The organism is Micromonospora sp. WMMD714 (genome assembly GCF_029581315.1).
Classification (GTDB): domain Bacteria; phylum Actinomycetota; class Actinomycetes; order Mycobacteriales; family Micromonosporaceae; genus Micromonospora; species Micromonospora rifamycinica.
This window is the reverse complement of sequence record NZ_CP120744.1, coordinates 3,216,504-3,273,165: the sequence shown is the minus strand read 5'-3', so window position 1 is coordinate 3,273,165 and position 56,662 is coordinate 3,216,504. Positions and strand designations below refer to the sequence as shown.

Below are 56,662 nucleotides of genomic sequence, written 5' to 3'. Positions count from 1 at the left end.
GCCGGCGAGGACGCCGCCCGCAGCTTGCGTCGCACCAGGGTCAGCTGCACGGCGAACGCCTCGTCCCACTTGAGCCGGCGGCGTGCCCGGTACAGCTCCTCCTTGCTGGACGGCCGGTGGATCTCGCGCAGGGCGGTGCCGATGCCGACCAGCTTCCGGCCGGCCCGCATCGACGCCGGCAGCGGGTCGTCCGGCGGGGTGACGGTGTCCAGCACCACCCGGACGCAGCGGGCGATCACCCAGGTCGGCACGGCAGCGGCGGCCGGGTAGACCGGGATCAGCGCCCCGGCGAACTCCTCGACCTCCTCGGAGGCCGCCACCTCACCCTCGCCCCCCTCGCCGAGCAGGACGTACTCGGGGCCGTTGAGCTGCCGCTTGCCCCGGAACTCGGTGACCTTGCCGGCGAACAGCCCCCACCGGCCGGGGCGCAGCTCCCGCTCCCGCCAGGCCTGGTTGCCGAAGAAGGTGAGGGTCAGCGTCCCGCCGGAGTTGTCGCCGACGGTCACCTCCAGCAGGTTGCCCCGGCGCTGCCGCATCGGTCGGACCGCCGTGCGCTGCACCTGGGCCAGCACGGTGACCTGCTCGCCGACGTCCAGCGAACGGATGTCGGTGTGCTCGCCGCGCTCGTCGTAGCGGCGCGGGAAGTGGTACATCAGGTCACCGGCGGTGTGCAGGTCGAGGTGACCGGCGAGCGCCTTGGCGGTCTTCTCCCCCACCAGCTTCGACAGCGCGGTGTCCACCGTCGCCGGCTCCGTCGTCGTCATTCGACCCCCACCAGGAGCGGATAGTGCGGTTGCCCGCCCGGGTACGCCTGGACCTCGACGAACGGCCAGCGTTGGCTGATGTGCGCCCGGACCGCCTCGGCGAGACCGGTCGGGGCGTCCGCGCCGGTGAGCAGGGTGACCAGTTCCCCGCCGCCGCCGAGCATCCGGTCGACCACGGCGGCGCAGGTGTCGACCAGGTCGCTGCCGATCAGGTGCACCTCCCCCTCGACCAGGGCCAGCACGTCACCGGGGCGGCACGGGCCGGCGACGGTCAGCGCCTCCCGGCTGGCGTGGCACACCTCGGCGTACCGGCAGGCGCCGGCGGCCTCGGCCATCGCGATGACGTCGTCGGAGAACCGGCGCTGCGGATCCCGGACGGCGAGCGCGGCGAGCGCCTGCACCGGTGACCGGGTCGGCACCACGCTCACCCGCACCCCGAGCCGGTGCGCCTCCCTGGCGGCGACGCTCGCCACGGCCTGGGTGTCCGGGTCGTTGGGGAGCACCACCACCCGGGCGGCGGCGGTGGCCCGGATCGCGTCCAGCAGCTCGCCGGCGGACGGGTTGCCCGACACCACCGTCGCCCCCTCCGCGCCGAACAGCTCGGCGATGCCGGCCCCGGCCGCGACGACCACGGCGGCCCGGCTCCCGGCGGCGGGCACGGACCGGAGGTCGGCGGCGGGCACGACCCCGGGGGCGGCGGTCCGCTCGGCATCGGGGGCGGGGGCGGGCTCGGCATCGGGGGCGGGCACGGCATCGGGGGCGGCGGTCTGGTCGGCGAACCGGGTCACCGAGATGCGGTACGGCCGGCCGGCGGCCACCCCGGCCTCGACGGCCGCTCCGACGTCGTTGACGTGGACGTGGACGTTCCAGGTGGTGGACTCCGCGGGTGAGCCCCCGTCGCCGACCACCACCAGCGAGTCACCCAGCGTGGCCAGGGTGGCGCGGAGCCGGGTCACCGCCTCGTGCGGGGCGTCGAGCAGGAACTGCACCTCGTAGGCGTACTCGGTGGAGCCGGTCTCCCGGACGGCGGTCAGGGGCGGGCGGGCCGGGCGGGCCACCGGCGTCGGCCCGGGTGGGGACTCCCCCGTGACCACCTCGACCAGCGCGTCGAGCAGCAGGCAGAGCCCCCGGCCCCCGGCGTCGACCACGCCGGCGTGGGCCAGCGCGGGGAGCTGCTCCGGGGTGCGGGCCAGCGCGCGGGTGGCCGCCCCGGCGGCGGCCCGGGTCACCGCGCGCAGGTCGTCGCTGTCGGCCTGCTCGGCGGCGGTCGCGGCGGCGGCGACCACGCTGAGCACGGTGCCCTCGACCGGCCGGGCCACCGCGGCGTAGGCGGCGGTGGTGGCGGCGCGCAGCGCGGCGGCGAGCGCCCGGCCGGCGACGGTGGGCACGCCGCCGAGCGTGTCGGCGAGGCCGCGCAGGATCTGCGAGAGGATCACCCCGGAGTTGCCCCGGGCACCGAGCAGCGCGCCCCGGGCCAGCAGCCGTAGCGCGTGCCCGTGCGCGGTCGTGCCGTCCTCGGGCAGGGTGCCGAGATCCATCGCCAGCGCCTGCTGGGCCGAGGTGAGGGTGAGCACGAGATTGGTGCCGGTGTCCCCGTCGGGGACCGGGTAGACGTTGAGTTCGTCGATCTCACCCTGGTGCCGGCGCAGCGCGGTGAGGCCGCTCGCGCACCAGCGGCCCACCGCGGCGGCGTCGAGGGTGTCCAGCACGGCCAGAAGCCTACTGGCGGTGACCGACACCCGCCGGGGTCGGCCGGCGTGTCCCCCCGCTCCGGGCCGGTTGGTCCGGCCCGGGGTCCATCGGGTAACCTGACCAGGTTGTCCGGGCAGCGCCTGCCGGCGACCTCATGAACGTATCAATCTCAGGAGTATCCCGTGGCTAGCGTGTGCGACGTCTGTGGCAAGGGGCCTGGCTTCGGCCACAACGTGTCCCACTCGCACCGGCGGACCAACCGCCGCTGGAACCCGAACATCCAGTCGGTGCGTACCCCGGCCGGTGGCGGCAACACCAAGAAGCTCAAGGTCTGCACCTCGTGCATCAAGGCCGGCAAGGTCACCCGCGCCTGACCCGGTAGCACCTCCGCCGCTCCAGCTCCGACCGGTACCGGCGGGCCACCACGGCCCGCCGGTATTGTGGTGTGCCCGTTCCGGCGGCGGTCAGAGCACCCGGCCGAACGACAGGCAGCCGGGCGCGTCGGCGTAGTAGCCGAAGTTGGGAATCCGCTCGTACCCCGCCGCGGTGTAGAGGGCGATCGCCTCGGGCTGCCGGTCACCGCACTCCAGGATGATCCGCTTGCGTCCGTGCCGGCGGGCCGACTCCTCGACGGCGGCCAGCACCGCACGGGCCACCCCGCGCCCCCGGACGGTCGGCGCGGTGTACATCCGCTTCAGCTCGGCGCTGTCCTCGCCGTGGCTGCGCCATCCCGCACAGCCGACCGGCTCGCCGTCGAGGCGGGCGACGAGGAAGTCGCCGTCCGGCGGCGCGAACTCGGCCGCGTCGACGGGGGTCTCGTCGCCGGTGCCGCCGTACCGGGCGCTCAGGTCGGCCATGGTCGCCCGGATCAGCGTCTGCGCCTCCGGCGAGGCGAAGCCGGACGGGCGGATCTCGATCTCACTCACGGGGTGAAGGGTACGACCGCCCCTTACCGGAAGTGGTCCCAGCCGGCCGGTCCGTCGTGCGCGTCACCGTCGACGGTCACCCCCACGCCCTCGGCCACCCGGCCCACCGCCCGCCACGACGGGGGCAGGGCCACCGCCGGGGGGAAGGTGGCGACCAGGGCGTGGTCGTCGCCCCCGGTCAGGATCCAGGTGTACGGGTCGACACCGAGCGCCCGCGCGGCGTCGGCGAGCTGCCGGGGCACCTCGAAGGCGTCCCGGCGCAGGTCGACACCGACCCCGCTGGCCTTCGCCAGGTGCCCCAGATCGGCCAGCAACCCGTCCGAGACGTCGATCATGGCGGTCGCCCCGAGCCGGGCGGCCTCCGGTCCGGCCGGGTAGGGCACCTCCGGCCGGCGGTACGCCTCGACCAGCAGGCGCGGGGTCCGGAAGCCCCGGGAGAGCACGGTCAGCCCGGCGGCGGCCCACCCGGTCCGGCCGGCCAGCGCCACCACGTCGCCCGGTCGGGCCCCCGAGCGGACCACCGGCGCGCGTCCGTCCAGGTCGCCGAGGGCGGTCACCGCGATGGTCAGGGTCGGGCTGGCCGACATGTCCCCGCCGACCACCCCCGCGTCGACCAGCGCCGCCTCGGCGGCCAGCCCGTCGGCCAGCTCCTCCGCCCAGGCGGTGTCCAGGTCGGTGGGGGCGCAGAGGGCCACCAGCAGGGCGGTGGGGGTGGCGCCCATCGCGGCGATGTCGGCGAGGTTGGCCGCCGCCGCCCGGTGTCCGACGTCCCGGGCGCTCGACCAGTCCCGCCGGAAGTGCCGCCCCTCGACCAGCACGTCGGTGGAGGCGACCACCCGCCGGTCGGGGGTGGCCACCACGGCGGCGTCGTCACCCGGCCCGAGCAGGCACGACGATCCGTACGTCAGCCGGGCGGTGACCCGGTCGATAAGGCCGAACTCGCCGACGTCCGCGACACCCATGTCTTCCTTCCGACACCCTCGCTAGCTGCTTGTCCGCGACCACCGATAGGGATCACGCCTGCTCCGTAGGGTATTTTCACCCTTCGGGCCGCCCCCGGCGGCGACGGACGGAGGTCGAGTCGTGGTACAGGCGTACATCCTCATCCAGACCGAGGTGGGCCGGGCGCGGGACGTGGCCGGTCTGATCGCGGACCTTACCGGCGTGGTACGCGTCGACGCCGTCACCGGGCCGTACGACGTGGTCGTCCTCACCGAGGCGAACACGGTCGACGAACTCGGCAAACTGATCGTCAGCAACGTGCAGATGGTGCCCGGCATCACCCGCACCCTCACGTGTTCGGTGGTGCGCCTGTAAGTGGACGAGAAGACCTCCTCCCCGCAGACCCCGACCGACGCCGCACCCGCAGCCGGCCAGGCGACCAGGGCACCCGCCACCGACGGCAAGCGGGCCGGCTGGGACCGGTCGACCCGGCGGGCCGCGCTGCTCGCCACCCTGGTCGCCGTCCCGGTGACGGTGGCCGTGGCGGGCTTCACCGTCGCCAGGCTGTCCCCGGAGCCGCCGACCGCCGCGCCGGGCCCGTCGCCGACGAGCCTGCGCCCCCAGTCCGGTGCTCCGGTCGAGATGGCCGCCCCGGCGCTGGCCGAACGGCCCGGTGTGGTGTGCCGGGCGTTGGTGTCGCAGTTGCCGGCCACCGTCCGGGAGCTGGCCCAGCGTCCGGTGACCGCCGGCCCCGAGCAGAACGCCGCGTACGGCGACCCGGCGTTGACGGTGGCCTGCGGCGGTCCCGAGCCGACCATCGAGCCCACCGCCGACGTGTGGACCGTCAACCGGGTGTGCTGGTACGCCGCCGAACGGCCGGACGCCACGGTGCTCACCACCCTCGACCGGGAGACCGCGGTCACGGTGACGGTGCCCCGGGCGTACGAGGGGCCGTTGCAGTGGCTCAGCCCGATCTCCGACGCGGTGGTCGCCGCCGTGCCGTCCGGCGGCGAAAGCCCGGCCGGCTGCCGCGGCTGAGGTCGTCCCGCCCCGGTCCGGCCACCGACGGCGAAAACCGTTTGACGGCACCGATAATCTGATCCTCCGTACCTACGGCTGACCGTGGGTGTCGAGGGGGCCTCGCCCCCTCACCACCCAGGAGCCGCAGTGCGCCGGACGCCCGCCCTCTCGTTCCTCCTCGTCACCGTCTTCCTGGACATGCTCGGGCTCGGCCTGATCGTGCCCATCGTGCCGGCCCTGCTGACCGCCGTCACCGAGGACGCCGCCGCCGTCCGCTGGTCCGGTGTGCTCGGTTCGAGCTACGGCCTGCTGCAGTTCGTCGCCTCGCCGCTGCTCGGGCGGCTCTCCGACCGGTACGGCCGGCGGCCGGTCCTGCTCGTCTCGCTGAGCTGCCTCGGCGTGGACTGGCTGGCTCACGCGGCCTCGCCCAGCCCGTGGACGCTGCTGCTGTTCCACGCCCTCGCCGGCGCGTGCGCGGGCACCAACACCGTGGTCAACGCCTACCTCGCGGACGTCACGGCGCCCGAGTCCCGCGCCCGCGCGTACGGCCTGGTCGGTGCCGCGTTCGGGCTCGGCTTCGTCGCCGGCCCGACCGTCGGCGGCCTGCTCGGCACCGTCGACGTACGCCTGCCGTTCCTCGCCGCCGCGGCGTTGTCCTTCGCCAACGTCGGGTACGGCTGGTTCGTGCTGCCCGAGTCGCGGCCCGGCGACCGGACGACCCCGCTGACCCTGCGGACGGCGAACCCGGTCAGCGCCGTAGCCGTCGTCCTGCGCCGGCCGGTGCTCGGACGCCTCGCGTACGCCCGGTGCTGCGCCGACGTCGCCCGGATGACCCACCAGTCCACCTGGGCGTTCTTTCTCACGTACCAGTTCGCCTGGAGCACCGCGCGGGTCGGTGCCGTGCTCGCGGCGGGGGCGCTCGCCGGGGCACTGTTCCAGGCCAGGGCGGTCGGGCCGATCGTGCGTCGGCTCGGGGACAGACGGGCCGCGGTGGTCGGCGGCCTGCTCGGCGTCGCCGCGCTGGCGGGTACGGCGTTCGTGACGACGCCCTGGCTGCTCCACCTGCTCCAGGCGGTCGGCGTGCTCGCCTCGGTGGGTGGTGCCGCCGCCCAGTCGTGGCTCTCCCGGCTGGTCCGGCCCGACGAGCAGGGCACCGTGCACGGGGCGCTGACCGGGATCGGGGCCGCCGCCGAGACGGTGGTGCCGGTCGTGGCCGGGACGGTGTTCGCCTGGTCGTTGACGTACGCGGCACCGGGCCTGGTCCTCCTCGGTGCGGCCGTCTTCGCGGCCGGGTCGACGTTCCTGCTGGCCACCACGCCCGACCAGCAGCGACCGTGACCGGCACGACGGGAGCGGCCCGACGGGAACGGCACCACGGGAGCAGGACGACGGGAACGGGACGACGGGAACGGCCGGGAAATGCGACGGTCGGGTGGCGGCGCCCCCCTTCCGTCGACCCGCCGGTCCACCGGTCCGGGCGTTGTTCGGGCCGTTCGATGTCCACGCTTTCCGGCCAGCCGCGCCGCCGGGTCACCGCCATGCACGTCCCCTTGGGCATTTGCGTCCCGTGGAAGTTCCACCAACAGCGATCCGGCGCTCCCGGAGCGATTCGGCCGTGCATCCTGATCGACGAATCAGCGAAACCCTTCCGGTGGATGGAAATCGGCAAGTCATCGCACCGGGAACGACGCCCGACGGCACCGGTCGACCCGACGGCCATCGCTGCGACATTCGTCATTCACGTAGCGGCCCACCCGATGACCCGTCGAAGAAACTCGGCATTCCCCACGGTCTGCGGTCGATCATGCGGTTTGCCCGACAAAAGGCAGGTGCGAACGCCAGTCACGGCAATCAATATGGCTTTCACCTGCGAAAACGCCCGGAAATCCGCTGGATGGGCTTCCCGAAGCAACCAAAACCCATCCGGTCGACCAAAGGGACGGTTTGGCAATCGGCTGATCGGCGGGCCAGCATGGACTGATCGGTCACACTTGCCGCACGCCAATTGCCGCGGCCAGGGCGAACGGACGATGCGATCGGACGTTCACCCCCACCCGACGACCACATTCTGGACGCTGCGAGCTACGCCGCTATGAAGCGAACGTGAATACCGTGTTTCAGCGCCTACGGAAAAGAGCACGTCAGCCTGCCTGACACCACATGACTACTCTTCACGGCCACCGCAAAGCGCCTTACCGGAAGTTGTCTTCGCCGGCATGGCGCTAACATCCGAGCACGCTTGCGTCAATGCTCCACATGCGACAGGATCTAGCGCGGAATCCGGACGCGTAATTGCTAGCCTTCGATGGCAACCCCGTCGTCCATACAGGATCGACGGCATTGTTCGTCTCCTCATCGGAGGTCACCCACATGGTCCACACCGGACCTGCGCGTCCGCGCGCGAAACGACTCGCCCTCGCCGGGCTGACCGCACTCACGGTCCTGCTCGGCACCCAGACTCCGGGCCTCGCCCAGCCGGCCGCGCCGAACGCAGCGGCCCAGCCGCCGAGCGCACCCGGTCTCGGTCAGGTCGCGAGCAAGAAGGAGGCCCGGCCCGGCCCGCTGCCCACCCGGTCCGGCAGCGTCAAGGTCGCCCCGTCCCGGTCCGCCGCCCGCAGCGGCGACGTGGGCACCCAGGCGATCAACGACAAGGTCGCGCTGAAGGCGCTGATCCTGGCCACCGACCCGGCCGACTTCGGCGTGGCCACGCTCACCACCACCCTCAACCGGGTCGGTGCCGGCTACGACATCCTGTACACCACCACCCAGACGCTCTCGCCGAGCACGCTCGTCGACGGCAACGGGGTGGGCAAGTACAACGCGGTCCTGCTCACCAACAGCATGCAGCTCTACGAGTCGGGCGGTAACTACCTCAGCGGCCTGACCAGCACCGAGTGGAACACCCTCTGGGCCTACGAGCGCAACTTCGCGGTACGTCAGGTCGCCCTCTACACCAGCTACGGCACCTGGCCGGAGGACTACTGCCTCAACTCCGCCGGGGAGGGCGCGGTCGGCGAGACCCCGCTGCCCGTCTCGCTGACCACCAGCGGCGCGGCGGTCTTCGACTACCTCAAGAGCACCGCGCAGATCCCGATCACCCAGTCGTACGTCTACCGCACCTCGATCCGGGCCGGCTGCAACGCCCAGGCCCTGATGACCAACGGCTCCGACGTGCTGGCCGTGAGCACCACCTCGACCGACGGCCGGGAGCGGATCGCGCTGACCTTCACCGCCAACCAGTACCTCCTCCACGCCGACCTGCTGGTCTACGGCCTGTTCCGGTGGGCGACCAAGGGCCTGTTCCTCGGTGAGCAGAAGCACCACCTCAACGTGGACATCGACGACTGGTTCGCCGCCTCGGCCCACTACATGGCCGACGGCACCGTCGACTACGGTCCCGCCATCCACGTCACCGGGCACGACGCGGTCAACCTCGATGCCAAGCAGACCGCGCTGCGCACCGCGCACCCGCTGGCCTCGGGCTTCACCTTCAACATCCCCTACAACGGCGCGCAGATCGACCCGTTCGCCGGCAGCGCGTGCAGCCCGAACGGCGACGCCAACACCCTCACCGCCACCACGAAGTGCCTCAAGAACAACTTCCGGTGGATCAACCACACGTTCAGCCATCCGGCGCTGAACACCACGGACTACGCCACCAACCACGAAGAGATCTCCGAGAACCAGACCGCGGGCAACGCCATCGGGCTGAACCCGCCGGCCACCGTGCTGAAGACCCCCGAGTACTCCGGTCTCGGTGTCTACAACAACGCCAGCGGCGTGCTCACCGACCACGGCCTCGCCGCGTCCAACCCGGACCTGATCGAGGCGGCGGCGGATCTCGGCATCAACACGGTGGCCGGCAACATGTCGTTCGCCAGTCACGTGCCGGCGAACTTCAACGGCTCGACCGCGCACCCGCTGGACCCGAGCATCGCGGTGGTGCCGTGCTGGCCGACCAACATCGCCTACCACACCACCAACCAGGCGGAGGAGGCGCACTTCTACAACTCCTTCTACGGCCCGAACGGCGCCTTCCCGTACTGGCCGACCGACCGCACCTACGCCCAGGTCCTGGACTACGAGTCCACCGTGGGCCTGCAGCACGTGTCGTCCGGCTCGATCTACTCGCACACGTTCCACATCGCCAACGTGCGTGACTACGGCTCGGGCGACACCCTGCTCACCGACTGGGTCGACGCCGTGCTGACCAAGTACGAGTCGTACTACTCGGTGCCGCTGCTGAACTCGGCGTGGACCGACATCGCCGCCTACACCAGGACCCGGACGGCGCACTTCGCGGCGCTGGGCGCCGGGGCGTCGGCGGTCTACGACCGGACCACCGGGGAGATCACGGTGACCTCGCCGGCCGCCGGTTCGCTGCAACTTGGTGGCGTGACCGCGACCACCACCGGTGCCGGCACCTACGGCACCGACGTCACCGTGCCGGTGACGCTGGCGGCCAACACCGCCGTGACGTTCACCGCCGCTCCCCGCGCATAGCGCGGGACGGCTCGACCAAGCACAGAGAAACGGGGGAACCGGTGCGGATCGCGCTGGTCTCGGAGGGCACCTACCCGTACGCGATGGGTGGGGTGAGCATCTGGTGCGAACAGCTCATCCGAGGAATGCCGGACTACCGGTGGGAGGTCGTGGCGCTCACCGTGGACGGCACCGAGGAGCCGGTCTTCGACCGGCCGGCGAACCTCGACCGCGTGCACTCGATCCCGTTGTGGGGCGGCCGGCCGACCGGCCGCCCCCGGCGGGGCCGGGGCGTGCTGGTCCCGTCCGGTCGGCCGGGTGCGGAGTTCGTCGAGTCCTACGAGGTGTTCCTGCGGGCGCTGGTCACCCCGCTGGAGTCGACCCGCTCCCAGGCCGGCGCGGTCAACCGGAGCACCTTCCTGCTCGCACTGCGCGGCATGTTCGAGTACGCGGCCGGCGGCGGCGACCTGAGCGCCGCCCTGCTCTCCAACGAGGCGCTCCGGATGATGCTGGAGGCCTGGCACACCCTGCGGGTCGAGGAGACCGGTCCCGCGCCCACCGTCGCCGACGCGCTGGAGGCGGCCTGGCTCATCTCGCACATGCTCCGGCCGTTGAGCGCGCCGCCGGTGCGCGCCGACATCGTGCACTCGTCGATGAACGGGCTCGCCACCCTCGTCGGGATGGCCGCCACCTGGACGTACGGCACCCCGCTGGTGCTCTCCGAACACGGCATCTACCTGCGCGAGCGCTACATCTCCTACCTGCACGACGACGCGCCGCACCCGGTCCGGGTGCTGGTGCTGAGCTTCTTCCGCTCGCTGGCCGGCGCGGCCTACCTGATCACCGGCGCGCTCGCCCCGCACTCGCAGTACAACCGGCGCTGGCAGCTGCACAACGGCGCGGACCCGGACCGGATGTGGACGATGTACAACGGCGTCGACCCGGACGAGTTCCCGCCGGCCGCCGGCGAGCCGGAGGTGCCGACCATCTCGTTCATGGGCCGGATCGACCCGCTCAAGGACCTGCACACGCTGATCCGGGCGTTCGCGCTGGTCCGGGCGGAGATCCCGAACGCCCGACTGCGCATCTTCGGCGGGACGCCGGCGGCCAACAAGGTCTACCACGAGAGCTGCGAGGCGCTGATCGACGAACTCGGGCTGACCGGGCACGCCGTCCTGGAGGGTCGGGTCGGCAACGCCGTCGAGGCCTACCACGCGGGCAGTCTGGTGGCGCTGACCAGCATCTCCGAGGGGTTCCCCTACACCGTGGTGGAGGCGATGGCGTGCGGGCGACCGACCGTGTGCACCAACGTGGGCGGGGTCGCCGAGGCGGTCGGCGACACCGGGTTCGTGGTCGCGCCGCGTGACGTCGCCGCGATCGCCGACGCCTGCGTACGGATGCTGAACGACCGGGAGATGCGGCTCCGGCTCGGGGCGGACGCCCGCGCCCGGGTGTTGGAGAAGTTCACCCTGCAACGCTCGTTGCAGGCGTACCGCGACATCTACGAGCGGCTCGCCGAGCCCCGCTCGGCGTCCCCCGCCCCGAAGCACCTGCGCGGTCAGGCCCAGGGCTGGGTCAGGGTGCCGAACCGGACGACCCGACCCGGGGTGGCGGCGGTCACCGCCCGGCCGGTGGCGACCCCCGTCACCGCCCGGCCGGAGGTCGCACCCGCCGCCCGGTCCGGGGCCACCCCCGCCCGGCCCCAGGCCACCCCGGCCACCGCCCGGCCGGAGGTGGTACCCGCCACCCGGCCGGAGGTGGTACCCGCCACCCGGCCGGAGGTGGTACCCGCCGCCCGCTCGGAGACGGCACCCGCTGTCTGGCCGGGGGCCGCCCCGGTCGCCCGGGTGCCCCGGCAACGGGGGCCGGAGCAGTACTCGTCCGCCGCGTACCGGTCCCGCCACGACCCGAACTCGTCCGGCCCCGAGCTGCCGCACGCCGCCGGCCCGGGCCCGGACGACGAGCCGACCATCGGCATGATGCACACCACCGGTGGCCGCTGATGACCGACGCCCACGACCCGGACGTCACCGATCCGTTGTTCCGCCCCGTCGCCACCATGACCACCGAGGCCGGCGTCGACACCGACCGGACGGACGGACCCGAACGCACCATCCTGCTGCCCCGGATCTCCACCGACCCGGTCGACGACCTGGTGGAACGGGTCCGGCCCCAGCTCGCCCGCGCGGTGGACGCGCTCCAGGTCGCCGCCGCCCTGGAGGCCGACGGGCACACCGACCGGGCGGCCCAGGTCGAGTACGGCTACCGCGACGTCTTCGTCCTCGCCTTGGAGGTGTTCCGGCGGTTGGGGCCGGCCCCGGCGGTCGACGACCGGCCCGTCGGCGCACGACCCGCCACCGACCGCCGGGGTGACCTGCGGACGATCTCGCACGGCCTGCTCTACGTGCTGCCGAGCGCCGCCTTCCCGGCGGTGCTGGCGGTCGTGGGTCGACCGGGCCTGGTGCTCGGCATGATCCTCGCCGGCACGGTGGGGTGGATCTGGTCGGGGGTGGCCGCCCACGCGGCGTTCCGCCTGCTCGGTCTGGGTCGGGTCCGGTCGGCCAGCCGGGTGCTGCGGCTCGCCGCGCTGACCGCGCCCCTGCTCGGCGCGGCGGCCGGCGCTGCGCTGCTGCCGTACGGCGGGCTGCCGCTCGCCGCGATGATGGTCTGCCAACTGACCTACCAGCTGGCGAGCACGCTGCTGATGTTCCACCGTCGTGAATGGTGGCTGGCGGTGGCGATGCTCCCGGCGGTGCTGTCCGGCGCGGTCTTCCTGCTCGACGGGGGCGCGACGGCCCGGCTCTGGGCGGTCGGCGGGGCGGTTCTCGGCGTGCTGGCCAGCTTCGCCGCCGGGCTCTGGGCCAACCGGGAGGCCGCCCGGGCCGGGGAGCCGCCGTCCCGGGAGCCGCTGTGGCCGCCCGCGTCCCGGCTGCTCGGTGTCGCCGGCTACGGGCTCTGCTCGGCGGTGCTGCTCTTCCACGCGCAGGCGCCCTACCTGCTGGGCCGGCTGGACATCGCGGCGGCGGCGGTGCCGCTGATCCTGTCGATGGGGTTCGTCGAGTGGCGGACCGGCCGGTTCTGGGCGAGCGGGGTCGCGCTGTCCCGGCGGGCCCGGCTTCCGCGCGGCTTCGTCGCCGGGATCTGGCGCACCATCGGCCGGGAGGTCGCCGCCTGTCTGGCGGTGCCGGCGGTGCTCGGCCTGGTGCTGGTCGTCGTGCTCGCCCAGGTGGGTCAGCTCTCGGCCGCCGGGGTGGTGATGACCACCGCGCACGTGGCGCTCGCCGGGGCGTACTACCTGGCTTTCCTGCTGGTCGGCCGGGGCCGGTACGGCTGGTTGTGCCTGTCCGTGGCGGTCGTGGTCGTGCTGCACGTCGGTCTCGGCGCGCTGCTCGGCGTGGCCCCGCTGGCCGGGCAGGGCGACGACCCGCTCGCCGACACCTCGCTGTACCTGGGCGGCGTACTGCTGCTCCAGGTGTTGTTCGCGCTCGGTCTCGTTCCGGTGATCGGGCAGGTTCGGCACTACCGATAGTCCACTCGAGACCTATGGGGAGGTCCGGTTGCACGCGGTGATTCTTGCCGGCGGCAAGGGGGTGCGGCTGAAGCCGTACACCACGACGCTGCCGAAGCCCCTGATGCCGATCGGGGACAGTCATTCGATCCTGCAGATCGTGCTCGACCAGCTCGCCTCGCGCGGGTTCACCTCGGTGACCCTGGCGATCAACCATCTCGGCCCGCTGATCAGGGCGTTCGTCGGGGACGGCAACCGGTGGGGTCTGGACATCGACTACATCGAGGAGGACCGGCCGCTGTCGACGGTCGGCCCGCTGTTCGCCCTGAAGGACCGGCTGCCCGACGAGTTCCTGGTGATGAACGGCGACATCCTCACCGACCTCGACTACGGCGACCTGCTGCGCGACCACCAGCTCTCCGGGGCCGGGCTGACCCTGGCGACCTCCGAGCGGGTGCACCGGATCGACTTCGGCGTGCTCGACGTGGACGCCGGGCGGGTCGTCGGGTTCCGGGAGAAGCCGGCGCTGCGCTACCCGGTGAGCATGGGCGTCTACGGGATGTCCCGCCGGACGCTCGACCCCTACCAGGCCGGATTGGCCCTCGGCTTCGACCAGCTCGTGCTGGACCTGCTGGCGGGCGGCGACCCACCCCGGACGTACCCGTTCGACGGTTTCTGGCTGGACATCGGCCGGCCGGAGGACTACGACGAGGCGAACCGCTCGTTCCCCCAGCTCAAACCGATCCTGCTGCCCGCCCTTCCACGGCCGGTGGAGGTCCCCGTCGGCGAGCCGGTGCTGGCCGTCGGCGAGCCGGTGACGGCCGGTGACGGGCCGCTGGTCGTCCCGGACCTGTCGGGTGTCGTGCGGGCCGGGGAGCTGACGTGACGCGGGTACTGCTGTTCGGGGCGTCCGGGTTCATCGGCGGGCACGCCCGCGACGCCCTGGCGGCGGATCCCCGGGTGACCGAGGTGGTCTGTCCGGGCCGGGCGACCTACGACCTGCTCGGTGGTGACGTGGCGGGGCTCGCGGCGCTGCTGCGCGAGGTCGCCCCGGACGCGGTGGTCAGCTGCGTGGGCGCGCTGACCGGTTCCGCCGGGGAACTGGTCACCGCCAACACGCTGGTCGCGGCGAAACTGCTGGAGGCGACCGCCGAGGCGGCGCCGCAGGCCCGGCTGGTCCGGCTCGGCTCGGCCGGCGAGTACGGGCCGCTGCCGCAGCGCGTGCCGGTGACCGAGGAGCTGCCGGCCCGGCCGGTCAGCGCGTACGGCGTGAGTCACCTCGCCGGGACCAGGCTGTTCCAGCTCGCCGGGGAGGCGGGGCAGGTCGACGCCGTGTCACTGCGGGTCTTCAACCCGATCGGCCCCGGCATGTCGCAGGAGAACCTGCTCGGTCGGGCGGCGGCCCGGATCCGGGCCGCGCTGGCCGAGGGGGCCGGCGAGATCACCCTGGGTCCGCTGTCGGCGTACCGCGACTTCGTCGACGTGCGGGACCTCGCCGCGCTGATCGCGGCGGCGACGCTGGCGTCCACCCTGCGGCACCGGGTCGTCAACGCGGGCAGCGGCCGGGCGGTCACCGCCCGGCAGGCGGTCACGCTGCTGGCCGACGCGGCGGGCTACGACGGCGCGATCCACGAGGTCGGCGTCGGGCCGCAGCGTTCGCAGGCGGTCGACTGGATCCAGGCCGACACCGGCCGGGCCCGCGACGAGCTGGGCTGGTCGCCGGTGCGCGACCTGGCGACGTCGATCAAGGACATCTGGGCCGCCGGCGACGCACGGTGAGCCGGGCGGCCCACTCCCCATCACGACACACCCGCAACACGAGAGGACACCGCAGATGAGTATGAAGATCGGAGTCGTGGGCCTGGGCTACGTGGGGCTCACCCTCACCGCCGCCCTCGCCGACAAGGGCTTCACGGTGTACGGCGCGGACGTGTCGCCGGCGGTGCTGGACGCGCTCTCCCACGGCCGCCCGCACATCTTCGAGCCCGGCATCGAGGACGTCTTCGCCGCCCACCTCGGCACCAGCATCCACGTCGCCGCCGACCTGCCGAAGGACACCGTCGACGTGGCGGTGATCAGCGTGTCGACGCCGGTGGACAACATGACCCACCGGCCCAACCTGGCGAACCTGGCCGCCGCCGCCCGGGTGGTGGCCGCGAGTTGCCGCCCGGACACCCTGGTGGTGGTGCGCAGTACGGTGCCGGTCGGCACCAGCCGCCGGGTGGTGCTGCCGGAGCTCCAGGCCGCCTGGGGCGAGCGGGTGAAGCTGGTGATGGCCCCGGAGCGCACCATCCAGGGCCAGGCGCTGCGGGAACTGGTCGAGCTGCCGCAGGTGGTCGGCGGCCTGGACGACGAGAGCCTGGCCGCCGCGACCGAGTTCTTCAGCGGGCTGGTCCGCACCATCGTGCCGGTCTCCAGCCTGGAGGCCGCCGAGCTGGTGAAGCTGTCGAACAACTGCCACACCGACCTGATCTACGCGTTCGGCAACGAGATCGCGCTGATCGCCGAGCGGCACGGCCTCGACCCGCTGGAGGTGATCCGGGCGACGAACGTCGACTACCCGCGTCCGGATCTCGCCAAGCCCGGGTACGTGGGCGGCGGCTGCCTCTCCAAGGACCCGTACATCATGATCGACAGCGCGGGTGACCGGCGGCCGTTCCTGGTCGGCAAGGCCCGGCAGCTCAACGAGTACCTGCCGATCCACGTCGGGGAGACCGTGGTCCGGATGCTGGTCGAAGCGCGCGGGCGCAGCCTCGGCGCCCGCCTGGCGGTGCTCGGCTGGGCCTACAAGGGCTGGCCGGCCACCGACGACATGCGGGGCACCCCGATCGAGCCGATGATGCGGGTCTTCTCGGCCGCCGGTGTCACCGTGCTCGGGCACGACCCGATGGTCACCGACGACGTGATCCGACAGTACGGCGGCGAGCCGGTCAGCCTGGACAAGGCGTTCACCGAGGCGGACGCCGTGCTGATCATCAACGACCACCCGGACTACCGGGCGCTGCGGGTGCCGGAGGTGCTCGGCGCGACGCCCCCGGCGTTCGTCTACGACTCGTGGCGGGTGCTCGACGGCGACGCGGTGCTGGCCGCCGGGGTGCGGTACGCCGGGCTCGGTTACCTGCCGCCCGCGCCGACCGGTCCGGGTGACGACGGCGCCGTGGCGGCCGGTGCGGGCGCGTCGACCAGCGGGGCGGTGTCGGCATGAGGGCGCTGCTGCTCGGCGGGGCCGGGTTCATCGGCCTGCACCTCGCCCGCCGGCTCGTCTCCGACGGGCACCAGGTGACGATCGTGGACGACTTCTCCCGGGGCCGGGACGACGCCGACCTCGACCGGCTGCGCGCCGACCCGGCGGTACGGGTGGTCTCCGGCGACCTGACCAGCCCGGACACCTGGGCCGCCCTGCCCACCGGCTGGGACCAGATCTACCTGCTCGCCGCCGTCGTCGGGGTGCGCAACGTGGAGCAGGACCCGGCCCGGGTGATCCGGGTCAACACCCTCTCCGCGCTGCACCTGCTCGACTGGGTGGCCCCGGGCGAGCGGGTCTTCTTCGCCTCCACCAGCGAGGTCTACGCCGGGGGCGTGACCGCCGGGGTGGTGCCGGTGCCGACGTCCGAGGCGGTGCCGGCGATGATCTCCGACGTGGCGGCCCCGCGCTTCGCGTACGCGGCCAGCAAGCTGCTCGGCGAGGCCGCCTTCCTGCACACGGCCCGCGCCAAGGGCTTCGAGACCGTGGTGGGCCGGTTCCACAACGTGTACGGCCCCCGGATGGGCGCCGACCACGTCATCCCGGAGATGTCGCTGCGCGCCCTGCGCGGGGCGGATCCGTTCCCGGTCCCCGGTGCCGACCAGTACCGGGCGTTCTGCCACGTCGACGACGCGGTCGAGGCGATGCTGCGGCTGATGGCCACCCCGGCCGCCGCCGGTCAGCTCGTGCACATCGGCAACGACCGGGAGGAGACCAACATCGGTGACCTGGCCAAGCTGGTCCTGCGGGTGGCCGGGGTGAGCCCCGCCATCGCCCCCGGCAGCGCGCCGCCGGGGTCGGTCGCCCGCCGCTGCCCGGACCTGTCCCGGCTGCGGGAGCTGACCGGCTACGAGCCGGGCGTCAGCCTGGAGGAGGGGGTACGCAGCACGTTCGCCTGGTACCGGGAGCACGGGTGGACGTGACGAGCCGGCGTCCGATCTGCTTCTACTACGGTGACGGTCGGCTGCCCGAACTCACCAGGTACGTGCGGGTGGTCCTGCAACCGGCCTTCTACCGGACGGCCGAGCTGCGCTACCTCGCCGAGCAGGACGTGCAGACGCTCGGCTACCTGTCGCTGTCGGAGGACCAGGGGCCGCCCGCGCCCTGGCAGCGGCAGGAACGCAACCCGGACTGGGGCGGCGCGTTCGTACACGTCGACCATCCGCTCTGGGTGGCGCACGTGGTCGAGCAGGCGAAGCAGGCGATGGCGCAGGGCTTCGCGGGGCTCTTCCTGGACACGCTCAACGTCGAGCTGACCTTCCCGGAGGACGTGCCGCACCTGCTGACCCTGGTCGCCGCGATCCGGGAGGAGGCCCAGCCGGCGTACCTGCTGGCGAACCGGGGGTTCGGCATGCTGCCCCGGCTGGCCGAGATCGTCGACGGGATCGTCTTCGAATCGTTCTCGGCCCGGTGGACCGACCAGGGGTACGCCCCGTGGCCGCCCGACGTGCTGGAGTTCCACGCCCAGATCGCCGAGCAGCTGCTCCAGTTGGAGCTGGACCTCTACAGCCTCGACTACGCCGACAGTCAGGGGTTGGCCGATTTCGCCGAGCGCCGGGCCCGCCAGTTCGGGCTCCAGTCCTCGGTCAGTGACCGCGCCCTGTCCCGTACCTGACCGAGCGGCCCCCGGGCGGGGGCCGGACGCGTACCCGCGTCCGGCCCCCGCCCGGCCGGCGACAAAGCCGGCAACTGGAAGGGTTGGTACGAAACCAGCATTCTCGAAGCCGACCGGAGATTCACCCAACACCTGCGCGAGTTGAAGGAGCAGCCTGATGGCAACTAGTTGGCGTGATGTCCGGTCCCGGATGAATCTCGACGAGAGCAGGGTCGCCGCGCACCAGGAGAAGATGCGTACCGAGGTGCGCGCCTATCGGCTCAGGGAGATGCGTGAGCGCCGCGGGCTGACCCAGCAGGAGGTCGCGGCCCTCATGGATGTCTCGCAGCCGCGGGTGGCCGCGATCGAAAAGGGCGAGCTGCCCGCTACCGAGGTATCCACCATCGAGCGGTACGTCTCCGCGCTCGGCGGCAAGCTGGAGATCGTCGCAGAGTTCGACGGAGAGCGGCTCGCCCTGAGCTAGCCGCCACCAGCACTGCGGGCCGGGGCAACCGGCTTCCGCCGGGTCACCGACACCGGAGGCCGGTGACGAGGAGGGCGACCATGCGGCGGGCGTCGTAGCCGGGCATCCGGCCCGCCCCGGCGCAGAGGTTGCCGACGGCGAAGAGCAGCGCCTGCGGGGTCGGGCCGGGCTGGATCTCGCCGGCCTCGGTGGCGGCGTCGAGCAGCTGGGCGCAGGCGGGGACGAGCCGGTCGAGGAAGTACGCGTGCAGGGTCTCGAAGGTGGTGTCGTCGGACTGTAGCGCCCCGGCCAGGCCGTGCTTGGTGACCAGGAAGTCGACGAACAGGTCGATCCAGGCGGCCAGGGCGGCGTGCGGCGTACCGCTGGTGGCGAGCAGGGCCGGCGCGGCCTCGGCGCACGCCTGCACCTGGTGCCGGTAGACGGCGACGATGAGGTCGGCCCGGGTCGGGAAGTGACGGTAGATCGTCCCCACGCCGACGCCGGCCCGCGCGGCGATGTCGCGCACGGGCGCGTCGACGCCGACGGCGAGGAAGGCCGCGGCGGCGGCCTCCAGCAGGGTGGCCTCGTTGCGGCGGGCGTCGGCCCGTTTGCGTGGGGCCGGCGACGCCGGCGCCCCCTCGGGTTCGCCCATCGCGCCCACACCTCCGACCACCCTTGGCAAACGGAACAGCGTTCCGTATAGTTCAGAGCGGAACAGCGTTCCGCTTGGCTCATGATGCCAGAGCCGGAGGGCGACCACCAGCCAGCCACCCCGTGGAGGAACAGTCATGCAGTACCGCACCCTCGGCCGCACCGGTGTGCAGGTCAGCACCCTCGTGCTCGGCGCGATGAACTTCGGCGCCATCGGCCGGACCGGCCCGGACGAGGCCACCGCGATCGTCCACGCCGCCCTGGACGCCGGGATCAACCTGATCGACACCGCCGACCGCTACAGCCAGGGCGAGTCGGAGGAGCTGGTCGGCCGGGCCATCGTCGGCCGCCGCGACGACGTCGTGCTGGCCACCAAGGCGAGCATGCCGATGGGCGACGAGCGCAACCACCGGGGCGGCTCCCGCCGCTGGCTCTACACCGCGCTGGACGACAGCCTGCGCCGGCTCGGCGTCGACCACGTCGACCTCTACCAGATCCACCGGTGGGATCCGACCACCAGCGACGAGGAGACGCTCTCCGCGCTGACCGACCTCCAGCGGGCCGGCAAGATCCGCTACTTCGGCTCCTCGACGTTCCCGGCGTACCGGATCGTGCAGGCCGAGTGGACCGCCCGGGAGCGCCACCTGAGCCGCTACGTCACCGAGCAGCCCAGCTACTCGATCCTGCAACGCGGCATCGAGACGCACGTGCTGCCGGTCACCGAGCAGTACGGGCTCGGCGTGCTCGCCTGGAGCCCGCTCGCCTCGGGCTGGCTGTCGGGCGCGGTCCGCGCGGGCCGGGAGATCACCACCCACCGGGCCGACGTGCTGCCGCAGCGCTTCGACCTCACGGTGGACGCCAACCGGGCACGGCTCGACGCCGTCGAGCAGTTGACCAAGGTCGCCGACGGGGCCGGGCTGACCCTGATCCAGCTCGCGCTCGGTTTCGTCACCGCGCATCCCGCCGTGACCAGCGCGATCATCGGCCCCCGCACGATGGACCACCTGCACAGCCAGCTCGCCGCCGCCGACACCGTGCTCACCGCCGACGTGCTCGACGCCATCGACGCGATCGTCGCCCCCGGCGTCGACCTCGCCCCGGACGAGAAGCACGACACCCCGCCGGCCCTGCTCGACCCGGCGCTGCGCCGCCGCTGAGCCCCGCCGGCCCGGCCCGGCCTGCAACGACCGTGCCGGCCTGGGGCGGCTACCGGGTGGGCTGGGCGGCCAGCGGGAAGGTGACCCCGGTCAGCTCCTCGGAGACCGTCCACAGTCGACGGGCGACGGCCGCGTCGCGGGCGGCCTTCGACCGGCCGACGAGCTTCGGCGCACCGCGCCCCTCGAAGAGACCGCCCGGCCCGGCGTAGCTGCCGCCCGGGACGTCGGCCACCGCCGCGTAGAGGGTGGGCAGCGCGCCGTCCGCCTCGCTCTGCGCGAAGCGGTGGAGGAGGCTCATCTGGAGCCGGTTCCACAGGGAGCGCTCCTGGTCGAGGTGCCCGAGCAGGTTGGTGGAGGCCAGGCCGGGGTGGGCGGCGGTCGCCCGCACCGGCGAGCCGACCTCGGTGAGGCGGCGCTGCAACTCGGCGGTGAACAGCAGGTTCGCCAGCTTGGACTGGGCGTACGCGGGGAACGCCCGGTAGGGCCGGCGCTCCCAGTTGGGATCGGCGAAGTCGATCTTCCCGCCCCGGTGCGCGCCGGAGGCGACGGTCACCACCCTCCCCCGCACCTGCGGCAGCAGCAGGTTGGTGAGCGCGAAGTGGCCGAGGTGGTTGGTGCCGAACTGGAGTTCGAACCCGTCGGCGGTGCGGCCGAGCGGCGGGATCATCAGCCCGGCGTTGTTGATCAGCAGGTCGATCGGCCCGGTGCAGTCCTGCGCGAACGCGCGCACCGAGGCGAGGTCGGCCAGGTCGAGCCGCCGCACCTCGACGTCGCCGTTCATGGTGGCGGCGGCGGCAGCGCCCTTGGCGAGGTCACGGACGGCGAGCACGACGTGGGCGCCCCGGGCGGCGAGCACCTGGGCGGCGATCCGGCCGATGCCGCTGTTCGCGCCGGTGACGACGACGGTACGGCCGGTCATGTCGGGAACCTGGGCGGTCGTGAATGTTGTCATGGCCAACAATGTATACGGCGACAACAATGTTGGCAACGGCGACATTTTTTCGACTACGATGACCGGTGTGCCCACGTACCACCACGGAAACCTGCGCTCGACGCTGCTCGCGGCGGCCGAGAACAGCCTGCGCCAGCACGGCGTGGGCCAGCTATCGCTGCGCGAACTCGCCCGGGAGGTCGGCGTCAGCCACGCCGCGCCACGCCGGCACTTCGCCGACCGGCAGGCGCTGCTGGACGCCCTCGCCGAGGCCGGGTTCGCCCGGCTGCACGCCGAACTGCACGCGGCGCTCGCCGCCGCCGGCCCGGACTTCGGGCCGCGCCTGCACGCCATGGCCACGGCCTACCTGCGGTTCGCCACCGAGGACGCCGCGCTGCTGGAGCTGATGTTCGCCGGCAAGCACCGCGAGGGGGCCGACCATCTCGTTGCCGCCGCTGCCGCGCCGCTCGGCCTGATGCACGACCTGATCGTCGAGGGGCAGGAGCAGGGGGTGCTGGAGGCCGGCCCACCGGACCGCCCCGGGATCGTGCTCTTCGCCACGCTGCAGGGCATCGCCACCCTGGTCAACGGCAACCTGGTCGCACCGGAGCTGCTCGACGGGATCACCCGGGACGCCGTCGACCAGTTCCTCCGGGGTTCCCGCCCCCGCTGACCGCACGGCCCCCGGCCGCCCCGACGGGCACCCGGGGGCCGCCGCGTCAGAGACCCGCCACCACCGGGACGACCCGCCGCCCGGCACAGCGTCGCACGGCCGTCACCGCACGGACGCCACCGCTCCCGACCGACCGGCCCGGCCGGACCGCCTGATCAGCAACGCGCCACCGACGACGAAGCCGACACCGAGCACCATCCCGACGACGTTGCCCTGGGTCAGCCCGACCAACAGGCCCAACACCCCCACGACAACCGCCAGTACGCCGAGAGTCCGCACCAGGTAACCACCGACCGCCCTGCCCTGTTCGTTCGCCATGACCTCCCTGCTTCCCCACCCGGACGTTCCACAAACGACGGACCGTCCGCGCCGCCGACTGTCGGCTTCTCGACTTTCGTTGTGCCTGCTCCCCCGCTGGGTAATGTGGCGATCAATCCCCTCCCCCGACGCCGGTCGACGCGTCGACGGCACGGCTCGTCCGGTCGGTGCCACCACCCGCCTTGTGGGTCGGATCACCCGACGGCGGCGGGACGGAGCGGGTGTCGGCACGGGGAGGTTCGTGTGACAACTGGTCTGGTGCTCGACGACAGCGGTTTCGAGATCCTGGTCGCCGGCGAGCGGGTCGGGCCACGCCGGCCGCTGACCGCCGAGGACGCCACCCTGCTGGGCGACCTGGCCAGCCGGTACGCGCAGGCCGTCCAGGCCGGCGCCGACGACGACGTGCTGACCGGGCTGGGCCGGGCGCTGTACGGCTGGCTGGACGGCGAGCAGGGACAGGTGACCGACCTGCTGCGCCGGGCACCGACCCCGCTGACCTTCGAGGTGCAGGGGCCGCGTACGCCGTCCGATCGACAGTGGACGGTGCTGCGGGCACCGTTCGAGCTGCTGGCCCGCCCCGACGGCGGGTTCCTCGCGGCGGACGCCCTGCTGCGCTTCGGTGTCGTCCGACGGTTGGGGGCACCCGGGGTCCGGCCGGCTCTCGACGCGTACCGGCTGGGGTTGGGGTTCATGGCGGCGGCCCCGCGCGGGCAGCACGAACTCGACTTCGAGGCCGAGGAGGCGGCGATCCTGCGGGCGGTGGGCGAGGCCCGGATCGACCTGATGGTCGAGGACACCGGCGACCCGGCGCAGTTGGCGCACCGGCTGGCCGACCTGGACGGCCTGCCCGTGCTGCACCTGTCCTGCCACGGGCTGAACACCTGGCGGCCCCAGCCGGACCGGCCGGGCGTGCCGGCGCTGATGCTGGAGGACGAGCTGGGCGACGCGCGCCCCACCACCGCCACCGAGCTGGTCGGGCTGCTGACCACGATGCCCCGACTGGTGTTCGTCTCGGCCTGCCTCACCGCGACCGCCGCCGACGCCACCGGCCAGCTTCCCCCCGGACCGGGCCGGCGGGGCGGACCGGACACGCCGGCAGCCGGCGCTGAGCTGGTGGCGCACTCGCTGGCCACCGCCCTGGTGTCGGCGGGGGTGCCGGCGGTGCTCGGCTGGGACGGCTCGGTCGGGGACCGGTCGGCCACCGTCTTCGCCGAGACGCTCTACGGGCGGCTGGGTGACCGGGCCGATCTCGCGGTGGCCGTCGGCGACGCCCGCCGGGCGCTGCTGGAGTCGACGAAGCCCCTGCTGCGGGCCGACTGGCACCTGGCCCGGCTGTGGCTGGGGCCGGCCGGGGGTGGGCCGGTGGTGGCGGGCACCCGGCGGCGGTCGCTGGTGTCCGCCGTACGCGGGACCAAGAAGTTCCTGGACCGCAAGCAGCACGTGCCGGTGGCGAAGGCGGACATGTTCGTCGGCCGGCGGCCGGAGTTGCAGCAGTCGTTGCGGGCGTTGCGGGCCGGCGACCGGGCCGGGGTGCTGCTGCACGGGCAGGGCCGGCTGGGCAAGTCGAGCCTGGCCGCCCGGATCGTGGACCGCTTCCCGGACCGGGCCGTCGGGGTGGTCTACGGCGACTACGGCGCGCTGGCGGTGCTGGACGCGGTCGCCGACGCGGTACGCGCCAACCCGCAGGCCCGGGACCTGATCGCCCGGCGGCTGCCGGAGGTGCGCGCCCGGCCCGAGGCGCTGGAGACGGTGCTGATCGACCTGCTGACCGGCCCGTGCGCCCAGGCCGGCGACGGTCAGAGCCCGCTGCTGCTGATCATCGACGACCTGGAGCAGATCCTCCAGCCCGATCCGGCAGGGCCGCACCGGGTAGTGGCCGAGTCCGCGCCGGTGCTGGCGGCGGTGCTGCGGGCGTTCGACCCCGCCGAGACCGACAGCCGCCTGGTGCTCACCAGCCGCTTCCTGTTCACCCTCGGCGGGCTGGAATCCCGGCTCGCCCCGGTGCAATTACGCCCGCTGTCCGAGGTGGCCCAGGGCAAGCTGCACTGGCGTCAGCAGGCGCTCGTCCCACCCGACCGGCAGGCCGAGCGGGCCGCACTGGCCCGGCGGGCACTGCGGGTGAGCCGGGGCAACCCCGGCCTCCAGGATCTCGTCGTGCTGCGGCTGGTCTACAGCGCAGAGGTACCGCCGGAGCGGTCCGAGGTGGCGGTCGCCGACATGGAGGCGTACCTGCGGCAGGGTGACCTGCCCCCGGACGCCGACGTGCGGGCGTTCCTGGAGAACCTGGCCCTGGACGAGCTGCTGGCGCAGGCCGGGCCACCACACGTCGCCCTGCTGCGGGCGGTCACCCTCTTTGATCTGCCGGTGCCGGTGCCGGTGGTCGACGCGCTGGCCGGCGAGGTCGGCGGGTCGACGGAACGGCTGCGCGGGCTCGGCCTGCTGGACACCTTCCCCGACCGGCACGACCCGCGACGTCAGGCGGTCGCCGTCAACGCGCTCGCCGCCGGCCGGCTCGTCCCGCTCACCGAGGAGGAACGCGCCGAACTGGCGGCGGTGGCGGTGGAACCGCTCTTCGCCGCCTGGGGCGGCCCCACACCTAGCCCACGACAAGATTTGGCCCTGGACCTGCAACTTACCCGCCTGGCCCTGACCGCCGGAACATCTCCTGCCGTCGTCGTGGCGTGCGGGACCGGAGCAGTAGTCGAGCTACATGGTGGCCATGCCGAAAGTGCCTTCAGGCTCGGAAAAGAAGCGATAGTTCTCCTCGATCGACATCGCGCCGCCATCCCTACCCACCTGCTTCGTAAGGTTGCCGGTGCTGCGGTGACCAGCGGTGACGGCGACGCCGCGGCGGAACTGTTTGACCGGGCTCTTCGGCAAACGCAGGATAACAATCAGCCCGAAGCCCACCCGCTCGAACAGGCCCGGGTCATCGCCGAACAGGCAACCTTCCTGATTAACCGCGGTGAACTCGACAGGGCTGAACAACTTTTGCGGCATGCGCAACGCCTCTTCAGTGAGGCAGGGTCAGAGCAGGAAGCCACCGTTTGCCACGGCAAAATCGCCCTCCTCCTCTATCGACGCGGCCATTTCGACGAAGCACTCCACATCCGACGCAACATCGAACTACCCGTCTACGAACGCCTCGGCGAAGCCAGAGAAACCGCCATCTGCTACAGCAGCATCGCCGACATCCTTCAAGAGCGCGGCAATTACGACGAAGCACTCTACATCCGACGCAACATCGAACTACCCGTCTACCAACGCCTCGGCGAAGCCAGAGAAACCGCCATGTGTCATGGCGACATCGCCGAAATCCTTTACCGACGCGGCCATTTCGACGAAGCACTTCACATCCGACGCAACATCGAACTACCCGTCTACGAACGCCTCGGCGAAGCCAGAGAAACCGCCATTTGCCAAGGCAACATCGCCGATATCCTCCAAACACTTGGCGAATATGACGAAGCACTTCATATACGACGAGACATCGAAATACCCGTCTACCAACGCCTCGGGGACGCCCGAATGACCGCACTCGCCCAAGGCAAAATCGCCGACATCCTTCAAGTTCGCGGCGACTACGACGGGGCAAGAAAGCTACACCTCAAGCGGCTAAAAATTCATGAACACCAGGGCGATATCGACGCCATCGCCTCGGCGAGGTGGGGGCTGGCACAGATCGACCTGGCCCGACAGAACTATCGATCCGCCGAAGAACACCTAGCCGAATCTTTTCGAATCCTGCGCCACCTCCAGCGCCCTGACGGAACAGCGGTAGTAGGGCTAAGATTCGGCCAACTACTGGCAGCACTAGGAAAGCAAGAAGAGGCTCGACAAGTGCTCGAGATCAGCCTTCTCGCCGCGAAGAAGATTAGCGCAACGGGACTGCAAGAACGGATCAGCGAAGCACTGACAAGCCTCTCCCGCAAGAGCAGCCCGAGATAGCTCGTAGCGTCGAGATGCCGCGTTCGCTAGCTACGGCATTCCCGAGCGAATCGACGGGAAACCGGGAAACATCTCTTCATTGCCTTTCGGAACGACGTCATCCTCGAAAAGAAATACCCATCCTGGCAGGCAATTTCCGTCAAGTATCCTTCCGCCGAGAAGAGAAGGCGGAGTGGCACTTAGTCTTTTGACGGCTGTCAGTCGGGTTGACGGACGGCCGAGAGGAAGTTTGCCCAGGATTGCGCGGAAAACACTAGAATCGGACCGGCCACATCCTTGCTGTCCCGAACTCCTACGCCGCCGGGCAGGCTGCCGGCGACCTCCACGCAGTTACCCTCGGCACTGCTGCGACTGCTCTTGCGCCAGACGACCTCGTCGAAATCAGCCATGATCCTTCTCCTTGAACTCACAAAGAAAATTCCGCCAGGACTGCGCGGAGAACACCAGCACCGGACCGGCGACGTTCTTGCTGTCCCGGACCCCCACCCCGGCAGACTGGCCGTCCGCGATCTCGAAGCAGTTCCCCTGAGCGCTGCTGCGGCTGCTCTTACGCCAGACGGCCTCGTCGAAATCAGCCATGATCCTTCTCCTTGATCTCCTGAAGGAAGTTCCGCCAGGACTGCGCGGGAAACACCAGCACCGGACCGGCGACGTCCTTGCTGTCCCGAACTCCCACCGCAGCAGACAGGTTGTCCGCGACCTCCACACAGTTTCCCTGGTCACTGCTGCGGCTGCTCTTGCGCCAGGTCGGCCAGTTGAGTTCAGTCACGGCACTCCTCCTTGATCTTCTGCATCAGCCTGCATGACTCCTCCTCGCCCAGTGCCTGGACATTGAGCGTGTTCCACACGTGGGCGTAAGCCTTGACCTCTTCGATGCGATCCAGGTAGAGCGCTCCGGACAGCCCCTCGCTGTAGACCGTCGTCGGCTCGGCGGACCGGGCACCCTTGGTGGGAAAGTCCAGGATGACGAAGCTGCCGGCGATCGCTGAGCGACTCAGCCCAGAGACGAGGGGAACAATCCTGACCGTGATGTTGGGAGCTTGCCCAGCCTTGATCAGCCTGTCTATCTGCCCAGCCATACAGGGCACCCGTTTACGCAGTGCGGCTTCCTCGATGATCGCCTCGAACTCGGGAGCTGTCGGCCGCTTCCTGGTGAGTAGGCGTTGCCGCTCCTGTCGGAGTTCAACGAGTTTCACCACGTCCTCGTCGGCGATACCGGGTCTGGTGCGGGCCACCTCGGCGACATATTCCGGGGTCTGGAGGAGGCCCGGGACCAGGGCGTGTTCGTAGGTGCGGATGCGGCTGGCCGCCACCTCCAGGCCGACGTACAACTGGAACCAGCGCGGGATGACCTCGCCGTAGGCGTGATACCAGCCCTTGCTCTTCGACTCCTTGGCCAGGCTGACCAGGACTTCGGTCAGCTCGGACGGGGTGCCGTAGAGGCGGCACATCTGGTCGACGTCCAGTGCGCGCAAGGGCGTCTGCCCGGCCTCTATTCGGTACATCTTGGCGCGTGACCACTCCAGGTCGGACGCGGCGGCCTCCAGGCCGAAACCGGCGACTTCCCGGGCCTGTCGTAGCAGTCGGCCGAGTTCCCGCCTCGGCACGGTCGAGCCGATCTCCGTCACGGACACCATCCTTCCTGTCTCACCACGACACGTCACCAGACATGCCGTGCGACAGTTTTCGCTTCGCCGCCCGCAAGGTGCGCCATCCGGGCGAATGTCTCATCGGGAGCATTGCACGAGTCGTCGCTGTTCTCGGATCGTGGCTGGCAGAACGCCTGTCGACGAGCAGCGGAGGTGGCGCATGGCCCGATGGAAGTGGTTCCAACGCAAAGATCATCCATTCGATGTTGTCGGTCATCCGTCCCTTGCCGGACAGGCCCGCCCTACCGATCCACCGGCCAGAGTAGACGGATCAGCCGCACCCGGCCGACCGCAATCTGTATTGGTGCGTAATAGCGGTATCGGCGCGCCGGTATACCGCAACATCGGCCCAAGTGAGTCGATCTTTACGCGGGACCGGCCGGGCGGGCGGGGATGCGGCCGTGTTTGAGGGGCGGCCCGAACCGCCGTTCCGCGTCCTGATGGCCGGCTACGTGGTCGACTTCCATCACCGCGACGCCTGCCCCCGCTGCCTGCCCGACGGCTCCTGCCGCCGCCTCGCCGCAGCCGCCGAAACCCTCCGCGTCTGGCGCGACCGCCCCGACCGGCAACCCCGCGAACCCGCCACCCGCGAACAGGACGGAACGACCGACCGACCCGCACAGACCAACCAGCACGCCCGGACCGACCGACCCGCACAGATCCAGCGGGGTACGCCGTGAAGCCCGGCGATCTGCTGCTGATCACCCGGGCGGCCAGCGTGCAGTTCATCCGTCCGATCCGGTGCCGGCTGATCCGGATCGACGACCGGCCGACGTACGACGGGTGGGTCTGGCTCGACGTCTACCAGCTCGACGCCCGGGACCGGGCGGTGGCCCGGCGGAGCATCTTCGTGCAGCGCGCCGGGATACGGCCGGGCGAGCCGGCACGTCAATCTCCGCAGCGCGCCACCGTCCGCCCGCGCGCCTGCACGACGGGACACAACCGCATTCCGCCCGGGTCCTGACCATCACCCGGAGCACCCGTTAACGGCACGACAGTGCCCTGGCCGGTGGCCAGGGCACTGTCGGGGGAGGGAATTACGCGGGAGAGCCGGCTTCCGCGAAGTCGTAGAGGCTCTTGATGTCGTCGTCGTAGTACGGGCCGTCGAATTGCCCGTTACCCGGGTTGTCACCGTGGCTGACGGTGCTGTTGATGTATCCGGCACCGATCGTGTCGTTGTATTCCTGCAACCAGGGACCGCCGCTGGATCCGTAGGTCATGTTGCAGTACATCCGGATCTGCTGGCCGCCCGCGTCCCAGGTGGTGCTCTGGCAGTACTGCTGGCTCTCACCGCCGCCGAGGTTGGACGGGTAGCCGAGGGCGGTGACCGAGACGGAGTAGCCCCAGTTCCAGCGCAGCCCGTTGCCGCCGACGGTGTCGACGACCTTGGCGTTGTAGATGCCGCCGTTGGACATCACCGCGATGCCCATGTCCTCGGCGTAGCTCGACGAGCTGGCCCACGCGCCCCGGGTGGAGAGACTGTAGGCCACGAAGGTGCCGAACGGCCGGACACCGTTGCGGTACCGGGGGACGAACTGCCAGTTGCTGTACCACCCACCGCCGGCGCCCTGGTGGACGCAGTGGCCGGCGGTCACCACCAGCCGCCGCTTGGTGCTGGCGACGGTGCTGGCCGAGCAGGAGGCGGTGCCGCCGCCGGGCACGGTGAAGTAGACCTTGCCGACGGTTACCGCCTCGTTCAGCATCGTCCGGGGGCCGCTGGCGATGCTCGGGGCCACCGGCGCGACGGTGCCGGCCGGGCCGGTGGGCCTCGGCGCACGGCTCGACGACGTGGCGGACCGTGCCGACTTCGGGAAGTCCAGGTCGACGGCGGACGCCATGCGTTCCGGCGTCCAGAAATCCATGACCTCCTTGGCGATCTTCTCGTTGGTGATCGCCCGGCCGTCCAGGGTACGGGCGATAGCGGTGATGTTTCCTTTCTGGTCGACCGTGGTGGAATTCGCCTCGGCTGCCGGCGCACCGGTCAGGATCAGAGTGAATGCGGCTCCGGCACTCACCGACCAACGCAGAACGGATTTCAAGAGGACCTCCTATGCCCCTTGCACCTATCCGGACTCGGGCAGCATATTGAGGGTCAACTATTGATCACAATGCTGGTCATTGAGTGCCAGAAATCTGTGTCACTCCGTAACATTCGGCATGTCCACTGCCAATTTTATTGGCCCTGGGATATGCGGTGGATTGTTTCCTCCCCCGGCGGGACGGGCCGGCGGGACGGGCCGGCGGCACGGCGACGGCATCCGGGGGCGACGGACCCGGACCGGAGGTGGGCAACGGCGTTCGACCGGCGTCGGGAGCACATCCCGACGCCGGTCGAAGGAAGCAGCGGAGCCGGCCACCGCCGGCGCACCGGTCAGTGCCGGTGCAGGGCCGTCCGGATCAGCCGGTTGACCAGCTTGGGGTACTCCAGGCCGCTGGCCGCCCACATCCGGGGGAACATCGACGTCGGGGTGAACCCGGGCATCGTGTTGATCTCGTTGAGGTAGACGTCCAGGTCGGGGGTGACGAAGAAGTCGACCCGGGCCAGGCCGGCGCAGTCCAGCGCGGTGAACGCGCGGGTGGCGTACTCCTGGACCTGGCGGGTCACCCGGTCGGGCAGGCCGGCGGGGACGTCGTACTCGCAGACCTCGTCGGCGAAGAGGTACTTGGCCTCGAAGTCGTACCACTCGCGGTCGCCGACCATCCGCACCTCGGCCAGCACGGACGCCTCGGGCGCCCCGCCGGCCTCGCCCTCCAGCACGCCGCACTCGATCTCCCGGCCGACGATGGCGGCCTCGACCAGCACCTTGGTGTCGATCTCGCGGGCGGTGGCGACGGCGGCGTCGAGCTGCGCCCAGTCGTCGACCCGGGTGATGCCGAACGACGAGCCGGCCCGGGACGGCTTGACGAACACCGGCAGCCCCAGCCGCTGCTTGTCGGTCTCGCTCAGGGTCATCCCGTTGCGCAGCACCGCGTACGGGCCGACCGGGATGCCCTCGACGGCGCAGAGCTTCTTGGTGAACTCCTTGTCCATCGCGGCGGCGGAGGCGAAGACGTTCGCGCCGACGTACGGGATGTCGGCCATCTCCAGCATGCCCTGGATGGTGCCGTCCTCGCCGTACGCGCCGTGCAGCACCGGGAAGACCACGTCCACGTCGGCGAGCGCGCGGGTGCCCTCGGCCGGGTCGAGCACCAGCAGGCCACCGGCGGCCGGGTCGGCGTGGAGCACCACCTCGACCCCGGCTCCGGCGGTGATCTCCGGCAGCTTGCGCGCCCGGATCGCCAGCTCGGCCGGTTCCCCGCTGGTCAGCACCCACCGGCCCTGCCGGGTGATGCCGACCGGCACCACGTCGTACTCGTCGGGGTCGAGCGCGCCGAGCACGCTGCCGGCGCTGACGCAGGAGATGCCGTGCTCGGGGCTGCGTCCGCCGAAGACGATCGCCACGCGGGTCTTGCCTGGGGTGGTCACTCGGGTCACCTCTCGGTACGCGACTGCGGAGCCGTCAGTTGCGCTCTCCCGACTGACCTTACTGTGGGTGGTGACGCGCCGATGGTGATACCCGGGAGGACGTGATCGTCCCTCGCAAACGGTCATCCACCCCGATACGGTACGTGACCGTCAGCCCTGTCCGGGCGGGATGACGCGGCGTCGCCGACCGACGGCGATCACCTTGACCCGCTGCCGTCCGGCCCGGACCATGCCGAGCGCCATGAACGCCCCGGCGATCCGGTCGGCGGCCTCCCTGCTGTTGGCGCCGACCACCTGCCGACGCCGCTCGGGGCGGGACCGTTCGTCGCGTTGCGCGGTCTCCGCCGGCCGTACGTCGCTGAGCACCACCAGGAACCGGGTCATCGCCGTCATCAGGCCCCTCACAGTCCACAGTCCTTTCCCGACGATGGATGGCGGCGGCGGCACGTGACGATCGGGAACGGGGGAGTAAACCCGATCGCCACGCGCCTCATCCCCTCCGGTCACTCACCACCGCCGTCGTCACGACAACCGTTGGTGAGGACGCCATCACAGAGTGACAGGTGGACAGGCATGAATGCAACTCTCATCGAGGTTTCTCTCATGCACGCGTTCCCAGGGCGTGTGTCACCATCGATGTATGGCACCGAAGACCGCCCGGGCTCGCCGCCTGGGCATCGCCCTGCGTACCCACCGGGAAGCCGCCGGCCTCACCCTGGAGGCCGCCGCCGACGAGATCAACAGCACCCGCAGCACCCTCAGCCGCTACGAGAACGCGCAGACACTGGTCAGCCCGGCCACCGTCCGCGCGCTGCTCAGCCTCTACGGGGTCCGACCGGAGGACATCGCCGCGGCGGTCCAGCTCGCCAAGGACACCCGCAAACCCGGCTGGTGGGTGCCCTACTCACACCTGCTGGACAAACGCACCATCGACTTCATCGCGCTGGAGGCCGAGGCCACCGGGATCGCCAACTTCGAACCCTCGATCGTGCCGGGTCTGCTCCAGACCGCCGACTACATCCGGGGCGTGATGCGGGGCGGCCCGCACACCCTCACCGACGACCAGGTCGAGCAGCGGGTCAAGCTCCGCCTGGACCGGCAGCAGCGGATCACCGCCGCCGAGCCACCGATCTTCGACGCGATCATCGACGAGGGCGCGCTGCTGCGCCCGGTCGGCGACCAGACGGTGATGGCCGCGCAGCTCAGCCACCTGCTCAAGACGTCGGAGCTGCCGAACGTCACCGTCCAGGTGATCCCGCTCTCCGCCGGCTACCACCGGGGCACCCGGGGCTCGCTGCACATCCTGGAGTTCGCCGACCCCGAGGACCCGCAGATCGCCTCGGTGGAGACGGTCGCCGGCCAGATGGTCCTGGACCGACCGGGCGACCTGCGAACCTGCACCAAGATCATGGAGCATCTGCGCACCGTGGCGCTGAGCCCCGCGGACAGCCGCGACCGGCTGCTGCAACTGATGAAGGGACGGTAGTAGACCGATGACACCGACGATCAGCGCGGCCCTGTCCAGGGCCGCCTGGCGCAAGAGCAGCCGCAGCGGGGACGAGGGTGCCTGCGTCGAGCTGGCCCCGCTGCCCGGACAGGTCGCGATCCGCGACTCCAAGGACCCGACCGGCCCGGTACTGCTCTTCCCACCCGCCGCCTGGGCCGCCTTCGCCGCTGACCCGCCGAGTCGCTGACCGACCCCGTCGCTGACCCGCCCCGCGCCCGCCCCCGCACCGCGTCGATGCGCTGCGGGGGCGGGCGCGTGCGGATCAGCCGACCGTGCCGGCGGGTGGGGGCGCGATGGGGCGTACCGTCTCGGCCGCGGCGATGGCCACCCCGCGCGCCCCGGCCATGTCCCGGTCCGGGACCAGGGCGAACACGGCCGACGCGGCCTGCTCCGCCCGGAGCACGGTGTGCGCGCGGACGGTGTCGACGAACCAGTCCCGGAACTCCGCCGTCGCCTCCACCACCCCGCCACCGACGAAGTACGCGTGCGGGTCGGTGAAGTTCGCCGCGACGGTGAACAACCGGCCGAGCGCCACCGCCTGCTGGGTGAAGACCTCCCGGGCCAGCGGATCACCGCGCTCGGCGTACCCCCGGAGCAGCTTCGCGGCCCGCGCGGACGGCTCCCGGGTCAGCGGGTGCCCCGGATACCGCGACAGCCAGTACGGCAGCAGGTTGCGCCCGATCGCGGTCAGCGAGGCGACGCTCTCCGCGTCCCCGACGAACCCGCAGGCGCACCGCGGTTCCGGCTGGTCGGGGGCGAGCAGCCCGGCCAGCGGGAGGTGCACGTGGCCGAGTTCGCCGGCCATCCCGGCCGCCCCGGTGACCACCCGGCCGTCGACCACCACCCCGCCGCCGAGACCGGTGCCGACGATGGCCGACACCGACGACCGGGTGGCCGCGTCGGCTCCGAAGTGGACGTGGTGGGCGTAGAGCGCGGCGGCGTTGCCGTCGTTGTGGTAGACCACCGGCAGGCCGAGCCGCCGCTCCAGCGCACCCCGCACGTCGAAGCCGTGCCAGTCCGGCTGCGCGAAGTTCGTCGACCCCCGGGACGAGATGACCCCGGTGGCGCTGGCCGGGCCGGGGGTGTCCAACCCGACCGCCCGCACCAGCTCGCGGCGCACCCCGGCGTGCGCCAGCACCCCGTCGAACGCGCGGGCCAGCGCCTCCACCGCCGCCTGCGGGCCGGCGGTCACCTCGCTGGGGATCTCCACCAACCCGTCCACCAGGAACCGGCCATCCAGGCTGAGCACTGTCGCGTTGTTGCTGGTGCCACCGTTGTCCAGCCCGACCACCACCGGGCCGTCCGCGTCGCCCATCCGCCACCTCCGCCGCGCCTGCTGCGAGGTTAGTTCCCGTTTCCGCCGCCCGTCACGCCCCCCGACGCAGGCGGCGCACCCCGACCGGACCGGGGTGCGCCCACTGCACGCGGCGGCCCGGCCCGGGTCCGGTCAGTCCGGGCGACGGGCCAGCACGCCGGTGGCGTCCCACTCCTCGGCGTGCAGCACCGTCGGCAGCAGGCCCAGCCCGGTCATCGCCGTACACAGCGCTTCGGCCTGCCTGTCGCTGACCTCCACCACCAGGTGCCCCCCGGGCCGCAGCCAGTCGACCGCCCCGGCGGCCACCCGCCGCAGCACGGCCAGCCCGTCGGCACCGCCGTCCAACGCCACCGCCGCCTCGTGCAACCGGGCCTCCGCCGGCATCAGCGCCACCGCCGGGGTCGGCACGTACGGGGCGTTGGCCACCACCACGTCCAGCCGGCCCCGCCGGTCGGGCGGCAGCGGGTCGAACAGGTCACCCTGCACCACGGTGGCGTCCCGGCCCGCCAGGTTACGGCGGGCGCAGGCGACGGCGGCCGGGTCCACGTCGACGGCGGCGAGCCAGCGCGGGGCGAGCCGGTCGGCCAGCGCGACACTGATCGCACCCGACCCGCAGCACAGGTCGACCACCGCCGGTGCCGGGCCGGCGACCGACACCGCGGCCTCCACCAGCAGCCCGGTCCGCGCCCGGGGGACGAACACCCCCGGGTCGACGGCGATCCGTCGACCGCAGAACTCGGCCCAGCCGAGCAGGTGTTCCAGGGGTTCGCCGGCCACCCGCCGGTCGGTGAGGGCGGCCAGTTCGCGCGGCGAGCCGGCGGCGGCGGTGAGCAGTTCGGCCTCGTCCTCGGCGTAGACACAGCCGGCGGCGCGCAGCCGGGCGACGAGAGCGGTGTGGTCGTGGGGGTACGGAGCTGCCATGGTGCTGCCTCTTTCGGGAACGTACCTCGACGCTCCCACCGTCGCGACCGCGGCGACGGATCTGCCGTTACCGCGGCGACGGGGACTCGACGGGGAGCGCCGGTCCTGTCGTGTGGGGGATCGGACTCACCTCCTCGGGTCGGGGCCGCCCGTGCGGCCGGCATCACGATAGCGGATCGGAAACCCCCGCGGCGTCCAGTGCGGCCGCCACGTCGGCGACCAGGTCGGCGGTGTCCTCCACCCCGCAGGAGAGCCGGACGAAACCCGGGGCGGTGTCGTCGCCCCACTGCGCCCGCCGGTCCGCGCTGGTGTGCAGGCCACCGAACGAGGTCGCCGCGGTGACCAGTCGGGACGCGGCGACGAACCGGGCCACCCGGTCGGCGTCCCCCAGGTCGAACGAGAGCACCCCGGGCATCCGACGGAGCTGCCGCGACGCCACCGGGTACGCCGGGTCCTCCGGCCGCCCCGGCCAGCGCAACCCGGTCACCCCGACCCGGCCGGCGAGCAGTTCCACCAGCGCCGCCGCGTTGGCGGACTGCCGGGCCAGCCGCAGGTCCAGGGTGGCCAGCGAGCGGTGGGCCAGCCAGGCGTCGAACGCCCCGGGCACCGCGCCGGTGGTGGTCCGCCACCCCGTCACCGTCTCCAGCAGCTCCGCCGACCGGGACGCCACGTAGCCGAGCAGCAGGTCGGAGTGGCCGGTCAGCGCCTTGGTGCCGGAGGCGACCACCAGGTCCGCGCCGAGGTCCAGCGGGCGCTGCCCGAGCGGGGTGGCGGTGGTGTTGTCCACCGCCACCAGCGCACCGGCCGCGTGCGCCGCGTCGGCCAGCACGGCGATGTCGGCCACGTCCAGGCCCGGGTTCGCCGGGGTCTCCAGCAGCACCAGGCGTACGCCGTCGAACGACGGGTACGGCCCGGCGGTGGGCGCGAAGACCACCTTGACCCCGATCCCGGCGAGGGTGGCGGTGGCGAACGCCCGGACCGGGAAGTAGCCGTCGGCGGGGAGCAGCACGGTGTCGCCGGGCCGCAGCACGGCCAGCAGCAGCCCGGTGATGGCCGCCTGGCCGGAGGCGAAGACCCGGCAGTCGCCCCCTTCCAGCTCACCGATGGCGGCCTCCAGCAGCCGCCGGGTCGGATTGTCCGGGCGGCCGTAGCCGTTCGGCGTCGCGCCCGGCCCCTGCCACGGGTCGAGGTGGTAGGGCGCGGCGAACACCGGGCCGGGCAGGAACGGCTGTCCGGGCTCCGGCGCGGGCAGCCCGGCGTGCACGCACCGGGTGCCGTCGTGCCAGTGCCCGGTTTGCGGGACGGGGCGGCTCATTCGTACGACTCCGGCTTGGCGGTCCGGCTCATCAGGGTGTCCACCGCGAGCCTCGGGTCCATTCCCTCGTGGCAGATCCGTTCGATCTGCTCGGTGATCGGCATCTCCACCCCGTGTGCGCGGGCCAGGTCCCGGATGGCCAGGCAGCTCTTGACGCCCTCGGCGGTCTGCCGGGTGGCCGCCTGCGCCTGTTCCAGCGTCTCCCCCCGGCCCAGGTGCTCGCCGAAGGTGCGGTTGCGGGCCAGCGGCGACGAGCAGGAGGCCACCAGGTCCCCCATGCCGGCCAGCCCGGCGAAGGTGATCGGGTCGGCGCCGAGCGCCACCCCCAGCCGGGCGGTCTCGGCCAGCCCCCGGGTCATCAGCATGGCCCGGGTGTTGTCGCCGAAGCCCATCGCGGTGGCGATCCCGTACGACAGGGCGATCACGTTCTTGACGGCCCCGCCCAGCTCGCAGCCGATCACGTCGTCGTTGGTGTACGGCCGGAAGTACGGGGTGCGGATCGACTGCTGCACCAGTTCGGTACGGCGGGCGTCGGTGCCGGCGACCACCGTCGCCGCCGGCTGCTCGACGGCGATCTCGGGGGCCAGGTTGGGGCCGGAGACCACCACCACCCGGTCCGGGGTGACCCGGGCGGTCTCCACGATCACCTCGCTCATCCGTCGGGTGGTGCCCAGCTCGATCCCCTTCATCAGGGAGACGAGGGTGGCGTCCGGGGCGAGGTGCCCGGCCCACTCGGCGAGGTTGCCGCGCAGCGTCTGCGACGGCACCGACAGCACCACCAGCTCCGCGCCGGAGATCGCCTTGGCCGGGTCGCCGGTCGCGGTGACCCGCTCGGGCAGGCGGAGCTCCGGCAGGTAGTCGGGGTTGCGCCGGTGGTCGCGGATCGCCTCGGCGACCTGCTCCCGCCGGGCCAGGATGGTCACCTCCCGACCGGCGTCGGCGAGGATCTTGGCGAACGCCGTCCCCCAGGATCCGGCCCCCAGCACCGCCACGTGCCCACTCACGCCGTCGCCTCCCCACCGTCGGCGACGCGACCCGGCGTCGCGGGCCGACCGATCCGACCGCTCATGCCCCTGCCGTCCCTGCGTCGCACCGGTCGATCCACTCGCTCATTCGGTCACCTCGGGTTTGTGCGGACGGGCGGGACGTTCCCACAGCGGCGGGGGTGTGCCGCCCCGGATGCCGGCAAGCAGGTCACGCAGAGTCAACATGATCTGGTCGGTCATCTCCTCCAGCACCACCCGGCTGGGGGCCTCCCCGGTCCACCGGCTCAGGTCGACCGGCGGACCGGCCACCACCGTCACCGGGGTCCGGGGCCGCAGGCCAACCCGGCGGGTACGCGGGTCGAAGAGCCGTTCCGGCCCCCACATCGCCACCGGGACCACCGGTGCGCCGGTGGCCAGCGCCAGCCGGGCCGCCCCGGTCTTGCCCTTCATCGGCCACAACTGCGGCTCCCGGGTGATGGTGCCCTCCGGATAGATGACCACCGCGCCACCGGCGTCCAGCGCGGCGACCAGCCGGTCCAACGACCTGACCGCGACGGAGGTCTCCCGTTCCACCGGGATCTGCCGGCAGCGGTGCAGGATCCAGCCGACCACCGGCACCCGGAACACGCTGGCCTTGCCGAGGAACTGCGGCCACCGGCCGGCGTCGTAGATGAAGTGCGCGCAGACCAGCGGATCGGTGTGTGAGAGGTGGTTGGGGACGATGATGACGCCGCCGTCGGTGCGCAACCGCTCGGCCCCGTGCCAGGTGCGCCGGGTCCAGGCCAGCATCACGGGCTTGACCAGCACCACGGCGAACCGTCGCCAGAAACCCAGTCTGCGCCGTGTCACCCGTGCCTCCTCGTCACCCGCCCGCGCGCCGCAGCCCCACCGTTGCGTGCCCGCAGCGGAAATCATGCCTGCTCGTCCCGGGTACGGCCAGTGAGGGTACCGCCGTCGGCGCTGGCAGGATTGTCGACGTGGGCCGAGCGAGGTGGGTGGTGGTGGTACCGGTCAAGCGGCTGCGTGCCGCCAAGAGCCGGCTGCGGGGCGCGCTGCCGGCCGTACCGCACGAGGAGCTGGCGCTGGCCCTGGCGGCCGACACGGTCGGCGCGGCGCTGGCCTGCCCGGCGGTGGCCGGGGTGCTGGTGGTCACCGCCGATCCGCGGGTGGCGGCGGCGGCCGGCGCGGCGGGCGCCCGGGTGGTGCCGGACCGGCCGGACGCCGGGCTGAACGCCGCCCTGCGGCACGGCGTCGACGCGGCGGTCACCGACGGTGACCGGCGGACCTGGGTGGCCGCCCTCACCGCCGACCTGCCGGCGCTGCGCCCGGCCGAGCTGGCCGCCGCGCTGCACGCGGTCACCACCGGCCCGCCCGGGGTACGCCGGTTCGTGGCCGACGCCCCCGGCACCGGCACCGCGCTGCTCGCCGCGCCGCCCGGGGTGCCGCTGGACCCCCGGTTCGGGGTCGGTTCCGCCGCCGCGCACCGGGCCTCCGGGGCGGTGCCGCTGGCAGGTCCGTGGCCGAGCCTGCGCCGGGACGTGGACACCGCCGCCGACCTGGCCGACGCGGCCCGGCTCGGCCTCGGCCCGGCCACCCGGGCGCTGACCGGCGTCGCGGTCGGCCCGACCGGACCGACCGCTCCCCCGGGTTGAGACACCGGTGTACGGTGCTGGCATGCAGGGCACCGTGGCGACCTTCGACGCGTCGACCCGCACCGGCGTGCTGCTCCTCGACGACGGCACCGAGCTGCCCTTCCCGGCCCGCGCCTTCGACGCCTCCGGGCTGCGCCTGCTCCGGCTCGGCCAGCGGCTCCGGGTGGAAACGGATCCGGACGGCGGGGTCGTCCGGGTGACGTTGCCGACCATGGCCTGAACAACCCGGCCCAAGTTCATTTTGCGTTAACCAGAATCGGGTGATTATGAGCGGGTGAGCACCCCTCGCGAGCACCCCACCAGCCCGTCCACCGCCACCGACCCGACCGGCTCCCGCAACGGCACCCGCCGCCGGGGTGCCTCCCGCACCCGACGGGCCGCCGAGGACGTCGCCGCCACCGCACCCGACTCCCCCGCCGCCAGTGCCGCCGGGGCCTCCGCCGGCCTGGACGAGGTGCTCGACACCGGCGACCGGCCCACCGCCGACGACGTGCCCGCCGGGGCGGGGTCGACCGCCGACGACGGCCCACCCGTCGTCGAGCCGCTGCCGGCCGACCGGTTCCTCAACCGGGAGCTGTCCTGGCTCGACTTCAACGGCCGGGTGCTGGCGCTGGCCGAGGACCCCGGCACGCCGCTGCTGGAACGGGCCAAGTTCCTGGCCATCTTCGCCAGCAACCTCGACGAGTTCTACATGGTCCGGGTGGCCGGGCTCAAGCGGCGGCTCTCCGCCGGCCTGCCGGTACGCGGCGGTGACCGGCTGCCGCTGCGCACCCAGCTGGAGCGGATCACCGAGTGCGCCGCCGGGCTGGTCGCCCGCCAGGCCGCCTGCTTCGTCGACGACCTGCTGCCGCGGCTCGCCCGGGAGGACATCCGGATCACCCGCTGGGCCGAGCTGGACGACCCGGAGCGGGAACGGCTGCGCACCTACTTCCGGGAACACATCTTCCCGGTGCTCACCCCGCTCGCGGTGGACCCGGCGCACCCGTTCCCGTACATCTCCGGGCGGTCGCTGAACCTGGCCGTGGCGGTCCGCGACCCGGACGGCGGCTCGGAGCTGTTCGCCCGGGTGAAGGTCCCCAACAACGTGCCCCGCTTCGTCCGGGTCGGCCGCGACCAGCCGGGGCTGCGGATGCTGCCGGTCGAGGACCTCATCTCGGTGCACCTGGGGCAGCTCTTCTCCGGCATGCAGGTGGTCGAGTGCCACCTGTTCCGGGTCACCCGCAACGCCGAGGTGGAGGTCGACGAGGACCGCGACGAGGACCTGCTCCAGGCGTTGGAACGGGAGCTGGCCCGGCGGCGCTTCGGGCCCCCGGTCCGGCTGGAGGTGGCCGCCTCCATCTCCGACCACATGCTGGAGCTGCTCGTCCGCGAGCTGGACATGGACGACCACGACGTGCTGCGGGTGCCCGGCCTGCTGGACCTGTCGGCGCTGTGGCAGCTCTACGGCGAGGCGGACCGCCCCGACCTCAAGGACAAGCCGTTCGTGCCGGCCACCCATCCCCGGCTGACCGAGGGCGAGGTGCCGCGCAGCGTCTTCGCCACCCTGCGCGACGGCGACGTGCTGGTGCATCACCCGTACCACTCGTTCGCCACCAGCGTGCAGCGCTTCGTCGAGCAGGCCGCCGCCGACCCGAACGTGCTGGCCATCAAGCAGACCCTCTACCGCACCAGCGGGGACTCCCCGATCGTCGACGCGCTGGTCGACGCCGCCGCCGCCGGCAAGCAGGTGGTGGTGCTGGTGGAGCTGAAGGCCCGCTTCGACGAGGTGGCCAACATCGGCTGGGCGCGCACCCTGGAACGGGCCGGCTGCCACGTCGTCTACGGCCTGGTCGGGCTCAAGACGCACTGCAAGACCGCCCTGGTGGTGCGCCAGGAAGGCAACCAGATCCGCCGGTACTGCCACATCGGCACCGGCAACTACCACCCCAAGACCGCCCGACTGTACGAGGACTTCGGCGTGCTCACCGCCGACCCGGAGATCGGCGCGGACCTGACCGACCTGTTCAACGTGCTCACCGGGTACAGCCGGCAGACGGCGTACCGACGGTTGCTGGTCGCCCCGCAGGGCATCCGTAGCGGCCTGATCGAGCGGATCGAACGGGAGATCGCCCACGTCCGGCTGGGCATGCCGGGGCTGGTGCAGTTCAAGGTGAACTCGCTGGTCGACGAGGAGATCACCGACGCGCTCTACCGGGCGTCGCGGGCCGGCGTCCACGTGGACCTGCTGATCCGGGGCATGTGCACACTGCGGCCCGGGGTGCCGGGGCTGTCGGAGAACATCCGGGTCCGCTCGATCCTCGGTCGGTTCCTGGAACACTCCCGGATCTTCCGGTTCGGCAACAACGGCGACGCCGAGTTCTGGATGGGGTCGGCCGACCTGATGCACCGCAACCTCGACCGCCGGGTGGAGGCGCTGGTGCAGGTCAGCGACCCGGTCGCGCGGGCCGAGCTGGACCAGGTGATGGGGTACGCGATGAGCCCCGAGGTGGACGCGTTCGAGCTGGCCGGGGACGGCACCTGGACCCGGCGTACCGGCACCGCCGAGGAACCGCTGCACGACCTCCAGGAGCTGCTGCTGCGCCGGGTGGGCAGCTCCGCCGGCTGACCCCCGGGCGGCGGTCCAGTTCCGCCGGCTGCCCCCGGGCGGCGGTCCAGTTCCGCCGGCTGCCCCCGGGCGGCCGTCCGACGGGCCGGGCGGGCGGGCGACCGGTGCCACCCGCTCCCCGGACGTAGGGTGACCAGATGACGGAGGAGGACGCGACCGGTATCCGGGCGGCCGGTGGGGTGGCCTGGCGGCCGTCCGGGCACGGCGGGGTCGAGGTCTGCCTGGTGCACCGGCCCCGCTACGGCGACTGGTCGCTGCCCAAGGGCAAGCTGGAGGCCGGCGAGCATCCGTTGCTGGCCGCCGTCCGGGAGGTGGCCGAGGAGTCCGACGTCCGGGCGGTGCCGCAGGTCCGGCTGCCCAGCGTGCGGTACCGCAGCGAGGGGCGGCCCAAGGTGGTCGACTACTGGTCGATGCGGGCGGTGGACACCGGCGGCTTCCAGCCGGACACCGAGGTCGACGACGTGTGCTGGCTCGACGTCGACGCGGCGGTCGGGCGGGTCAGCTACCCGCACGACGCGCAGGTGCTGACCGCGTTCGCCGCGCTGCCCCCGGTGACCGGCACGGTGGCGCTGGTCCGGCACGCGCACGCCGGCCGGCGGGCCACCTGGTCCGGCCCGGACACCGCCCGGCCGCTGGACGCCGAGGGCGTCACCCAGGCCCGGCGGCTCGCCCCGCTGGTCGCCCTCGTCCGGCCGGTCCGGCTGCTGTCGGCCTCGCCCCGCCGCTGCGTGCAGACCCTGGATCCGGCGGCGGCCCTGCTGGACCTGCCGATCGAGGTGTGCGGGGACTTCGACGAGCCGAAGCCGGGTCAGCAGGTCGACGAGTGCGCGCTGGCCGCCGCCGGCCGGCTGACCACGCTGGCCGCCACCGGGGAACCGGTCGCGGTGTGCAGCCAGGGCAAGGTGATCCCGGGGGCGTTGGCCCGACTGACCGGGCGGGAGGACGACTTCGGCACCGCCAAGGGCGGGGGTTGGCTGCTGGCCTTCGCCGCCGACCGGCTGCTCGCCGCCGACCGCCTCTGAGGGCACGGGAACGGGCGCCCACCGGTGTGGTGGACGCCCGTCGGGTCGTACCCGGAATTCACCGCTTGGCGGCGGTCCGCTTCGCCGGCGCCTTCTTGGCGGGCGCCTTCTTCGCGGTGGTGGCCTTGGCCGCCGTGGACTTGGCCGCGGTGGTCGTCTTCTTGGCCGCCGTGCTCCGGGCGGTGGTCGACGTGGCCGCCGCGGTCTTCTTGGCCGGAGCGGCCTTCTTGGTGGCCGCCTTGGTCGCGGGGGCGGCCTTGGTGGCCTTGGCCGCGGCGGTCTTCCGGGCGGCGGTCGCCGTGGTCTTCTTGGCTGCCGTCGCCGTGGTCTTCCTGGCGGCGGTCGCCTTGGCACCGGTCGCCTTCGCCCCCGTCGCCTTGGCACCGGTGGCCTTGGCACCGGTCGCCTTCGCCCCGGTGGCCTTGGCGGCGGTGGCCTTGGCGGCGGTGGCCTTGGCCCCGGTCGCCTTGGCACCCGTCGCCTTCGCCGTGGTGGCCTTGGCCGCCGCCGTGGTGGTGGTCTTCTTCGCCGGAGCGGCGGTCTTCGGCACCTTGCCGGTGGCCACCATCTCCTTGAAACCGGCGCCCGGCTTGAAGGCCGGGACGGATGTCTTCTTGACCTTCACCGCCTCACCGGTACGCGGGTTGCGCGCTGTTCGCGCCGCCCGGACACGCTTCTCGAACGATCCGAATCCGGTGATCGCCACTTTGTCGCCCTTGGTGACCGCCGCCTGGACCTCGGCGAGGACCGCGTCGAGCGCCGCCGTCGCCGACTTGCGGTCCCCCAGGCGAGCGGCGAGCGCCTCGATGAGCTCGGCCTTGTTCACGACTTCCTCCCGATTGTGCAACTGACTCGACGCGAGCCATTCTGCGCGCACCGTATGCCCTGTGCTGCCTGGACACAAACATTCGGCGGAAAAAAGCCCTTGTGTCGTAACGGATTCGCCCCCACCGGATGAACCGGTGGGGGCGAAAACCGTACGGAAATCGGTCGTACGGCTAGCGCACGGCGGGGGTGAACGACGGCCGACCCGCCTCGTACGCCTCGATGTCGGCGAGGTGCCGGAGGGTGAGTCCAATGTCGTCCAGGCCCTCCATCAGCCGCCAACGGCTGTGGTCGTCGAGCGGGAACGACCAGGTGTACCCGCCGACCCGGACCTCGCGGGTGGTCAGGTCGACGGTCACCGGCGTGGTCGGGTCGGCTTCCACGAGTTGCCAGATCTGCTCGACCGCGGCCGGTTCCAACTCGACCGGAAGGAGCCCTTCCTTGAGCGAGTTGCCCCGGAAGATGTCACCGAACCGGGGGGAGACGACCGCCTGGAAACCCCAGTCGCGCAGTGCCCAGACGGCGTGCTCGCGGGACGACCCGGTGCCGAACTCCGGCCCGGCCACGAGGATCGAGGCACCGGAATAGGCCGGGTTGTTGAGCACGAATGCCGGGTCCTCCCGCCACGCGTTGAACAGACCGTCGGCGAATCCCGTCCGGGTCACCCGCTTGAGGTACACGGCCGGGATGATCTGGTCGGTGTCCACGTTGGAGCGACGCAGCGGCACGGCGGTGCCGGTGTGGGTGGTGAACTTGTCCATCTCTCGGCTGCCCTTCTACAGGTCGGCGGGGGCGGAGAGCCGGCCGGTCACGGCCGTGGCGGCGGCGACCTGCGGCGACACCAGGTGGGTACGCCCACCCCGGCCCTGCCGGCCCTCGAAGTTGCGGTTGGAGGTCGATGCCGAACGCTCGCCGGGCTTGAGCGTGTCCGGGTTCATGCCCAGGCACATCGAGCAGCCGGCGAACCGCCACTCCGCACCGGCGTCGGCGAAGACCTTGTCCAGCCCCTCCGCCTCGGCGGCCTCCCGCACGGCGGCGGAACCCGGCACCACCAGCATCCGTACCCCGTCGGCGACCCGGTGGCCGCGCAGCACGTCGGCGGCGGCCCGCAGGTCCTCCAGCCGGCCATTGGTGCAGGAACCGACGAAGACCACGTCGACGGCGACGTCCCGCAGCGGCGTCCCGGGGGCGAGGTCCATGTACTCCAGCGCCCGGCGCGCGGCGGTCCGCTCGGCGTCGGTGGCGAACTCCTCCGGATCCGGCACGGCCGCGCCCAGCGGCGCACCCTGACCGGGGTTGGTGCCCCAGGTTACGAACGGGGTGATCCGGCTCGCGTCCAGGGTCACCTCGGCGTCGAAGGTCGCGCCGTCGTCGGTGGGCAGCGTCCGCCAGTAGGCCAGCGCCGCGTCCCAGTCCGCCCCGGCCGGCGCGTGCGGCCGACCCTTGAGGTACGCGAAGGTCGTCTCGTCCGGCGCGATCAGCCCCGCCTTGGCGCCCCACTCGATGGACATGTTCGCCACCGTCATCCGGCCCTCCATCGACAGCGCCCGGATCGCCTCGCCCCGGTACTCCACGATGTGGCCGCGCCCACCGCCCGTGCCCACCTGCGCGATCAGCGCGAGGACCAGGTCCTTGGCGGTGACGCCGGGGCCGAGCTGACCGGTGACGTTGACCGCCATCGTCTTCGGCCGGGCCTGCGGCAGGGTCTGCGTGGCCAGGACGTGTTCGACCTCACTGGTGCCGATGCCGAAGGCCAGCGCACCGAACGCGCCGTGGGTGGCGGTGTGCGAGTCGCCACAGACGATCGTCATACCGGGCTGGGTGACGCCCAGCTGCGGGCCGATCACGTGCACGATCCCCTGGTTCTCGTCGCCCAGGGGGTGCAGCCGCAGGCCGAACTCGGCGCAGTTGCGGCGCAACGTCTCGATCTGGGTGCGTGACGTCGGGTCGGCGATCGTCAGCAGGTCACCACGGCGCAGCCGGAACGCGGGATCGTCGTACCCGGTCGGGGTGTTGTGATCCTCGGTCGCGAGCGTGAGGTCGGGACGACGGACCTGTCGACCGGCCAACCGCAGCCCGTCGAACGCCTGCGGGCTGGTCACCTCGTGCAGCAGGTGCAGGTCGATGTAGAGCAGGTCCGGCTCGCCCTGCGCGGTCCGTACGACGTGTGCGTCCCAGACCTTCTCGGCCAGGGTCCTCGGTTGAGTGACTCCCACCATCTGGACATCCTAAATTCTGGGAGGTAAATTTCGGCTTGTGGGACACAGTATGAGCGGTGTCGGCGTCCTCGACAAGGCGGTAGTCATCCTGGCCGCCTGTGTCGACGGCGCGAGTCTGGCCGAACTCGTTGAACGCACCAAGCTGCCCCGAGCCACCGCACACCGGCTGGCCCAGGCACTGGAGATCCACCGGATGCTGGTCCGGGACACCCAGGGGCGGTGGCGCCCCGGCCCCCGGCTCGGCGAGCTGGCCAACGCCGCCCCGGACGTCCTGCTGACCGCCGCCGAGCCGCTGCTCGCCGCGCTGCGCGACGCCACCGGGGAGAGCGCCCAGCTCTACCTGCGCCGGGCCGACGAGCGGGTCTGCGTGGCAGCCGCCGAACGGGCCAGCGGCCTGCGGGACACCGTGCCGGTCGGCTCCGTGCTGCCCATGACGGCCGGCTCAGCGGCGCAGATCCTGCTCGCCTGGGAACCCCCCGAGGCCGTCATGCCGCTGCTGCCCCGGTCCAAGTTCACCGGCCGCACCCTCGCCGAGGTACGCCGCCGGGGCTGGGCGCAGAGCGTCGCCGAACGCGAACCCGGTGTGGCGAGCGTCTCCGCCCCCATCCGGGACCGCACCGGCCGGGTGATCGCCTCGATCAGCATCTCCGGCCCGATCGAACGCCTCGGCCGCCGCCCCGGCGAACGCCACGCCATGGCCGTCGTCCGCGCCGGCCAACGCCTCTCCGGCCTCTGAACCCACCCGCACCCCCACCTGCTCCACCCCGCCCCTCCGCGCTCCACCCCACCCGTCCGCTCGATCCCGCCCGTCCGCTCCACCCCACCCGTCCAGCACGCTGTCCACGCCATCCCGCCCGTCCACCCCCACCACTCCCGCTCCATCCCGCCCGCCGCTCCTTCCCGCCGCCCTCTCGCACCCCCGCTCGGCAAACCCCCACACCCGACCCGGTTGATCAAGAGATTTGCGTCAAACCCTCAGTTGATCAAGAGGTTTGCGTCAAACTCCCTGGTCGATCAAGAGGTTTGCGTCAAACCCCCACGTTGATCAAGAAGTTAGGGTCAGGCTTGAAGATCAACCTGACGTAAACCTCTTGATCAACGGGGCTGACGGCGGGAACGGCGGGAACGGCAGGGGTGACGGTGGGAACGGCAGGGGTGACGGCGGGAACGGCAGGGGTGACGGCGGGAACGGCAGGGGTGACGGCGGGAACGGCAGGGGTGACGGCGGGAACGGCGGGGGTGGGGTGCGGGGGCGGCGGGCGGATCGGGGTGGAGCACGGGAATGGCGGCTGGGGTGGATTGCGAGCGGGGCACGAGGGGGTGGATGCCGGGAAGGGCGAGAGGAGTGGGGCGCCGGGGCCGGTAGATGGCGGAACGGCGATCGGCCCGTCTCGTGGGCGAGACGGGCCGATCGTGTGGTAGCCCCGACCGGATTCGAACCGGCGCTACCGCCTTGAGAGGGCGGCGTCCTGGGCCACTAGACGACGGGGCCAGGCACTTTTCCTGCTTCACCGCCCAACGGGGCGGTGTGGCAGTAGTCTAACGGCACCCGCACCCGGTGCCCGCAACCGGGGTGGGCCGCCCTGGGGTCGACCAAGGGGCGGCGGCGCACCACCGACGGGAAGCACCGCGCGACGGGGAACGCCGCGAGGGAAGCACCTCGACCGCACCACCACGGGCAACACCACGAGGGAAGGCCCCCGACCGCACCGCAACGGGCAACACCACGTGGAGGCACCTCGACCACACCGCGCCGGGGGCACCTCGACCACACCGCGCCGGGGGCACCGCGAAGAAGCGCCGCGCCGGGGAGCACCACGGAGAAGCACCTTGCCGGCGCACAGTACGACAGGCGGTACCGCGAGGGAAACATCTCGACGGAGCACCGCAACGGGCGGCACCGGGCGCGCTCCGGGAGGGCAGGGCGTCTCGGGACGGGGAGCACGTCGGACACGAAGAAGCCCGCCCCAACCGGGTGGGACGGGCTGTCAGCGTTGTAGCCCCGACCGGATTCGAACCGGCGCTACCGCCTTGAGAGGGCGGCGTCCTGGGCCACTAGACGACGGGGCCAGAACATAGCTTGTGCTTCCCCACCCGGCAGGGCGGGGAAGCTGCACTCTATCAGAGATCGACTTCTACCCCGTGCGGGGAGGGAGTGGAACTCCGTCAGAATCCAGCGTCCACGGATTCGGGTGAACCCGTGGTTGCGCTGGGGTACCAGGACTCGAACCTAGACTAACTGAACCAGAATCAGTTGGGCTGCCAATTACCCCATACCCCATTGGCCCCTTGCGGCGCCGGGATGGAACTTTACCCTCCCCGCGCCAACAGGCCAAATCCGATCCCCCCAAACCGCCATTGAGCTGCGGAAACAGGGTTTCGGACGGTCAGCCGACCGGCACCACCGAGTTGGTGAGTTCGCCGATCCCTTCGATCCGTACGGTGACCGTATCCCCATCGGTGAGCGGACTAACCCCGGCCGGGGTGCCGGTCAGCACCACGTCCCCGGGGAGCAGCGTCATCACGTGCGAGATGTACGACACCAGGGCCGGCACGTCGAACACCATGTCCTTGGTCCGGCCGAGCTGGCGTACCTCCATCTCGTCCGGGTTGCGGCCCACCTCGCAGCGGACCTCCAGGTCGGTGACGTCGACGTCGGTGGTGATCCAGGGGCCGAGGGGGCAGAACGAGTCGAAACCCTTGGCCCGGGTCCACTGTCCGTCGGACCGCTGGAGATCCCGGGCGGTCACGTCGTTGGCGCAGGTGTAGCCGAAGATGGCCCGAGCGGCGGTGGCCCGGTCGACCCGGCGGGCACCGGGTGCCCCGATCACCACGGCCAGCTCGGCCTCGTGCTCGACCTGCTTGCTGAAGACCGGCAGCCGGATCGCGTCCCGGGGGCCGATCACCGAGGTGGACGGCTTGAGGAAGAGCAACGGCTCCGTCGGCACCTCGCTGCCGTGCTCGGCGGCGTGCTCGGCGTAGTTACGCCCGACACAGACCACCTTGCTGGGCAGGATCGGCGAGAGCAGCCGCACGTCGGGCAGTGCCCAGCGGGCACCGGAGAACTGGAGCTGCCCGAACGGGTGGCCCTCGATCTCGGCGATGGTCAGACCCTGTGGCCCGCCCTCCGCCTCCCCCTCGACGACTCCGAACGACATTCCCTTGGCATGAGCGAAACGAGCGATACGCACCCGGCCAATCTATCCCCACGACGCCCGGCCCGTCGGCCGCCGGGCGATCGTCGGCGCAGCTTAGGGCACCGGTCGCCGCTGCGGGCGGGATTCGACGCTTCGTACCCGGGCGGAGGGTCCGCGCCCCTAGCGTCGGCGTCGGAGGTTCGTTGGTATGCCTGCATCGAGACGACACCACAGGGTCCTCGCGGTCTTCGTGAACTGCCTGGGCATTCTCGCCGCCGTACCGGCGCTGCCCGGTCCCGGAGCGAACCCGGCGACCGCAACGGCGACACCGGCGGCAGCAACAACGACACCGGCGGCAGCAGCGGCACCGGCAACGCCGGCGGCGGCAGCGGTGGCACCGGCGGCAGCAACGGCGGTACCGGCCAGAGCGCCGAACCCGACGACGGCACCGGCGGCGGCAACGCCGGTTGCGCCGACGGCAGCGGCGGCACCGACAGGGGCAGCGCCGGTCGGGGTCGCGGCCCCGCACCGGGCCGCGACGGCCGCGCCCGGGGTGGCGGCCAGCGGCGCGGTGATCCCGGTCACCCCGTCGGTACCCGCCCCGGGGATGACCACCGCCGGCAACCCGGGTGTGCCCCGGCCGACACCGCAGCTCACCGTCGCCGTGGCACCCGCCGCGACCGCGGTGCCCGGCTACCGGATCCTGGTCCGCAACACCGGCGGCTCGGCGGTGCAGACCATGGTGCGGCAGGAGCTGCCGGCCAACACGTCGACCACCGCGGTCAGCGCGGGCGGGCTGGCCACCCGGCCGCGCGGCTCCTCCGGCGGCGGGGAGGTCACCTGGCGGCTCGTCGTACCGGCCGGGGCGACCCGGACCCTCGACACCGCCCTGGCGGCCACCCCGCCCGGCCAGGAGCTGACCGCGCCGGCCTGCGCCTACACCAGGGACGGCGACCAGCCGTACGACTGCGCGACCGCCACCTGGCGCAGCGCGGCGGCCCCCGAGGCCGCGGTGCCCGCGACGCCGGTCTGGCGGCAGCCCCTGATCCTGCTCGGCGCGGCCCTGGTGGTGCTGGCGCTGCTCGTCGGTGGGCTCTGGTGGCGGCTGCGGGCCCGGCGGCGGGTCAGCGGCATCGCGCCGAGCGGCACCGCCCCGACGGCGGCCGGCACCACGCCGTACGTCGGTGGGCCGGCGGCCCCGGGCGGCGGGACGGTGTATCCGCGACCCGCCACCCCGGGACGGCCCGGGCGGCCCCGCAGCCCGTCGGTGTGGCTGGTGGTGGGGGTCGCCGCGACCGTGCTGGCCGGGGTGGTCTCGGTGGCCGCCTGGACGGCCACCCGGCAGGTCGCCGCGATCGACACCAGCAAGCAGCCGACCGCCGGGGCGTGGACGGGTACCACCACGACCGGGTCCGTCGGCACCCCGCTGCGGGAGAAGGCGTTCGAGTTCACCGTCTACCGGGTGGCCTGCGCCACCGCGCAGGCGGCGAGCCAGCGGTGCCAGGCCACCGTCGGGGTGCGCAACGTCACCCCGGAGCAGCAGAGCTGGCACGGTCAGCTCCAGCGGGCGTACCTGCCGGGCGGGACCTGGGTCAGCACCGACGAGGACGCCACCCGGCTGGCGAACCTGGGCCGGGACGTCTTCGCCGAGCCGGTCTCGGCGGGCAGCCGGGTGGTGCTGCCGCTCGTCTTCACCGTGCACGGGATGCAGAAGCCGGAGCAGTTGGAGCTGCGCAGCGGGGTGTTCTCCGCCGGGGTCCGGGTGGCCGTGCCCTGATCCGCCGACGGGCGGCGGTCGTGTCCCGACGGGGTGACCGGGCGGCGGTCGTACCCTGAGGGGGTGACCGCCGCCCTCGTTCCCGCCGCCCTCGACGCGGCTGACTGGCAGGCCCGGCGGGCCGCCCACCAGGCGCGGGTGGCCGCCTGGCTGGACCCGCACCTGGCCCGTCGCCGCACCGGCGGCCGGCACCCGGTGGAGGACTTCCTCTTCACCTACTACTCGTACCGGCCGGCGCAGCTGCGCCGTTGGCACCCGGGCGTCGGCGTGCTGCTGCGCGACGCCGACCCGGCCGAGTTCGGCCCCGACTACCGCGCCGACCCCGCCGGGGTCACCCTCGCCACCGACCGGGTACGCGGCCGACGCGCCGAGTCGATCGCCTGGATCCGGGAGCTGCTGGTGGCCACCGCCGGACGACCGGCGCACCTGGGCTGCGCGCTGGAGCAGCCGGGTTGCCTGCACGCCAACATGGACCTGCGTAAGCGCAACTCAGGCACCCATCACAAGTGGGGGGTATGCAAGCGGCACGAAGCGGACAACAAGGGTCCGAACCGTTGACCAACATCCCCGCCGCAAGCTGGCTTCCCCTCTTGGAAGCTCACGAGAAGCGCGCCGACTCCCTTACCGCAGGCCACCGCGCCCGCAAGGCCACGAGGGAGCGCCACGCGATCGATGACTTCTTGTACGACTACTACGGCACCCGACCCTCCGTGCTCCGACGGTGGCACCCCGGCGTGGGCATCTCCTTGGAACCGGGACCGCACGGCTCTGCCCCACACCGGCAGTGGCGTTGGTATGCCACGGACGCGGACGGGATCGTGAGCTTCGACGTCGCAGCGTTCCTTGCCGACCGGGCTGAGTCGGTACGCTTCATCCATCGACTGTTGTCCGCCATCTCGCCGCGACCAGCCTTCACTGGCTGCTTCGGCCTGCATGAGTGGGCGATGGTGTACCGCCAACGCGAGCATCGGCATCCGCTCCCCCTGCGACTTGGGCAAGAGGGAACTGACGCGGTAGTCGAGTCTCACCAGATCCGCTGCACGCACTTCGATGCGTTCCGGTTCTTCACCCCTGACGCAGTCAGCCTCAACCGGCTCCAACCAACGAGGGAGAGCCAGGTAGAGCTTGACCAGCCGGGCTGCTTGCATGCCTCGATGGACTGCCACAAGTGGGCAACCAAGCTAGGCCCTGCGGTTCCGGGGGATCTGGCGCTCGACTGCTTCGAGTTGGCGAGGGACATCCGGCTGCTCGACATGCAGGCGTCCCCGTACGACTTCTCCTCCTACGGGGAACCGGCGGTGGCCATCGAGACACCCGAGGGCAAGGCCGAGTACATCGCTCGTCAACGCGAGTTCTCGCAGCGCGCGGGCCGACTACGCGCCCGGTTGATCGATGTGTGTGCATCGCTGCTTGAGGGAGCGGAGCCACCGGCAAGGATGGGGGCATGACCCCCTGAGACACCCTCTCCGCACCGCTACGTCATAGCATCCGCCATCTTGCCCCGGTTCCAAGGTTGCCCAGGAGCGGGGATCTGGCTCTTGACCTGGGAAGAGAGCGCTGGCCCGCCAGCCATAACAGGGTTCGAACGGCCCCTGCGCTCCCTGTGTTCATGTGTCGGCGGAGAATCCGAGGATCAGGAGTCCGAAGATGGGCACCTTCGGGGCGCTCTCCCCGGTTCGGTTCCTCCCCTGGGTCAGATGCTCGCAACCTGCGCGGGGTCTCCCGCCCTGAACAACACATCGACATGCCGCTCATCGGTGCGGCGGACGCCACGCCCCTTCTGACGGAGACGACAGCTCACGACAACCGCCAGGATCAGGGACCGCCTGCGGTCTACATCCAACCCGTCCCAGTGACGGCGCACCTGCTCGTCCGTCATCCCGGTGACGCCCTTGACGGCGCTGTCACTCCCCAGCTGGGATAGCTGATCCTCCAACTCATCCACCCGACTGCGCATGGTCTGGGATGCAGTCAGGAACTGCGATCGCGTAACGAGTCCGGCAGCGTAGTCGGTGGCCAGATCATCGAGCCGTGACCGCAGGCTCCCCAGCTCGTCCCTCATCTGCTGAGCAGGCAGATCGTCCTCGCTCTGCTCGAACGCTTCCGCGAACTGCGGCGCGGTCAGGAACCGGATCACCCGATCGCTGACCATGGTGTCCGCCTCGTCCTGACGGTGGGATACGCAGTGCTTGAACTTGCACTCATAGACGGCGTAGCTACCCTCCTCGCCCTTGCGCCCACGCCACGCCGTGCGGATGGGGCCACCGCACTTGGCGCAGATAGCGACGCCCGTCAGCAGGCTGCGACGGGGACCGCCACCACCAGCCTTACGGGCAGGAGAGTTGAGCACACGAACAGCGGAACGGTAGATCTCCTCGGGTACCAGGGGCTCCCAGTTACCAGGGCCGACCTCATCCCCCGCGTACGTCCGGATAGCGCAGTTCCTGGCAGACATGAGGAGCTGACGAACAGTTGCTCCCGCCCATCTCCTCCCCCGGGTGGTGAGCATGCCCTGGCGGTTCCACTCGTCAGCGATCGACAACAGGGAGCGCCCCGCCAACAGATCCTGGTACGCACGCTGGACGGCCTCGGCTTCACCACCACGAGGTGTTCCGTCGCGCTCATATCCGAAGGGCCGAGCAGACCACCAGGGCCTGCCCTGGGAAGCGCGCTGCGTGGCTGCCAGACGCTGACGAGCAGCCTTCTGCTGACCCTCGAACTGGGAGAACGCCGTGACCACGTTCGCCATCAGGACGCCTGTCGGGTTGCTCAGGTCCAGCATCCCTGCGGTCACGGCGTGGACGGGTACGCCGTAGCTGATCACCCGGTCCAGCTCACGGGTGAGGCGGACGAGCCGGTCGAGATGCCAGACGATGATGGCGTCCGGCTTCGGGCTCAGGGTGAGAAGCTTCTCGAACGCCGGCCGGACCCGGCCGGTCGTGGCACTGATGCTGTTGTCGATCAGCTCCCGCGTCACCGTCCAGCCCTGACGAGCTGCCAACTCCCGGCAAGCTTCGAGCTGCCGATCAACGCCCAGCTCGTTACCCAGCTTGTCCAGGCTGAGCCGTGCGTAGATGACAACGTCCATCCCTGCGTTCCCTCCCTCAAATTTGCCTGGGGTAAGAATACGCATGGACCTCTACAAGTGGGCGTACAAGCTCTCCCCGCTGGTCGCCTCGGAGCTGGTCGCGGACTGTTTCGCGCTGGCCCGGCGGATCCGGGCGCTGGACATGCGGGCCAGCCCGTACGATCTGGCCGCCCTCGGCTATCCCCCGGTCCGGGTGGAGACCCCCGAGGGGCGGGCCGAGTACGCGGCGGCGCAACGCGACTTCGCCGGGCAGGCCGCCGTGCTCCGTGCCCGGCTGCTGGCCGCTCTGGACCTCGCCGGGACCGTCCACAGCTGACCGTCCGACGCACGCCTCGACTGCCGGCTGCCCGCCCGTCTCCTGCATGATCACGCTCGAACCACGAAGTAGTGGCCTCCGTCGTCCGGGAGGCCACTACTTCGTGGATTCAGCACGATCTTGCGGGTCTTCTTCGGCGAATGGGTGGACCGGTCAACTGGCGGTGCAGGTCGCCGTCGGGGCGGTGGCGGTGCCGGTGTTGGTGCCGAGGAACCCGAAGGTGGCCTCGGCTGCCGGGGCGAGCGCGCCGTTCCAGCCCACGTTCCGGGCGGTGACCGCGCTGCCGGTCTGGGTCAGCTCGGCGTTCCAGGTCTGGGTGATCTGCTGCCCGGCGGGCAGGGTGAAGGTGACCCGCCAGCCGGTGGTGCGCGCGGCGCCGGTGCTGCGCACTGTCACCTCGCCCTGGTGCCCGCCCTGCCACTGGTTGGTGATCCGGTAGGTGGCGGTGCAGGCCACCCCGGCGGGCGGCGAGGTGGTCGGCGGGTCCACCGTGGGCGACCCGGTGGGGCTGACCGTGGGGCTGGGCGTCGGGGTGGGTGAGGTGGTGGGGCTGCCCGTCGGGGTGCTGGTCGGGGTGGGTGAGGTGGTGGGGCTGCCCGTCGGGGTGCTGGTCGGGGTGGTGCCGCCGAGCGCGGCCACCAGCGCCGGGTACCACCGGTCGGACATCTTCTGGTCGCCGGCCGCGTTGGGGTGCACCCCGTCGTAGGTGTCGGTGGTGGTGCTGAAGCCGGTCCACTGGTCGACCACCACGATCGGCGACGCGGCGGTGGTCTTCCCCGCGGCCCAGCCGTCGATCACGGCGTTCAGGGCGACCGCCCGCTGCCCGCACTCGGCGCAGCTCGACGGGGCCATCGGGATGATCTTGGCGACGATGATCCGCATCGCCGGGTTGCTGGCCCGCATCTGGTCGACCAGCCTCGAGTACGCGGTGAGGATGGTGGCCGGCGCGATGTTGCTCCACACGTCGTTGGTGCCGAAGTGCATCAGCACGATGTCGGGGTGGGTGGCGGCGAGCCAGCCGGGCAGCAGGTTCTGGTTGGCCACGTTGGTCACCAGGTAACCGCCGTGGCCCTCGTTGTCCCCGTCGTACGGCTGGCCGCAGCCCTGCGGACCGAGGGTGCCGACGAAGTCCACGTTGGTGTGTCCGGTGGACTGGAGACGGTTCCAGAGGATGGACCGCCAGCAGCCGGGCGAGCCGGTGATCGAGTCGCCGAGGGGCATCACCCGCAGTGGGGTGGCCGCGGCGGGCCGGGCCGCCGGAGCGGCGACCAACCCGACGAGCAGGGTGAGGGGGACGGCCGCGAGCGCGGCGAGCAGGGCGGAGAGGAACGGCTTTCGGAGCATGCTGAGGGGACTCCTGTCACGTGACGGCGTGCGGTCGGTGACGGCCCGGTTGCTCCCACCCACATCTCAGCAGACCGGGTGGCCGCGACTCAACGCCCTCCCGCATCCTGGCGAAGCGCTTCGACGCGGGGCGGCACCCCGGGAGGATCATGATCGTCTACAGGTGGGCGACACGACACGCCGTGCCGGCTGCACGTGAGACGTAGTGGATCACGATCTCCCGCACCGCATCCGCCGAGGAACAGCCGCCCGGGGTCGGGCCACCGGGGCCGTGCGGCGGGGCACTGGCGGTTGGCTGTGAAGGCTCAGTCGCCGTCGGCCCGCCGGTCCCGCTTGCGCTGCGACTGGCGTTTCTTGTCGGCCAGGCGGCGTTCCTTGGCACCGCGCGAGGGCCGGGTGGGCCGGCGGGGTGGCGGCGGCGGGGCGACGGCTTCGCGCAGCAACGCGGCCAGCCGCTCCCGGGCCGCCTCCCGGTTGGCCAACTGCGCACGGTGCTCGCTGGCGGCGATGGTGAGCACCCCGTCGACCAGCCGGCCGGCGAGCCGCTCCAGCGCCCGTTCCCGCAGCACCGGGGGCAACCCGCTGGTGCCGGCCAGGTCGAAGCTCAGCTCGACCCGGGAGTCGGTGGTGTTGACCCCCTGCCCGCCGGGGCCGGACGAGCGGGAGAACCGTTCCCGCAGCTCGGCGGCGGGCACTGTCCACCGGTCGGTCACCCGCAGTCCGTCGTCCACCCCGCGAGGCTAACGCCCCCGGCCGACGCCGCGCGGCGCGGTCGCCGCCGGGCCGGGGCCACCACACCCGCGCGGGGCACCGAGGCCCCGGCGCGGTCACCAGGGGCGCGGGCCGCCGCAGCCGACCGCGAGGACTCAGCCGCCCTTGCCGATGATGGTGTCGGCGGTCTGCTGCACCTGGTCGATGGGGATGGCGAAGCCGATGCCGATCGAGCCGCTGCCGTCGATGGTGGCGATCGCCGTGTTCACCCCGACCACCTCGCCCCGGGCGTTGACCAGCGGCCCACCGGAGTTGCCCGGGTTGATCGACGCGTCGGTCTGCACCGCGCTACGCCGGCTGGTGCCGAGCCGTACCTGCCGGTTCAGCGCGCTGACGATCCCGGCGGTCACCGTGCCGGCCAGGCCGAGCGGCGAACCGACCGCGAGCACCGGCTCGCCGACCCGGGTGGACCGGGGCTTGGCCAGCGGCAACGG

54 protein-coding genes, 3 tRNA genes and 3 pseudogenes (2 of these 60 only partly in view) are annotated in these 56,662 nt (G+C 72.1%); 30 read left to right on the top strand and 30 right to left on the bottom strand.

The window, feature by feature from the left end; translation table 11 throughout:
- Both recG and O7625_RS14580 read right to left on the bottom strand, forming a co-directional pair.
- Positions 1–764: the start of an ATP-dependent DNA helicase RecG gene (gene recG / locus O7625_RS14585; protein ID WP_067305393.1), read on the bottom strand. The gene continues 1,441 nt to the left of window position 1, outside the view; only the first 764 of its 2,205 coding nucleotides appear in the window; its start codon is at positions 762–764; its stop codon lies beyond the left edge, outside the window.
- On the bottom strand, positions 761–2,473 hold the full coding sequence (locus O7625_RS14580) for a DAK2 domain-containing protein (protein ID WP_282346510.1): 1,713 nt from the start codon (positions 2,471–2,473) through the stop codon (positions 761–763). Before O7625_RS14580 ends, recG begins: the two co-directional genes overlap by 4 nt.
- Positions 2,474–2,638: 165 nt before the next feature.
- Here O7625_RS14580 and rpmB point away from each other — a divergent pair, with 165 nt between their 5' ends.
- Positions 2,639–2,830: a 50S ribosomal protein L28 gene (gene rpmB, locus O7625_RS14575; RefSeq protein ID WP_011905179.1), complete on the top strand. Its 192-nt coding sequence runs from the start codon at positions 2,639–2,641 to the stop codon at positions 2,828–2,830.
- Between the two features lie 90 nt (positions 2,831–2,920).
- Here the strand turns inward: rpmB and O7625_RS14570 are convergent, their stop codons facing one another.
- Entirely contained in the window at positions 2,921–3,382 is a 462-nt protein-coding gene (locus O7625_RS14570; protein WP_282346509.1) for a GNAT family N-acetyltransferase, read from the bottom strand.
- A gap of 23 nt (positions 3,383–3,405) precedes the next feature.
- A complete protein-coding gene (locus tag O7625_RS14565) occupies positions 3,406–4,344 on the bottom strand; it encodes a thiamine-phosphate kinase (RefSeq protein WP_282346508.1) in 939 nt (312 codons plus the stop codon).
- A 121-nt stretch (positions 4,345–4,465) separates the two neighbouring features.
- On the opposite strand from O7625_RS14565, the gene O7625_RS14560 reads away from it, so the two are divergent.
- The 13 genes from O7625_RS14560 to O7625_RS14500 all read left to right on the top strand — a co-directional run bounded on the left by O7625_RS14560 (position 4,466) and on the right by O7625_RS14500 (position 18,656).
- Complete coding sequence (locus tag O7625_RS14560; RefSeq protein WP_067305404.1) at positions 4,466–4,699, top strand: Lrp/AsnC ligand binding domain-containing protein; 234 nt, start codon at positions 4,466–4,468, stop codon at positions 4,697–4,699.
- Positions 4,700–4,825: 126 nt separating this feature from the next.
- Positions 4,826–5,362, top strand: a complete 537-nt coding sequence (locus O7625_RS14555; RefSeq protein ID WP_282346948.1) for a DUF3515 family protein — start codon at positions 4,826–4,828, stop codon at positions 5,360–5,362.
- Between the two features lie 129 nt (positions 5,363–5,491).
- A complete protein-coding gene (locus O7625_RS14550) occupies positions 5,492–6,682 on the top strand; it encodes an MFS transporter (RefSeq protein WP_282346507.1) in 1,191 nt (396 codons plus the stop codon).
- Positions 6,683–6,959: 277 nt separating this feature from the next.
- Positions 6,960–7,325 carry a hypothetical protein gene (locus O7625_RS14545; RefSeq protein ID WP_282346506.1) on the top strand — a complete coding sequence of 122 codons (366 nt, stop codon included), beginning with the start codon at positions 6,960–6,962 and terminating at the stop codon, positions 7,323–7,325.
- A gap of 389 nt (positions 7,326–7,714) precedes the next feature.
- Positions 7,715–9,847, top strand: a complete 2,133-nt coding sequence (locus O7625_RS14540; protein WP_282346505.1) for a hypothetical protein — start codon at positions 7,715–7,717, stop codon at positions 9,845–9,847.
- A 41-nt stretch (positions 9,848–9,888) separates the two neighbouring features.
- Positions 9,889–11,829, top strand: coding sequence for a GT4 family glycosyltransferase PelF (gene pelF / locus O7625_RS14535; protein ID WP_282346504.1), 1,941 nt, complete (start codon positions 9,889–9,891; stop codon positions 11,827–11,829).
- Positions 11,829–13,355 carry a hypothetical protein gene (locus O7625_RS14530; RefSeq protein WP_282346503.1) on the top strand — a complete coding sequence of 509 codons (1,527 nt, stop codon included), beginning with the start codon at positions 11,829–11,831 and terminating at the stop codon, positions 13,353–13,355. Before pelF ends, O7625_RS14530 begins: the two co-directional genes overlap by 1 nt.
- A 37-nt stretch (positions 13,356–13,392) precedes the next feature.
- The gene (locus O7625_RS14525) at positions 13,393–14,220 is read left to right on the top strand and encodes a nucleotidyltransferase family protein (RefSeq protein WP_282346947.1); all 828 of its coding nucleotides are present in this window, start codon (positions 13,393–13,395) and stop codon (positions 14,218–14,220) included.
- The gene (locus O7625_RS14520) at positions 14,217–15,113 is read left to right on the top strand and encodes an NAD(P)-dependent oxidoreductase (RefSeq protein ID WP_282346501.1); all 897 of its coding nucleotides are present in this window, start codon (positions 14,217–14,219) and stop codon (positions 15,111–15,113) included. The genes O7625_RS14525 and O7625_RS14520 overlap by 4 nt, the downstream gene beginning before the upstream one ends.
- A 55-nt stretch (positions 15,114–15,168) precedes the next feature.
- On the top strand, positions 15,169–16,539 hold the full coding sequence (locus tag O7625_RS14515) for a nucleotide sugar dehydrogenase (RefSeq protein ID WP_282346500.1): 1,371 nt from the start codon (positions 15,169–15,171) through the stop codon (positions 16,537–16,539).
- Positions 16,536–17,501, top strand: coding sequence for an NAD-dependent epimerase/dehydratase family protein (locus O7625_RS14510; protein WP_282346499.1), 966 nt, complete (start codon positions 16,536–16,538; stop codon positions 17,499–17,501). Before O7625_RS14515 ends, O7625_RS14510 begins: the two co-directional genes overlap by 4 nt.
- Complete coding sequence (locus tag O7625_RS14505; protein ID WP_282346498.1) at positions 17,492–18,193, top strand: hypothetical protein; 702 nt, start codon at positions 17,492–17,494, stop codon at positions 18,191–18,193. The genes O7625_RS14510 and O7625_RS14505 overlap by 10 nt, the downstream gene beginning before the upstream one ends.
- 190 nt (positions 18,194–18,383) lie before the next feature.
- Positions 18,384–18,656 (top strand): helix-turn-helix domain-containing protein, encoded by a 273-nt coding sequence (locus O7625_RS14500; protein WP_282346496.1) that lies wholly within the window; start codon positions 18,384–18,386, stop codon positions 18,654–18,656.
- Positions 18,657–18,699: 43 nt separating this feature from the next.
- Here O7625_RS14500 and O7625_RS14495 read toward each other — a convergent pair whose 3' ends face one another.
- Positions 18,700–19,287 (bottom strand): TetR/AcrR family transcriptional regulator, encoded by a 588-nt coding sequence (locus O7625_RS14495; protein ID WP_282346495.1) that lies wholly within the window; start codon positions 19,285–19,287, stop codon positions 18,700–18,702.
- 136 nt (positions 19,288–19,423) lie between these two features.
- On the opposite strand from O7625_RS14495, the gene O7625_RS14490 reads away from it, so the two are divergent.
- A complete protein-coding gene (locus O7625_RS14490) occupies positions 19,424–20,443 on the top strand; it encodes an aldo/keto reductase (RefSeq protein ID WP_282346494.1) in 1,020 nt (339 codons plus the stop codon).
- Between the two features lie 49 nt (positions 20,444–20,492).
- Here the strand turns inward: O7625_RS14490 and O7625_RS14485 are convergent, their stop codons facing one another.
- Positions 20,493–21,395, bottom strand: a complete 903-nt coding sequence (locus O7625_RS14485; protein WP_282346493.1) for an oxidoreductase — start codon at positions 21,393–21,395, stop codon at positions 20,493–20,495.
- 67 nt (positions 21,396–21,462) lie between these two features.
- Here O7625_RS14485 and O7625_RS14480 point away from each other — a divergent pair, with 67 nt between their 5' ends.
- Positions 21,463–22,047, top strand: a complete 585-nt coding sequence (locus tag O7625_RS14480; RefSeq protein ID WP_282346491.1) for a TetR/AcrR family transcriptional regulator — start codon at positions 21,463–21,465, stop codon at positions 22,045–22,047.
- Between the two features lie 102 nt (positions 22,048–22,149).
- Here O7625_RS14480 and O7625_RS14475 read toward each other — a convergent pair whose 3' ends face one another.
- Entirely contained in the window at positions 22,150–22,365 is a 216-nt protein-coding gene (locus O7625_RS14475; protein WP_282346489.1) for a hypothetical protein, read from the bottom strand.
- Between the two features lie 243 nt (positions 22,366–22,608).
- Here O7625_RS14475 and O7625_RS14470 point away from each other — a divergent pair, with 243 nt between their 5' ends.
- The gene (locus O7625_RS14470) at positions 22,609–26,313 is read left to right on the top strand and encodes a CHAT domain-containing protein (RefSeq protein ID WP_282346488.1); all 3,705 of its coding nucleotides are present in this window, start codon (positions 22,609–22,611) and stop codon (positions 26,311–26,313) included.
- 197 nt (positions 26,314–26,510) lie between these two features.
- Here O7625_RS14470 and O7625_RS14465 read toward each other — a convergent pair whose 3' ends face one another.
- Genes O7625_RS14465 through O7625_RS14450 form a run of 4 tightly spaced genes read right to left on the bottom strand, consistent with a single transcriptional unit; the run spans position 26,511 to position 27,947 of the window.
- Positions 26,511–26,702, bottom strand: a complete 192-nt coding sequence (locus O7625_RS14465; RefSeq protein ID WP_282346487.1) for a DUF397 domain-containing protein — start codon at positions 26,700–26,702, stop codon at positions 26,511–26,513.
- The gene (locus tag O7625_RS14460; RefSeq protein WP_282346486.1) at positions 26,695–26,892 is read right to left on the bottom strand and encodes a DUF397 domain-containing protein; all 198 of its coding nucleotides are present in this window, start codon (positions 26,890–26,892) and stop codon (positions 26,695–26,697) included. The genes O7625_RS14465 and O7625_RS14460 overlap by 8 nt, the downstream gene beginning before the upstream one ends.
- Positions 26,885–27,082 (bottom strand): DUF397 domain-containing protein, encoded by a 198-nt coding sequence (locus O7625_RS14455; protein WP_282346485.1) that lies wholly within the window; start codon positions 27,080–27,082, stop codon positions 26,885–26,887. Before O7625_RS14455 ends, O7625_RS14460 begins: the two co-directional genes overlap by 8 nt.
- Positions 27,075–27,947, bottom strand: a complete 873-nt coding sequence (locus tag O7625_RS14450; protein WP_282346484.1) for a helix-turn-helix transcriptional regulator — start codon at positions 27,945–27,947, stop codon at positions 27,075–27,077. Before O7625_RS14450 ends, O7625_RS14455 begins: the two co-directional genes overlap by 8 nt.
- Positions 27,948–28,363: 416 nt before the next feature.
- Between O7625_RS14450 and O7625_RS14445 the strand changes: the two genes are divergently transcribed.
- Positions 28,364–28,642, top strand: a complete 279-nt coding sequence (locus O7625_RS14445) for a hypothetical protein (RefSeq protein WP_282346483.1) — start codon at positions 28,364–28,366, stop codon at positions 28,640–28,642.
- The gene (locus tag O7625_RS14440) at positions 28,639–28,926 is read left to right on the top strand and encodes a hypothetical protein (protein ID WP_282346481.1); all 288 of its coding nucleotides are present in this window, start codon (positions 28,639–28,641) and stop codon (positions 28,924–28,926) included. The genes O7625_RS14445 and O7625_RS14440 overlap by 4 nt, the downstream gene beginning before the upstream one ends.
- 73 nt (positions 28,927–28,999) lie before the next feature.
- Here the strand turns inward: O7625_RS14440 and O7625_RS14435 are convergent, their stop codons facing one another.
- The 3 genes from O7625_RS14435 to O7625_RS14425 form a co-directional block, all read right to left on the bottom strand.
- Positions 29,000–30,001, bottom strand: a complete 1,002-nt coding sequence (locus tag O7625_RS14435) for a hypothetical protein (protein ID WP_282346479.1) — start codon at positions 29,999–30,001, stop codon at positions 29,000–29,002.
- A 332-nt stretch (positions 30,002–30,333) separates the two neighbouring features.
- Entirely contained in the window at positions 30,334–31,428 is a 1,095-nt protein-coding gene (locus O7625_RS14430; protein ID WP_282346478.1) for a D-alanine--D-alanine ligase family protein, read from the bottom strand.
- Positions 31,429–31,578: 150 nt separating this feature from the next.
- On the bottom strand, positions 31,579–31,812 hold the full coding sequence (locus O7625_RS14425) for a hypothetical protein (RefSeq protein ID WP_282346946.1): 234 nt from the start codon (positions 31,810–31,812) through the stop codon (positions 31,579–31,581).
- A gap of 256 nt (positions 31,813–32,068) precedes the next feature.
- On the opposite strand from O7625_RS14425, the gene O7625_RS14420 reads away from it, so the two are divergent.
- A complete protein-coding gene (locus O7625_RS14420) occupies positions 32,069–32,914 on the top strand; it encodes a helix-turn-helix transcriptional regulator (RefSeq protein ID WP_282346476.1) in 846 nt (281 codons plus the stop codon).
- A 7-nt stretch (positions 32,915–32,921) separates the two neighbouring features.
- Positions 32,922–33,122 (top strand): DUF397 domain-containing protein, encoded by a 201-nt coding sequence (locus O7625_RS14415; protein ID WP_067311634.1) that lies wholly within the window; start codon positions 32,922–32,924, stop codon positions 33,120–33,122.
- A 75-nt stretch (positions 33,123–33,197) separates the two neighbouring features.
- Here the strand turns inward: O7625_RS14415 and O7625_RS14410 are convergent, their stop codons facing one another.
- The 5 genes from O7625_RS14410 to O7625_RS14390 all read right to left on the bottom strand — a co-directional run bounded on the left by O7625_RS14410 (position 33,198) and on the right by O7625_RS14390 (position 38,321).
- The gene (locus O7625_RS14410; protein ID WP_282346473.1) at positions 33,198–34,250 is read right to left on the bottom strand and encodes an ROK family protein; all 1,053 of its coding nucleotides are present in this window, start codon (positions 34,248–34,250) and stop codon (positions 33,198–33,200) included.
- 132 nt (positions 34,251–34,382) lie between these two features.
- The gene (locus O7625_RS14405) at positions 34,383–35,171 is read right to left on the bottom strand and encodes a putative protein N(5)-glutamine methyltransferase (protein WP_282346471.1); all 789 of its coding nucleotides are present in this window, start codon (positions 35,169–35,171) and stop codon (positions 34,383–34,385) included.
- 163 nt (positions 35,172–35,334) lie between these two features.
- Positions 35,335–36,486: a cystathionine gamma-lyase gene (locus O7625_RS14400; protein WP_282346469.1), complete on the bottom strand. Its 1,152-nt coding sequence runs from the start codon at positions 36,484–36,486 to the stop codon at positions 35,335–35,337.
- Positions 36,483–37,490, bottom strand: coding sequence for an NAD(P)H-dependent glycerol-3-phosphate dehydrogenase (locus O7625_RS14395; RefSeq protein ID WP_067311644.1), 1,008 nt, complete (start codon positions 37,488–37,490; stop codon positions 36,483–36,485). Before O7625_RS14395 ends, O7625_RS14400 begins: the two co-directional genes overlap by 4 nt.
- 105 nt (positions 37,491–37,595) lie before the next feature.
- Complete coding sequence (locus tag O7625_RS14390) at positions 37,596–38,321, bottom strand: lysophospholipid acyltransferase family protein (protein ID WP_282346467.1); 726 nt, start codon at positions 38,319–38,321, stop codon at positions 37,596–37,598.
- A gap of 128 nt (positions 38,322–38,449) precedes the next feature.
- On the opposite strand from O7625_RS14390, the gene cofC reads away from it, so the two are divergent.
- From cofC to O7625_RS14370, 4 genes and pseudogenes are all read left to right on the top strand, one after another.
- Positions 38,450–39,124: a 2-phospho-L-lactate guanylyltransferase gene (gene cofC / locus O7625_RS14385; RefSeq protein ID WP_282346465.1), complete on the top strand. Its 675-nt coding sequence runs from the start codon at positions 38,450–38,452 to the stop codon at positions 39,122–39,124.
- Between the two features lie 22 nt (positions 39,125–39,146).
- A complete protein-coding gene (locus tag O7625_RS14380) occupies positions 39,147–39,344 on the top strand; it encodes a cold-shock protein (protein ID WP_067311649.1) in 198 nt (65 codons plus the stop codon).
- Between the two features lie 318 nt (positions 39,345–39,662).
- Positions 39,663–41,729 (top strand): annotated as a pseudogene (locus tag O7625_RS14375) (RNA degradosome polyphosphate kinase); the annotation flags it as partial.
- Positions 41,730–41,866: 137 nt separating this feature from the next.
- A complete protein-coding gene (locus O7625_RS14370; protein ID WP_282346462.1) occupies positions 41,867–42,751 on the top strand; it encodes an NUDIX hydrolase in 885 nt (294 codons plus the stop codon).
- Positions 42,752–42,809: 58 nt separating this feature from the next.
- On the opposite strand, the gene O7625_RS14365 is transcribed toward O7625_RS14370, so the two are convergent.
- The 3 genes from O7625_RS14365 to leuC all read right to left on the bottom strand — a co-directional run bounded on the left by O7625_RS14365 (position 42,810) and on the right by leuC (position 45,795).
- The gene (locus tag O7625_RS14365) at positions 42,810–43,577 is read right to left on the bottom strand and encodes an HU family DNA-binding protein (protein WP_348774004.1); all 768 of its coding nucleotides are present in this window, start codon (positions 43,575–43,577) and stop codon (positions 42,810–42,812) included.
- A gap of 172 nt (positions 43,578–43,749) precedes the next feature.
- Positions 43,750–44,337 (bottom strand): 3-isopropylmalate dehydratase small subunit, encoded by a 588-nt coding sequence (gene leuD, locus O7625_RS14360; RefSeq protein WP_067311662.1) that lies wholly within the window; start codon positions 44,335–44,337, stop codon positions 43,750–43,752.
- 15 nt (positions 44,338–44,352) lie between these two features.
- Positions 44,353–45,795: a 3-isopropylmalate dehydratase large subunit gene (leuC, locus tag O7625_RS14355; RefSeq protein WP_282346456.1), complete on the bottom strand. Its 1,443-nt coding sequence runs from the start codon at positions 45,793–45,795 to the stop codon at positions 44,353–44,355.
- Between the two features lie 49 nt (positions 45,796–45,844).
- Here leuC and O7625_RS14350 point away from each other — a divergent pair, with 49 nt between their 5' ends.
- Positions 45,845–46,531, top strand: coding sequence for an IclR family transcriptional regulator (locus O7625_RS14350; protein ID WP_067311668.1), 687 nt, complete (start codon positions 45,845–45,847; stop codon positions 46,529–46,531).
- Positions 46,532–47,211: 680 nt separating this feature from the next.
- On the opposite strand, the gene O7625_RS14345 is transcribed toward O7625_RS14350, so the two are convergent.
- From O7625_RS14345 to O7625_RS14330, 4 genes are all read right to left on the bottom strand, one after another.
- A tRNA-Glu gene (locus O7625_RS14345) sits at positions 47,212–47,287 on the bottom strand.
- Between the two features lie 505 nt (positions 47,288–47,792).
- Positions 47,793–47,865, bottom strand: a tRNA-Glu gene (locus O7625_RS14340).
- Positions 47,866–48,004: 139 nt separating this feature from the next.
- Positions 48,005–48,076: transfer RNA gene (locus O7625_RS14335), tRNA-Gln, on the bottom strand.
- A gap of 106 nt (positions 48,077–48,182) precedes the next feature.
- Positions 48,183–48,986 carry a fumarylacetoacetate hydrolase family protein gene (locus O7625_RS14330; RefSeq protein ID WP_084261425.1) on the bottom strand — a complete coding sequence of 268 codons (804 nt, stop codon included), beginning with the start codon at positions 48,984–48,986 and terminating at the stop codon, positions 48,183–48,185.
- Positions 48,987–49,539: 553 nt separating this feature from the next.
- Here O7625_RS14330 and O7625_RS14325 point away from each other — a divergent pair.
- The 3 genes and pseudogenes from O7625_RS14325 to O7625_RS14315 all read left to right on the top strand — a co-directional run bounded on the left by O7625_RS14325 (position 49,540) and on the right by O7625_RS14315 (position 52,157).
- Entirely contained in the window at positions 49,540–50,709 is a 1,170-nt protein-coding gene (locus tag O7625_RS14325; RefSeq protein ID WP_282346452.1) for a hypothetical protein, read from the top strand.
- A gap of 63 nt (positions 50,710–50,772) precedes the next feature.
- Positions 50,773–51,144: pseudogene (locus tag O7625_RS14320) on the top strand (3-methyladenine DNA glycosylase); the annotation flags it as partial.
- A gap of 383 nt (positions 51,145–51,527) precedes the next feature.
- Complete coding sequence (locus tag O7625_RS14315) at positions 51,528–52,157, top strand: hypothetical protein (protein WP_282346450.1); 630 nt, start codon at positions 51,528–51,530, stop codon at positions 52,155–52,157.
- 245 nt (positions 52,158–52,402) lie between these two features.
- On the opposite strand, the gene O7625_RS14310 is transcribed toward O7625_RS14315, so the two are convergent.
- Positions 52,403–53,797, bottom strand: a complete 1,395-nt coding sequence (locus O7625_RS14310; protein WP_282346448.1) for a recombinase family protein — start codon at positions 53,795–53,797, stop codon at positions 52,403–52,405.
- Between the two features lie 43 nt (positions 53,798–53,840).
- On the opposite strand from O7625_RS14310, the pseudogene O7625_RS14305 reads away from it, so the two are divergent.
- Positions 53,841–54,113 (top strand): annotated as a pseudogene (locus O7625_RS14305) (3-methyladenine DNA glycosylase); the annotation flags it as partial.
- A 153-nt stretch (positions 54,114–54,266) separates the two neighbouring features.
- Here O7625_RS14305 and O7625_RS14300 read toward each other — a convergent pair.
- The 3 genes from O7625_RS14300 to O7625_RS14290 all read right to left on the bottom strand — a co-directional run.
- Entirely contained in the window at positions 54,267–55,457 is a 1,191-nt protein-coding gene (locus tag O7625_RS14300) for a cellulose binding domain-containing protein (RefSeq protein WP_282346446.1), read from the bottom strand.
- 305 nt (positions 55,458–55,762) lie between these two features.
- Positions 55,763–56,188 carry an alternative ribosome rescue aminoacyl-tRNA hydrolase ArfB gene (gene arfB, locus O7625_RS14295; RefSeq protein ID WP_282346444.1) on the bottom strand — a complete coding sequence of 142 codons (426 nt, stop codon included), beginning with the start codon at positions 56,186–56,188 and terminating at the stop codon, positions 55,763–55,765.
- A gap of 135 nt (positions 56,189–56,323) precedes the next feature.
- On the bottom strand, positions 56,324–56,662 hold the 3' end of the coding sequence (locus tag O7625_RS14290) for a trypsin-like peptidase domain-containing protein (RefSeq protein ID WP_067311022.1). The gene runs 525 nt beyond the window's last position; 339 of the gene's 864 nt are visible here — the last part of the coding sequence; the start codon falls outside the window, past its right edge — the gene reads right to left on this strand; the stop codon is at positions 56,324–56,326.

Bases quoted from the DNA above. Each gene is read 5' to 3' on its own strand.
- O7625_RS14565 (WP_282346508.1), bottom strand. From the start codon at position 4,344: ATGGGTGTCGCGGACGTCGGCGAGTTCGGCCTTATCGACCGGGTCACC.
- O7625_RS14540 (WP_282346505.1), top strand. From the start codon at position 7,715: ATGGTCCACACCGGACCTGCGCGTCCGCGCGCGAAACGACTCGCCCTC.
- O7625_RS14530 (WP_282346503.1), top strand. From the start codon at position 11,829: ATGACCGACGCCCACGACCCGGACGTCACCGATCCGTTGTTCCGCCCC.
- O7625_RS14515 (WP_282346500.1), top strand. From the start codon at position 15,169: ATGAGTATGAAGATCGGAGTCGTGGGCCTGGGCTACGTGGGGCTCACC.
- O7625_RS14510 (WP_282346499.1), top strand. From the start codon at position 16,536: ATGAGGGCGCTGCTGCTCGGCGGGGCCGGGTTCATCGGCCTGCACCTC.
- O7625_RS14500 (WP_282346496.1), top strand. From the start codon at position 18,384: ATGAATCTCGACGAGAGCAGGGTCGCCGCGCACCAGGAGAAGATGCGT.
- O7625_RS14495 (WP_282346495.1), bottom strand. From the start codon at position 19,287: ATGGGCGAACCCGAGGGGGCGCCGGCGTCGCCGGCCCCACGCAAACGG.
- O7625_RS14490 (WP_282346494.1), top strand. From the start codon at position 19,424: ATGCAGTACCGCACCCTCGGCCGCACCGGTGTGCAGGTCAGCACCCTC.
- O7625_RS14485 (WP_282346493.1), bottom strand. From the start codon at position 21,395: ATGACAACATTCACGACCGCCCAGGTTCCCGACATGACCGGCCGTACC.
- O7625_RS14475 (WP_282346489.1), bottom strand. From the start codon at position 22,365: ATGGCGAACGAACAGGGCAGGGCGGTCGGTGGTTACCTGGTGCGGACT.
- O7625_RS14465 (WP_282346487.1), bottom strand. From the start codon at position 26,702: ATGGCTGATTTCGACGAGGTCGTCTGGCGCAAGAGCAGTCGCAGCAGT.
- O7625_RS14460 (WP_282346486.1), bottom strand. From the start codon at position 26,892: ATGGCTGATTTCGACGAGGCCGTCTGGCGTAAGAGCAGCCGCAGCAGC.
- O7625_RS14425 (WP_282346946.1), bottom strand. From the start codon at position 31,812: ATGACCCGGTTCCTGGTGGTGCTCAGCGACGTACGGCCGGCGGAGACC.
- O7625_RS14420 (WP_282346476.1), top strand. From the start codon at position 32,069: ATGGCACCGAAGACCGCCCGGGCTCGCCGCCTGGGCATCGCCCTGCGT.
- O7625_RS14415 (WP_067311634.1), top strand. From the start codon at position 32,922: ATGACACCGACGATCAGCGCGGCCCTGTCCAGGGCCGCCTGGCGCAAG.
- O7625_RS14410 (WP_282346473.1), bottom strand. From the start codon at position 34,250: ATGGGCGACGCGGACGGCCCGGTGGTGGTCGGGCTGGACAACGGTGGC.
- O7625_RS14405 (WP_282346471.1), bottom strand. From the start codon at position 35,171: ATGGCAGCTCCGTACCCCCACGACCACACCGCTCTCGTCGCCCGGCTG.
- O7625_RS14400 (WP_282346469.1), bottom strand. From the start codon at position 36,486: ATGAGCCGCCCCGTCCCGCAAACCGGGCACTGGCACGACGGCACCCGG.
- O7625_RS14380 (WP_067311649.1), top strand. From the start codon at position 39,147: ATGCAGGGCACCGTGGCGACCTTCGACGCGTCGACCCGCACCGGCGTG.
- O7625_RS14370 (WP_282346462.1), top strand. From the start codon at position 41,867: ATGACGGAGGAGGACGCGACCGGTATCCGGGCGGCCGGTGGGGTGGCC.
- leuD (WP_067311662.1), bottom strand. From the start codon at position 44,337: ATGGACAAGTTCACCACCCACACCGGCACCGCCGTGCCGCTGCGTCGC.
- leuC (WP_282346456.1), bottom strand. From the start codon at position 45,795: ATGGTGGGAGTCACTCAACCGAGGACCCTGGCCGAGAAGGTCTGGGAC.
- O7625_RS14350 (WP_067311668.1), top strand. From the start codon at position 45,845: ATGAGCGGTGTCGGCGTCCTCGACAAGGCGGTAGTCATCCTGGCCGCC.
- O7625_RS14325 (WP_282346452.1), top strand. From the start codon at position 49,540: ATGACCACCGCCGGCAACCCGGGTGTGCCCCGGCCGACACCGCAGCTC.
- O7625_RS14310 (WP_282346448.1), bottom strand. From the start codon at position 53,797: ATGGACGTTGTCATCTACGCACGGCTCAGCCTGGACAAGCTGGGTAAC.
- O7625_RS14300 (WP_282346446.1), bottom strand. From the start codon at position 55,457: ATGCTCCGAAAGCCGTTCCTCTCCGCCCTGCTCGCCGCGCTCGCGGCC.